The organism is Streptomyces sp. NPDC002018, assembly GCF_042890865.1.
In the GTDB taxonomy this organism is placed as follows: domain Bacteria; phylum Actinomycetota; class Actinomycetes; order Streptomycetales; family Streptomycetaceae; genus Streptomyces.
The window spans coordinates 1-57170 of record NZ_JBIASO010000027.1 but is presented as its reverse complement, the minus strand read 5'-3'; the positions used below and the strand labels follow the sequence as shown (position 1 = coordinate 57170).

The following is a 57170-nucleotide window of genomic DNA, read 5'->3' as shown; positions in this document are numbered from 1 at the left end:
GACGGCCGGCTCAATGTCGTCACCCGCCACGCCAGACGGCTGCTCGACTTCGACATGGCGTATGTCAGCCTCCGCCTCCCGACCGGCGGCAGTTATGTGCACAAGTCCGACGGAGACACCACGGCGCTCAATGTGGGGCTGGAGATGGGCCCGGGGCTGGGGCTCGGAGACATGGCCCAGGAGCGGGGCGCCCCGTTCTGGACCCCCGACTACCTCGGCGACCAGCGGTTCCCGCACTCGGACGCCATCGACCGGGTCGTCGACTCCGAAGGCCTGCACGCGATCCTGGCGGTGCCGATGACCTACGACGGCCAGACCGTGGGAGCACTGTACGGGGCGTCCCGGGCCGTCCGGCACTTCTCACCGGACGAGGTCAGTCTGCTGCGGTCCCTGGCCGATCTGTCCGCCTCGGTCATCGACGCGACCCGCCGTGCGGACCGGGTGCGGGCGGAGCTGGACCGGACGCGGGCCGAGAACTCCCGTGTCAGCGCGGCTCTTTCGGAGAGCCGTTCCCTGGCGGAGGTGCAGACCACCCTGTCCGTCATGTGCCTGGAAGGCGCGGATCCGCAGGATCTCGTCCGGGTCGCGGCGACCGCGCTGGGCGCCGGCCTCATGGTGCGCAACGCGCGGGGGCAGGCTCTGGCGTGCACCGGGGAAGTCCCGGACATCGACACGGCCACGCTGGTCGGTGCCATGGTGGGCTCCCGGGCCGCCACCTCCGTCGTGGAACTGGCGGAGAATCTGTGGGCGGCGCATGTCACCACCGGGGTGGAAGGGCCCGGAGTCCTGATCTGCCGGAGCACGGGTCCGCTGAGCGACGAGGGGCGGCGGCTGCTCTACTTCACGGCCCAGACCGTCGCGATGGCGCTGCTCCTGCGGCACAACCTCGCCGCGGCGGCGGGTCCGGCCCGTGACGAGTACCTCGGCGATCTGCTGTCCGGCGCCGCCCACAGCCCGCGCCATCTCGCCGAGCGGGCCCGCCGGTTAGGGCTCGATCCCACCGCCCCCCATGTGGTGGTGGCCCTGCGGCCCGAGGGCGGCAAACAGGGCGAGGCCTCGGTCTGGGGCTCCTCCTACGCCTACCGGCTCGCGGGCCTCAAGACCCTCCGGGGCGAGTGCCTGGTGCTGCTCCTGCCCGGCTCCGACGCGTCGGCCGCCGCCAGGGCGGCCGTCGACGAACTGTCCCAGTTACTGGGGCACGCCGTCTCGGCGGGCGCGGCGGGCCCGGTGCGGAATCTGGCGTCGGTCGGCAAGGCGTACCAGGAGGCACTGCGCAGTCTCGACACACTGGTCGCGCTCGGTGGCGCCGGCGGTGCCGCGGCCGCCGGGGACCTCGGATTCCTCGGGCTGCTGCTCTCGGACGACCATGATGTCGACGCCTTCATCGCCTCGGCCGTGGGACCGGTCGTCGAGTACGACGCCCAGCGCTCCACGGAGCTGCTGCGCACCCTGGACGCCTACTTCGCCTCCGGCGGCAGTCCCACCCATGCCGCGCAGGAGCTCCACGTGCACACCAACACGGTCGCCCGCCGGCTGGAGCGTGTCACCGAACTGCTCGGTCCTGAGTGGCAGCAGCCCGCGACCGCGCTGGAGATCCAGCTCGCGCTGCGTCTCCAGCGCGCCCGGCACAGTGTCTACCGGCCGAGCGCCCCGACTCCCCCGGCGGTTCAGGCCGACCGGTTCGAGTAGGCCGGCGGACGGACGGCCGCCTCGGTCAGGGCCGCGACCGTGTGAGCGGCGGACGCGAGGGTGATGTGCCGGTGCCAGCCGTTGAACGACCGCCCCTCGAAGTCCTTCAGCCCCACGTCCTGACCGCCCGCCGTGAGTTCACTGCATGCCGTGCCGCCCAGCCGGGTCATCCGCAGCAGGGCGCCGGTCGACATCGACGCCATATTGGTCACCCACAGGGCGTCGGGCGCGCTGCGCGTACCGCTCCACTCGCCGAGCAGCACCAGATCCCCGCTCTCGTCGCCCGGACCGGCCCTGCGCCGTCCCGCCGGGGCGCCGACCGCCTCCACCGTCAGGGCCACCGCCAGCGTCCCGCCGGAACCGGCGGCGGCCGTCCCGGGGCGCTCGGCCGGGCCCACCCGCCGGCGCAGGCCCCGGGCCGCCGCCGCGATCTGCTGGGCGGAGAGCGTGCCACCGGTGTGTCCGGGCAGCGCGGGGTCATGGACGACGAACCGGGCCGTGTCGCTGACCCGGGCGATCACCGGGACCCCGGCCCGGGTGAACCTGCCCATGGTGGCGGTGACATGGCCGATCTGTGTGTTCAGCACCACGGGGCGCGACGGCACCCGCCGGGACTCCAGGACGTCCAGGACCGCCGCGGTCGCGCACTCCTCCAGCGTCTCCTCCCCCGTCCCGTCCGGGATCTCGGCCCGCCGGCGCCGCTTCTCGTCCTGTATCCAGGAGCCGGGCAGGAACAGCCGCCAGCTCACGGGGGTGCTGAGGCCCCGCGAGGCGTACCACACCCCGAAGGCCTGCTGGCCCCGGAAGGTGCCCAGGCAGGGGTCGAAGCCGTCGTCCACGCCGACCGACAGATCGCCCCCCTTGGGAATCGGCAGGGGGTGCACCACCCATGCCTGCGGAGGGCCGAGCCGCGCGAGATAGGTGGCCAGTGCCTCCCGTACGGGCTTCCAGTCCCAGGTGGAGCTGCTGATGAAGTGGTGCAGACCCTGTTCGGCCGCCGGACCGCCCACATGGGCCGCGATGTTACGGATGGACTTGCGGCCCGGGGTGTTCAGCATCCCGCGCAGATACTGCTCGCCCTTCTGTCGCTGGTCCCGTCGCGGGAAGGACGCGAACAGCGCCTCCGCCAGCTCTCTTGTCGCCGCCTCCCGCAGGTCGCCGGACTCACCGACCGCCATCCGCCAGCGGGCACGCGCCACCTCGCGTACGGCCGCACCCTCATCGAACGACACGGTCACTGTCTCTCCCTCTGGTGCCTGAGCTTCCGGTCCGGGTCAAGCCTGTCCGACCGGGGGCGCCGTGCCGAGGTGTGCCGACGCCCTCACCGGGGTCGCGTCCGGTGGTGGGAACACCTCGGGCGCGGTACGGCTCCGCCGGACGGCTCGGGCGCGGGAGGAAGTGCGGGTGCGAGGGAGTGCCGGTGTGACAGGGAGTGCCGGTGTGGCAGGGGGGTGTGAGTGCGGGAGGGGGGTGTGAGTGCGGGAGGGAGTGCGGGTGCGGCAGAGGTGCGGGTGCGGCAGGGCGTGCGGGTGCGGGAGCGCGACGGTGTGCCGTCTCCTCAGAGTTCGTCGCCCGCGCCCGCCCCGGGCGACGCGGACACATGGGCGGTGAGCCGCCGGAGCAGGGTCTTCGCCTGGTCGAACTCCTCGGGCGACAGTCCCATCGCGTCCCCGATCGCGTTCGGGACGGCACGGGCGCGCTCACGCAGTGCGTCGCCCTGCTCGGTGAGGCTGACATGAACGGTGCGTTCGTCGTCGGGGCGCCGCTCGCGCCGTACGAGCCCGGCCGTCTCCAGCCGTTTGACGAGCGGGGTGAGCGTCCCGTAGTCCAACTGGAGGGCGGCGCCCAGGTCCTTGACGGGGACGGGCCCGTTCCCCCACAGGACCAGCATGACCAGGTACTGGGGGTAGGTCAGCCCGAGCTGTTCCAGCAGTGGACGGTACCGGTTGGTCACCGCGCGGGACGCCGCGTACAGCGCGAAGCAGAGCTGGTCGTCGAGGAGCAGGCTGAACTCCGGCCGGCTCGCGGTCTCACCGGTGGGACTCATCACGCGCCGCCCTTCGCTCGATCGCACGGCCGCGCACGGCGTCACCCGGCCTGCGGGCACCGTACCCGACCGTGAAGGCGATTTCAACGCCCACGATTACCTTGTGCACGAGGTAATCGTGGGCTAGGTTTCTGGTCGAGGGCGGACCCCGCCTCCGGGATCCGCCGGACCCCCTCGAAGGAGCCCGTCATGTCCGACCACGCGCCCACCGCACCCGTACTGGAACCGGCCGCGGCCCAGTTCGCCGAGGCCACCGCCAACCCGCCGTATCTCTTCGACCTCGGGCCCGTCGAAGGCCGTAAGACGGTCGACGAGGTCCAGTCCGGTGAGATCGCCAAGCCCGAGGTGGACGAGGAGTGGATCACCGTCGACGGGGGCCCCACCGGCTCGGTCAGGGCACGCGTCGTCAGGCCCGCCGGTGCCACGGGCACCCTGCCGGTGGTGCTCTACATCCATGGGGCCGGCTGGGTGTTCGGCAACGCCCACACCCACGACCGTCTCGTCCGTGAACTGGCCGTCGGCGCCGGAGCCGCCGTGGTCTTCCCCGAGTACGACCTCTCCCCCGAGGCCCGCTACCCCGTCGCCGTCGAGCAGAGTTACACCGTTGCCCGCTGGATCGTCGACGAGGGCGCCACCAAGGGGCTGGACGGTTCCCGGCTGGCCGTGGCCGGCGACTCCGTCGGCGGCAACATGGCCGCGGCGCTCACGCTGCTGGCCAAGGAGCGCGGCGATCTCCCGCTGGTGCAGCAGGTGCTGTTCTACCCCGTCACCGACGCCGCCTTCGACACGCCGTCCTACCAGCAGTTCGCCACGGGCTACTTCCTGCGGCGCGACGCCATGCAGTGGTTCTGGGACCAGTACACCTCCGACCCGGCCGATCGCGCCCGGATCACCGCCAGCCCGCTGCGGGCCACCGTCGAGCAGTTGACGGGCCTGCCCCCGGCGCTGGTCATCACCGCGGAGGCCGATGTCCTGCGCGACGAGGGCGAGGCGTACGCCAACAAGCTCCGCCAGGCCGGGGTCCCCGTCACCGCGGCCCGCTACCAGGGCGTCATCCACGACTTCGTGATGCTCAACGCCCTGCGCGGCACGTACGCCGCCGAGGCCGCCATCACCCAGGCGATCACCGTTCTGCGCGGGGCGCTCGGCACCGCGTGAGCCCCCGGCACGCGTAACCCCCCGGCACGCGTAACCCCCTGGCACGAAGGACCTCCACCCGAGCCATGTCACCCGCACCGGCGTCCCGTGCGGGTGACGGCCGTGCCGTCCCCCCCCACCCCCCCGTACGGCTCGCGACGAGCGCCGCTCGGCGACCGCCGGGACCGTCGGCTCACCGCTTCGGCCTCTCCCTGGCCGGACGCGCCCGAGCCGCACATACCTCCCATCCGTGATCGACTGGTCGGGACGCGTGACGGCCGTCACAACCACGGGAAACCGCCCGGGAGGAGGCGCGATGCGACGTACCGGGGCGGGGGAACAGCCCGCCACGCCCGACGCCGCGCCGGCCCTCTCCGGCGACCCGGAATCGGTCGACGCGGATGTCCCGGGCGCCGTCGGCCGCGTACTGGAGGAGGCGCTGCGCGAACGGCTGGCCGAGTCCGAGGCGACCGATCACGCCTTCGCACACGACATCGCGCGGCGCCTCGCGCGCTTCACCCTGCGCGGAGGCAAGCGCACCCGCTCCCAGTTCCTGTGGTGGGGGATGCGGGCCTGCGGCGAAGCGAGCGAGGTGAGGGTGGGCGCCGCGCTCCAGCTCGCCGCCGGACTCGAACTCGTCCAGACCTGCGCGCTGGTGCACGACGACGTGATGGACGATTCCGCCACCCGGCGCGGCAAACCCTCCGTGCACGCCGAGATCGCCGAGCAGTACGCCGCGGTCCCGGCGGGCGGCCCCCGCGAGTCCTTCGCCAGATCCGCGGCCATCCTCCTCGGCGATCTGGCGCTGGCCTGGGCCGACGACCTGGCCGAGGACATCGAACTGCCCGCGCCGACCCGGTACCGGGTCCGCCGTGTCTGGCGGGTCATGAGAACCGAGATGGTCGCCGGCCAATACCTCGACGTCCTCGGCCAGGCCGCCTCCTCCTGGTCCGCGCCCTGGTCAGCGGCGCGGGCCATCAGGATCGCCCGGCTCAAGAGCGCGCTCTACTCGGTCGAACGGCCCCTGGACCTCGGTGCCGTGCTCGCCGGCGCCGATGCCCGTACGACCCGCTCCCTGCGGTCGGCGGGCCGGTGCGCCGGTCTCGCCTTCCAGCTCCGCGACGACCTTCTCGGTGTGTTCGGCGATCCCCGGGACACGGGGAAGCCGGCCGGCGAGGACATCCGGCGCGGCAAGCTCACCTATCTGATCGCCGTCGCCCACGCCCGCGCCGAGGCGGACGGGGACCGCGCGTCGGTGGCCGTCCTGGAGAGCGCCCGTGGCGACGCGCTGCTGACCGACGCCGGTCTGGACCGGGTACGGTCCGTCCTCGTCTCGACCGGCGCCCGGACGATGGTCGAGACGAAGATCGTGCGTCTGATGTCCCACAGCGCGCGCCATCTCGCCGCCGCCGCGGTGGAACCCACGGCGGGCCGGCGGCTGTACGGACTCCTCCACGCGGTCGCCGGAGTCCCCACGCCCTGCGGAGAGGGCGGGACCGGAGGGACGGGGACCGCCGCCGGTCCCGGCGGGGAGGAACCGCCCGACGGACCGCCCGTGACACCGGCCCCCGCCACCCACGCGGAAGGCGGTACGCCATGAGGACCCTGCCCGGACGCACCGATCATGTCGTGGTGGTGGGCGCGGGACTGGCCGGGCTGTCCGCCGCGCTGCATCTGCTGGGCGCGGGACGGCGGGTGACCGTCGTCGAACGCGCGGACCGGCCGGGCGGCAGAGCGGGGCGCGTCGACCGCCACGGCTACCGGCTCGACACCGGTCCCACCGTCCTGACCATGCCGGACATCGCCGAGGAGGCGTTCGCGGCGGTGGGCGACTCGCTCCACGAGCGGGTCGAGATCATGCCGCTGCATCCCGCCTACCGGGCACGGTTCGCCGACGGCAGCACGCTCGGCGTCCACACCCGGGCGGCGGCCATGGAGGACGAGATCGAACGGTTCGCGGGCGCCCGTGAAGCGCTGGGGTACCGGCGGCTGCGCCGCTGGCTCGAAGAGCTGTACCGGGTGCAGATGCGCCGCTTCATCGACACCAACTTCGACTCTCCCCTGCGCCTCCTCCACCCCGACCTGGCCCGGCTCGCGGTCCTCGGCGGCTTCGGCCGGCTCGACGCGCGGGTCGGCCGCTTCCTCTCCGACGAGAGGCTCCGGCGGGTCTTCTCCTTCCAGGCCCTGTACGCGGGTGTGCCGCCGGCGCGCGCCCTGGCCGCCTACGCCGTCATCGCGTATATGGACACGGTGGCCGGGGTCTATTTCCCGCGCGGCGGAATGCACGCCCTGCCCCGGGCGATGGCGGACGCGGCGGCCGGCGCCGGCGCCGTGTTCCACTACCGCCAGAACGTCACCCGGCTGGAGCGCGTCGGCTCCAGGATCACGGCCGTCGTCACCGACAGGGACCGCATCCCCTGCGACGCCGTCGTCCTCACCCCGGATCTGCCCGTCAGTTACCGGCTGCTCGGCCGCGCCCCCCGCCGTCCCCTGGCGCTGCGCCACGCGCCCTCGGCGGTCGTCCTCCATCTGGGCACGGACCGTACCTGGCCCGGACTCTCCCATCACACGCTCTCGTTCGGCTCCGCCTGGAAGCGCACCTTCCATGAACTGACCCGCGCGGGCGCCCTGATGACGGACCCGTCGCTGCTGATCACCCGGCCGACCGCCAGTGACCCCTCGCTCGCCCCGCCCGGCCGCCATCTCCACTACATCCTGGCGCCGTGTCCCAACACCGACACCGGGCCCGGCGTCCACGCCTGGCGCACGCTGGGGCCGCGTTACCGCGACAGCCTGCTCACCGAACTGGAGCACCGCGGACTCACCGGGATCCGGTCGGCCGTCGAGGAGGAACACCTCGTCACACCGGTGGAGTGGACCGCCCAGGGGCACGCCGCGGGCACGCCCTTCTCCGCGGCCCACACCTTCGCCCAGACCGGGCCCTTCCGGCCCCGCAACCTGGTGAACGGTACGGAGAACGTGGTGCTCGCCGGATGCGGCACGACACCGGGTGTGGGCGTGCCGACCGTCCTGATCTCCGGGAAGCTCGCGGCCGCGCGCGTCTGCGGCACCGGCCTGTCCCGGCCGGCTCAGGGGCCCGCGCCCCGTTCCGCGCCAGCGCCAGCGACGCCGACGCCGACAGCGACAGCGACAGCGACAGCGAGGATCCCCTGATGACCGACCGTGAACTGGACGCCGCCGGGATCCACGACCCCCTCCTGCGCTCCGCGTACGCTCACTGCCGCCGTCTCAACGCCCGCCACGGCAAGACATACTTCCTGGCCACCAGACTGCTGCCGGCCGAACGCCGGCCGGCGGTGCACGCCCTCTACGGTTTCGCGCGCTGGGCCGACGACATCGTGGACGACCTGGGCCGGCCCGCCACCCCCCGGGACCGCGCCCGTCTGCTGGGTGACCTCCGCCTGCGGCTGGTCACCGGGCTGAGCGGCGGCGACAGCGCGGAGCCGGTGGTCCGTGCCCTGTCCCACACCGCGTTCGTCTACGGGATCGACCACCGGCACTTCGCCGATTTCATGACCGCCATGCGCAGTGATCTGTATGTCACGGACTATCCGACGTACGGAGATCTGCGCCGCTACATGCACGGGTCCGCGGCGGTGATCGGGCTTCAGATGCTGCCGGTGCTGGGCACGGTGGGACCACGGGAGGAGGCGGCCCCGCACGCGGCGGCCCTCGGCGTCGCCTTCCAGCTCACCAATTTCCTGCGGGACGTCGGCGAGGATCTCGACCGGGGCCGGGTCTATCTGCCGGCGGATCTCCTGGCCGCGCACGGCGCCGACCGCGAACTGCTCGTGTGGAGCCGCCGTACGGGACGCCGTGATCCGCGGATCACCTCGGCGCTCCGCGCGGCGGCGGCGCTCACCCGTGACGTCTACCGGACCGCGCTGCCCGGACTCGCCCTGCTGGACCCGGTCTCCCGGCCCTGTGTCCGTACCGCCTGCGTCCTGTACGGCGGCATCCTCGACGCCGTGGAGGAGGACGGCTACGCCGTGCTGCACCGACGGGCCGTCGTGCCCCGGCGACGGCGTGCGGCGGTGGTCCTGGACGGACTGGTGAAGGTGACGGCCCGACGGATGCGAGCGGCCCGTACGGCGAGAGCGAGAGCACGAGCGGCAACAGAAACAGGAACAGAAACAGGAGCGGGAACGGGAACGGGAACGACGGCGACGGCGACGGCGACGGCGACCGCGACGGCGAGCATGTCGGCGGTGGGAGGCGGGACCGTACCCGCGCGCCACCGGCTGCGGGAGGGGCTCGTATGAACGGCGACGGCGGGCGCCGGCCCGGACGCTCTCCTCTGCGGCTCCGGCGCGCCCCGGTCGCCTGGGACCGACAGCGTCCCACCTGGCCCGACGCCGACCCGGCGCTGATCACCGACGCCCTGAAGCGCGCGCAGGCCCGGCCCTCCGGGAACTGGTACGTGCTCGGCCCCGCGAGCGCCGTGACGGACCGTCGGCCCTTCGGCCGGAGTGTGCGCGGCGTGGAGGTGGTCGCCTGGCGGGACGGCTCCGGGCGGCTGCTGACGGGTCCGGGGGCCTGTCCGCATCTCGGCGCGCCCCTCAGGGACAGCAGGGTGCGCTGCGGCCGGCTGGTCTGTCACTGGCACGGGCTCGCCCTGAACGGGCGGCCCACGGCGGGCTGGGAGCCGTTCCCCTCCTACGACGACGGGCTCCTGGCCTGGGTACGTCTCGACCGGCTCGGCGGCGAGGCACCGCTCCCCCGCCCGGTGATCGCGGCCAGGCCCCGCGCGGCGGACGCCGTGGCGACCGTGTACACCGGCTCGGCCCGCTGTGAGCCGGCCGATGTGATCGCCAACCGGCTGGATCCGTGGCACGGAGCGTGGTTCCACCCGTACGCGTTCGTCGACCTGGCGGTCGTCGGAACTCCGGACGGCGGCGACGGCGACGGCAGTGACGGTCGCGGTGCCGGCGACAACGGCGACAGCGAGGGCGACAGCGACCACGACGGCTTCACGGTCGATGTGTCCTTCAAGGTGGCGGGACGAGCGGTGGTCCCCGTGCGGGCGGTCTTCAGCGCCCCGGAACCCCGGACCGTCGTCATGCGCATCATCAGGGGCGAGGGGCGGGGATCGGTGGTGGAGAGTCACGCCACCCCGCTGGGCCCCGACGACCGGGGCCGGCCGCGCACGGCGGTGGTGGAGGCGGTCGTCGCGGTCTCCCACCGCCCCGGATTCGCGGCCGTACGCGCCGCGGCGCCCGTCGTACGCCCCCTGATGCGCGCGGTCGCGGAGCGGCTGTGGCGGGACGATCTCGCCTACGCGGAACGGCGCTGGGAACTGCGCGGCGGCGGCCGGCTCCCTGGCTGACCCGCCCCGGCCCCCGGGCCCTGCCGGGCCGTCAGCGATCCCCGAGCCGGGCCAGCGCCCGCAGCACGGCCGAGCGGCCCCGGTCCGGGACCGTCCACAAGGTCTGGCCCCGTACGCCCCAGCGCTCCAGCAGCGCGTTCGACGCGAGAAAGCCGGTCGTGGCCGCGCGTTCCATGAGCGCCACGGGCAGGTCCGTCCTGACCAGATCACCCGCCATGACCACGGTGGGGTCCGGGGTCCTGACCGACGGACGACCGGCGAAGCCCCCCACCGGGAACAGCGGGCAGTCGGCCCGCCACTCGTGCCGGGCGTCGACGGTCCTCGCGTCCCGGGTCTCCGGATACACCCGGCGCAACTGGGCGACCAGACGGTCCTGCTCACTCCGCCGGTCGGCATGCGGGGCGAGCGCGTAGGCGTGCAGTTCCACCACCGAGCCGCCGGTGGCGCGGGCCCAGCGGGCGGACTCGCCCTCCCAGCGTTCCAGCACACTGACGTTGTCGAGCGAGCCGTAGCCGCTGGTGCCGAGGAATCCGGGCCGGCCGGCGGCGACGGGCCGGTCGAGCCACAGCCGTGAGACGAGAAAGGGCGGTGCGCTGCGGAGCCGGGCGATCCCGGCGCGCCACGCGCCGTCGCCGAGCCGGGGCGACGCCTCGACCAGCCGTCGCAGCCCGTCGGTCTCCGCCGCCAGTACGAGCGCGTCATGACGGTGGGCGCGGCCCTCGGCTTCGAGGATCACCCCGCCCCCGGCGGCGGGCTCCACGGTGTCGACGGCCGTGCCCAGCCGCAGCGTGGCGCCATGGCCCTCCAGATAGCGGCCGAGCGGCTCCCACAGGGCCCGCGGATACGGCTCGGACGGAACGTCGAAGAGGAGCCCCTCGCTCGACCCGAGGAAGTAGATATGGAACATCAGGACGAGTTCGGCGGCGGACAGTTCCCCGGGATCGGCGAAGAAACTCCGCGAGAACACCTCGAAGGCGAGATGCCGGGCGGCCTCGGGGAACCGGATACGTGCCAGCAGGTCCGCGGCGCTCTCACGGTCGAGCCGCTCGTACACCTCCGGCACCCGTACATCGAGCAGGGGCAGCGCGGCGGTCGCGTTCATGGCCAGCAGATCCCGCCCGCCGAAGGAGGGGCTGCGGGCGACGAACCCCAGGGCGTTCCAGGGCGGTGTGCGCGGCAGCCGGGCGAAGCTGTCGTACGACCCGCCGCGGTGACGCAGTGGATAGTCGGGCAGCCCGGTGAGGAAACCGAGTCCGGGATCCGCTCGGCGCAGCAGCCCTCGCAGGTTGTAGTACTGCCGGAAGAACGCGTGGAAGCCACGGCTCATGGTCGCGGTGGAGCCGTCGGCAAGGCGGACGGACCAGCCCGCCAGACGCCCGCCGAGGCCGGGTTCCCGCTCGTACAGGGTGACGCGGACCCCGCGTTCCGCCAGCCCGGTCGCGGCGGCGAGCCCCGCGATGCCCCCGCCGACCACCCCGACGTCCGGCGCGGGCCCGATGACCCTGTTCCGGCCCGGCGGCGCGGGCAGGATCCGGGCTCTCCTGTCGCGGCCCCGCCGGGGCGTGACGCCGAGCGGCGCGGTCATCGCTCTCCTCGATCCGGGGACGGGTCCGGGTCCGGGTCCGGGGACAGGTCCCGGGACTCCCGGGACGGGGACGGCGACCGGGACAAGAAGGGGGACGGGGGACGGGGCCGGGACGGCGCCACGCGCCGGGGGAGAAAGGGCAGTTCGGCCAGGCTCCGCAGCATGGGCATCACCGGTGTGCGCAGCCCGATCAGCAGGTCCTCGGGAACACGGGTGCGCCCGTCGAGAAAACGCAGCAGCCGCTCCGCGGGAACGTGGCGGAAGAGCCCGGTGAAGAAGGCGGCGCCGTCGAGACGTCCGCTGTCCAGGGCCCGGAGCAGCACCGCGTCCATGGCGCGGGCCCGCGCCGGATGGGGAGGGCGCGGCGCGGGGTCCCGGCCGGCCAGGAGATCGGCGGCCAGCGCCTCGGTCTGGCGCCGCACCGCCGCGAAGGTGTATCCCGTGGACGGCCGGGTGGCGCCGCCCGCCGCGCCGATACGGAAGACGGAGCGCCCCGCCCGGCACGGGAAGCGTCCGTCGGTCATCGGGATGACCCCTTCCTCCGAGGCGGTGATCCGGAAGGGGCCGAGGTCCAGGATCTGTCCGGTGTACTGCCGCAGCGCTCGCTCGTACCCGGCGTCGTCGAGGACCGCGCGGGAGAACTCGGTGTACTCGACCAGCGCGTGGCGCGGGCCGAGGGGCAGCAGATAGCCGAAGGACAGGCCGTGGGCGGGCTGTGGTGTGCGGAAGTCCATCAGGTCCGCCGTGCGCGGGTCGAACACCGGCCGCTCCGTGCGGACGAACCAGCCCCGGAAGTGCTGGAGCAGGGTGGTGCGGGCCGGCGGAAGGCGGGGCGGCGGCCGGGAGTCGAAGGCCCATCGGGCCGTCAGTACGACGCGGCGGCCCGAGGCGTCGTACGCGCGCACCTCGGCGCCGTCCGGTACGTCACGGACGGACTCGACGGCCGCCTCGGCACGGCGGCAGACGCCCGAGGCGTTCAACTGCCGCGCGACCAGCGTCTCGAAGGCACCGGACCGGAGCATTTTGTAGCGCAGGGGCGCGGGATCCGCGACGGTGGCCTCCCCGTCCGGTCCCCGTACCCGGAGACGGCCCCAGGACGCGGACAGGGCCGCGTCGTACGGCCCGCCCGGCACCTCCCAGAAGCACCAGGTGCGTTCCGGCGGTCTCAGCGGCCCGCGCGGCGCGTCGATCAGCAGTACGGTCGGTCCCCGGCCGCCGCCGGGCGCGCCGTCGCTCAGCCGACGCGCGAGGGAGAGACCGGCGGCTCCGGCGCCCACGATGATGATGTCGGCGTCGTGCACGGCACACCCCCTGCCTCGCTCCACGGCCGGCCGGACGGGACGAGGGCCGGCGTGGCGTCGATCCTTCCCCATCCCGTGCCGTCACCAGCACCTGCGACACGCCGGGTCCGTACCGGGCCGGGGCGGGGTCAGCGCTGCGGGCCGACGCAAGGTCAGCGCTGCGGACCGGGGCGGCGTCAGCGCTGCGGGCGGGGGCGGCGTCAGCGCCGGAGGGACTCCGCGTCCCCCATCACCACGACCGGCTTCTTCGCCGGATCCAGCAGGCGCAGCAGTTCCTTCATCCGGCCGCGCGGCAGCGAGACACAGCCCTGGGTGGGACCGGCGTGGTCCACATGGAGCCAGATGCCGCCGCCCTTGCCGCTGCCGAGCGGACGGGTCCAGTCCAGTGGGGTCCTGCCCGGTACGCGGTTGTAGTTGATCGCCACGACATAGTCGAAGGACCCGGCGAGCGACTCGCCCAGGAAGCCGGTGCCCGAGACCGAGAAGGCGGGTCCCCGGTCGTACGGGAGTCTCGTGCCCGGATCGGGCAGCAGACCGCCCGCGTCGGTGAGGCCGAACACCCCGATCGGTGTCCGCAGATCGCCCTGGGTGTGGTCGTCGCTCCAGCCGCGCCGCGCGTTGTGGGCGGGCCACGGGTCGGTGACGGGTGCCCAGCCGGTGACCGGGTCGCGTTCGTAGACCAGCACGGTGCCGGTGTTGCGGTTCCTTCCGACGCCGGTCGCCACGACGGCCTGGTCCGTTCCGGCGGGGATGGCGGCGAGGGTCCTCGGTCCGAGACCGGGTATCGCCTTCGGCCCGGCGGGCGGCGGTTCGGGGGCGGACCGGCCGACGGCGCCACCGACGGACCCGGCCCCGACGGCCGTGTCCGGGCCGGCGGCGCCCCCTCCGTCGGCAGCCGTCCCGCCCCGCGCGGGGCCCGGGTCGACAGCCGCGGCGCCGCAGCCGGTGAGCAGCAGGCCCGAAGCCAGCAGTACGGCGGCGAGCCGCGGACCTCCGTGGACGGAGTGGACAGGACGGATCGAACGGGCAGACATGAAGGGGCCTTTCCTCGTGCGTTCAGGGGTGCTCGGTGGCGGAGCCGGCGGGAGCGGGGGCGGGAGCAACGGGAGCGGGGGCGGCCGGAATTCCCTCGGTCCCGAACGTGGCGTCCGTGATCATCGCCCGGACGTCCATGACCGGTGCGGGCGCGTCCCCGGCGACGCAGAGCGTGACGGAGACCGTCGTACGTGAAGCGGGGCCGCTGCCCAGCAGTGCGCTGTACTCCCTGGTCCCGTGGATCTTCCGGCAGGACGGTGAGGGGTCGTCAGGCCCGTACAGCACCGGCGGTCGCAGGACCTTGTCGGCCAGAGCGCCGTCGGTCCACGGGACGAGGGTGAGCAGCGCGCCGCCGTGCTGAAGTGACCGCACGGGCGGACAGCCCGTCAGGTCCTTCTCCGGGCAGGGCCGTTCGTACGGGGTGAGCCGCTGCGACGAGGCGAAACCCCTGGCCCGCGCCGTACGCGCAAGGTCCTCGGGCATCTGGAGCGCCTGCCAGTGTGCGGGCAGCCGCAGGGTCAGACCGGCCACCTCGGAGAACCGGACGCGGGAGTCCTGAGCGCTGTCCCCCGAGGTGGCCGAGGCGGCGGGAGCGGCGGGCAGCGCGGGTCCCAGGCCCCGGCCCAGTGCGTCGGGCCCGAGCGTGCCGGCCAGCACGAGCCCGGTCACGGCCGCCGTGGCGGCGGCCGTGCGCCGTCGCCGCCGGGTCCGCCCGGCCCGTTCCCGTACCCGGCTCAGCCGCCCTTCGGGGGCGGGCAGTCGGGGCACGACCCGTTCCAGCAGGATCCGCAGCTCCCGCTCGTCCTCGGCCCCGGGCTCGCGCCCCGGCCGTGACCGTGCCGCGTCCCCCGGGCGGCGGCGCGTGTCTCCCGGCCGTCCTCGCCCGGGTCCGTCGTCCTGGCCCCGCCATCCTCTTCGGTCTCCCACGCCTGTGGAACGCGGTGGGAGGCCGATCAGGTTGCCCGGGTCGCCCGCTCTCCGTCAGCCGTCCACGTCATCGAGGGTGGCCGAGGGGGTGTCGCCGTTCCGGGCCCGCTGGGCGCGGCGCGCGCAGAGCTGTGAACCCCCGCCGGACCCGTACCCCCGAGACCCCCGCGGAGAAGCCCCCGGGGAATTCCCTCACCCGAACCGTCGCCCCGTAAGCCGTCTACTGTATACAATCTCCACGGACTGTAGGCCGATCGTGGTGTACGGCCCCAACTCGGAGGTGTCATGGAAGACTTGGACCCCGATGTCGTACTCGGGATGGCGGCCCAGGCGCCCGACGGACTGGTGATCATCGACCGTGAGGGGCTGATCCGCTACTGGAACCGGGGAGCGGAGCGGATCTTCGGTTACTCGGCGGCCGAGGTGGACGGGCGCAATCTGGATGTGATCATCCCCGAGAAGCACCGGCAGCGTCACTGGGACGGCTTTGTCTCGGCCATGGCCGCCGGCGCCAGCAAGTACGGGGAGAACGACCTCCTGGCGGTCCCCGCGCTGACCGCGGACGGTTCGACCGTGTCGATCGAGTTCAGTGTGGTGATGCTGACCGATTCCGAGGGCAACGCGAGCCATGTCGGCGCGGTCATCCGGGACGTCACCGCGCGACGGGCACAGGAGAAGGAGATACGGCGGCGACTGCTGGAAGCCGAGCCGAGCCGTCCGGCGTCCGCGTCCTGACCGGTCGCCGCGGGGCTCCGGCAGGGAGACGGCCCCGGGCCGCCCGGCACGGGGCGTCCTTCCGGGTCGCCGTCCTCCCGGGCCGCCCGGTTCGGGGCGTCCCCCGGCGGGCGATCGCGCGGGGCGGCTTTCCCGGCGGGCCGATACGGGCGACTCCCGTGCGGCCCGCCGCCACCGCCCACAGAACTCCGGGGCCGGGGAGAGGCGGAACGGACCGGCGTCAGACCTCCCCGGAAGCGCGCCGGGCCAGACTCTCGCGCAGCGCGGCCAGCCGCTCGATCTCGGCGTCGAGTGCGGCGAGCCTGCGGCCGACGATCCCGGAGCCCGGGGTGCCCGGTTCGACGGAACCGCACCGCCGCGGTTGATCCCCGGCGAAGAGATGGAGACGGTCGGCGCAACTGCGCAGGTCCTCGACGGTGAGTCCGAGGCTCAGCAATTCCCTGATGACACGGACCCGTTCGATCTCGGCGGGCCCGTACTCGCGCTGGCCGGACACCGTGCGGACGGGCGGGGGGAGCAATCCTCGCTGCTCGTAGAACCGCAGCGCCCTGGGTGTCGTGCCGGCGGCCGCCGCCGCTTCACCGATCCGCATCCCGCCCCCGCTCCCCCGGCCCCGACCGACGGCCCCCGGCTCACGGACGGAAGCTCTGTCACTCCGCCTACAGTTCCACGACCACTGCCCCGAAGTGCTTTCCTCCGATCAATTCCGGCAACGCCCGCGGCGCGCTGTCGATGCCCGCGATCCGCGCGTGGGGGAAGGTGATCTCGCCCGAGCGCAGCCACGCGCCGAAGCGCCCGGTCCACTCCTTCTCGACGTCGGGATGGTCCATACCGCTGTATCCGCGCAGCGAGACGCCCTTGACGACCAGACGGAAGGCATCGATCCCCACCGGCGCGCTGCCACCGGCCCGCCGCGCGGAGAGTTGCCCCGACAGGGCTCCGACCAGCGCGAATCTGGCGCCCTGCCGGGCCGCGCCGAGTGCCGCGACCAGTTGCTCGCCGCCGACGTTGTCCAGCAGGACGTCGATGCCCTCGGGCGCCGCCGCGGCGAGCTGCGGGGCGACGGGCCCCGCCCCGCGCAGCACGACCGCGTCATAGCCCAGTTCGGAGACGAGCCGCTCCGCCTTCCGCGCCGAGCCGGTGCTGCCGATCACCCTTCCGGCGCCCAGCAGCCGGGCGATCTGCCCGGCCAGCGAGCCCACCGCTCCCGCCGCCCCGGTGACGAGGACGGTGTCGCCCGCGCGGATGCCGGCCAGACGGGTCAGCGCGCCGTAGGCCGCCGATCCCGAGCTGAGATGCGCGACCGGGTCGGGCAGTGTGCCGTCCACGGGGGTGCAGTCGACGGCGGCCACCAGGGCGTACTCCCGCCAGCCGAGCAGATGGAGGACGGTGTCTCCCACGCTCAGCGGGCCGCCGGCCGGCGCGGCCACGACCTCGCCGACGGCGGGACCGAACAGTACGTCCCCGGGGCGCAGCGGCGGCAGCGGTACACCGTCGGTCTCCGCGCCGAGCAGGGTGCGCAGGCCGGGGAAGACCAGGAAGTGCCGGTTCCTGACCAGGACCTGGTCCGCGCCGGGTTCGGGCAGGGGTGTCTCCACGACGGCGAAGTGCTCGGGCGCGGGCAGCCCGGCGGGGACGGCGGTGAGCCGGACCTCACGGGTGGTGCCGGGCAGGGATGTGGTCATGTGCGGGCCCCTCCTGGGCGGGATCGCGGGCAGCGGCGGGACACGCGTCCCGCCGTCGGCGTGCGGTGACGCTAACCCCTGACGCGTACGTCAGGGTCAAGCCGGCGCGGCCCGGAGCCGGGGGCCGCCACCCCCGCGCGGCCCGGCGAAGTGCCCGTCCGACGGGGTCGGAGGTGCCCGTCCGACGGAGGGCCGGAAGTGCTCGTGTCCCGGCGCTCCTTCCGTCTTTCACTGGCAGGCGGGGGCACGGGCAACGAGAATTGCCACCACAGGCCGGGGCCGTTCCCCCCGGTGTCCCTGATATCTCGGATGTCCTCGATGTCCCGGAGGTGGAAGGATCCATGACCACACCACGGGACCTGTTCCTGGTGTCCATGGACGCGCCGTCCGACAGCCCGGTGGATCAGGGCGATCTGTCACTCGCGCTCGCGGGGGCCGAGGTGATCGATCTCCTGAACGCCGGTGCCGTCACTCTGGAGGGCGGTCGCCTCGTGCCGGGTGACCCGCCGGCGACGACCGATCGCCTGCTGGACGAGGCCGCGTCGTCGCTCGTCCGGCAGACGCCCTACGAGACGGTCGCCGACTGGCTGTGGCGCAGGGGCCGCGGTCTGGCCGCGGCCTATCTGGCCGACCTGGAGGCGGCAGGGCAGATCACCCGGCAGCGGTATCGCCGCTGGCTGGTCTTCCGGAGCAGCCGTCCGGTGCCGGCCGATTCGCCCGCACGCGAGCTGGCCGCGAACCGCCTGGCATCGGACGAGCCCGTCCTCGCCGCCCTCGTGGCAGCCGTCGGAATCAACGGCGGGCGCGCCGAGGACCCGCCGGACGTGGCCGTGGACCCGGCCGGGACTCCGGCCGAGGACGGGGCGATGGCCGTCCGCGCTGGGGACGACGACGCGGTGGAGGCCGTGCTCACGGAGGTCGACGACGCGGTGGGCGAGCTGGTGGCGGAACGGCGACGCCGTGTCCGGCGGCGCGAGGAGGCGGCCGAGACCAACCGTCGGCGAGGCTACTGACCGAGCGGGGGGGACCCGCCCTGACGGACCGTGAGCACCCGCCCGCCGCGCCGCCGGAAGGCCCCTCGTATCCGAAAAGGGTCTGGACCAATCACGTGCCACTGCTCCCTCCTTGCCCTCTTGCCTCTGATATCGCCCGATTGACGGAGTGATCATGAGGCTCTTAGCGTGTCCGCGCCAAGGGCGGAGCATCCATGCCCTCGGCACCTCCGTCCGGGGCGCACCAGGCTGCCCCGACTGGGCAAGGGGGCACGTTGCGCACAGCACCGCGCAGGGCACGGAGACCACGATCCATCACCACCGCCGCCGTCGTCGTCGCGGGCGCCGCCGCGCTCGCTCTGGTGACCACGTCCGCGACAGGCACGGCGGCGGCCGGTCCGGCCCCGGGCCGCACTCCCGGACCCGCGGGGGCCGCGCCGGCGACCGCCCTCACGGGTGCCGAGCCCACCCGCGAGATCACCCTGATCACCGGTGACCGGGTCCTCGTCGACGCGCGCGGAAAGGTGGCAGGACTGCGGCCCGCGCCGGGACGCGCCTCGGTGCCGGTCCAGATGAGCGAGGTCAAGGGCCACTCGTATGTACTCCCGGCGGACGCGGCCGGGTTGATCACCACGAACAAGCTGGACATCCGGCTCTTCGACATCACCGAACTGAGCCGTCCCGAGTACCGGACGCTCACGGGCGACGGAGTGCCGCTGCTGGTCTCGTACACCGGCGACGCCACGCGCCGGCCGGCCCGCGAGGGACTGCGGTCGCGGCCCGGCACCACCGTACGGGCCCAGCTCGGCGCCGCGGACAGTGAGGCGCTGACCGTACGCGGGAGCGCCGCGGCCCAGGCGTGGGACACACTGACCGCGCGCGCCGAGCGGGGACTGCGGCTCGCTCCCGGGGTCCGTTCCGTCCGCCTCGACGGTCTGCTCAGGACGACGCTCGACGTCAGCGTCCCGCAGATCGGCGCGCCGAGCGCCTGGGCCGCCGGACACGACGGCAAGGGCGTGAAGGTCGCTGTCCTGGACACCGGTGTCGACACCGGTCACGCGGATGTGGCGGGCCAGGTCGTCGCCGGGAAGAACTTCACCTCGGCCGACACCACCGACATCATGGACCGCTACGGCCATGGCACCCATGTCGCCTCCATCCTCGCCGGGACCGGTGCCCAGTCCAAGGGGCAGTACAAGGGGGTCGCCCCCGGCGCCCATCTGCTCATCGGCAAGGTGGCGGGCGACCGCGGCGTGGCCACCGAGTCCGCGATCATGGCCGGTATGGAGTGGGCCGTCGACGAGGGGGCGAAGATCGTCAACCTCTCCATCGGCGGTCCCGACACCCCCGGCGTGGATCCCGTCGAAGAGACCGTGAACCGGCTCTCCGACAAGGCCCTGTTCGTCATCGCGGCCGGGAACTCCGGGCCGCGCGCGTCCACCGTCGGCACACCGGGCACCGCCGACGGCGCGCTCACCGTCGGGGCCGTCGACAAGCAGGACACGCTGGCGGACTTCTCCTCGCGGGGCCCGCGGGTCGGCGACGGCGGGGTGAAGCCGGACATCACCGCACCCGGTGCCGCCATCACCGCGGCCTCCGCCAAGGGCAGTGTCATCGACCAGAATCCGGGGCTGCCGCACCCCGGGCCCGGCTACGTCACCCTCGACGGCACGTCCATGGCCACCCCGCACGTGGCCGGCGCGGCGGCGCTCCTCGCCCAGCAGCACCCCGACTGGAGCGGCCCCCGGCTCAAGGCGGCGCTGACCGGCTCCGCGAAGCCCGGTCCGTACAACGCGGTCGAGCAGGGCAGCGGCCGGGTCGATGTGACACGGGCCATCACCCAGACCGTGGTCACCGAGCCCGCCTCGCTGAGCTTCGGTGCCCCGGCCTGGCCGCACACCGACGACCAGCCGATCACCAGGACCCTCACCTACCGCAACACCGGCACCGAGCCCCTCACCCTCGATCTCGCGGCCACCGCCTCGGATCCGGCGGGCGAGGACGCGCCCCCCGGCTTCTTCACACTCGGCGCCTCCCGGCTCACCGTCCCCGCCGACGGCACCGCGTCCGTCGACATCACGGCCGATCCGAGGCTGGGCGGTGACATTGAGGGCGTCTACAGCCTCGCCGTCACCGCGACCGGCGACGGCCGGAGCGTACGCACCGCGGGTGCCGTCCTCCGCGAGGGCGAGATGTACGACCTCACCCTCAAGGCCACGGCCCGCGACGGCTCCGCACCGGCGGACGGCGACTGGACGGGGTACATCTACGACCTGGGCGCGCAGACCATGGTCAGGGTGTCGGGCGACAACGGCACGGCCCAGGTGCGTCTGCCGCGCGGTATCTACACCATCCTCGGCGAGGTCCCGCTGCTCAGCCCCGACCTCGTGTACATCGGGGACGACTGGGTCGCCGCGCCCCGGCTCGATCTGACGAAGGACACGGTGCTCGCGGTCGACGCGCGCGCCACCGAGTTGGTCGATATGACACCGCCGGACCCGGACGCCTCGTACCAGTCCGGGTTCCTGACCATCTCGCCGCAGGAGGCACCGGGACCGATCATCCTCTACATGGGCAATCTGTCGGAGGGCTTCCGCACTCAGCAGGTCGGCCCGAAGCCCCGGCCCGGCACGGTGAGTTCCTATCTGCTCTCCACCTGGGCGGGCGACGGCACGGACTATCTGCTCGCCGACACCCTCAGGAACGGCTTCTACACCGGACACGTCCAGCACGCCAAGGCCCGGGACCTGGCGAAGGTGACGGTCAACACGGGCGGTACGGTCACCGGCGGGCGTTGGGGGCAGATCGCCTCGGCACCGGACTTCCCGACCTCCGTACCGGTCACCTTCACCGACCTGGCGAGCACGACCACCACCTATCTCCAGGGCGGTTACGCGTGGCAGCGGACCTTCCAGCAGCGGCGCGGGGGCACGGCCGAGGCCCAGTACGGCGTCCCCTCCCAGGTGTACCGCGGCGGCAGGTCGTACACCGAGGACTTCAACACCGCGGTGTTCGGGCCCACTCTCGTCGGGGGCGGCGGTCTGACCCGTGACGGCGACCGGCTGACGGGTGCGATACGGCCCTTCGCCGACGGCGCGGGACATGACGGGAGCAGTCTCTACGATCCGGCGACCGCGTCCACCACGCTGTACCGCGACGGCAAGGAGTACGCCACGGCCGACGGGGTCCTGGACACGACGGGCTTCGACCTCCCGAAGGGCAAGGCCCGGTACCGGCTGGTCACCACCGTCGGCCGCGCCACCACGGCCGTGTCGGCGGTCAGCACCCGGGTGAGCTGGTCGGCGGAGTTCACCTCGGGACACACCACGAAGCCGACGGCCCTGCCCGCGAGCGTGGTGCGCTACACGCCCGAACTCGGCCTGGACGCACGGGCCGTGGCGGGCGCGTCCCGGAGTGTGCCGGTCACGGTCGAGGGCTCGGCCGCCGGCCGGAACCTCACCTCGCTCACGGTGCACGTCTCGTACGACAGCGGCACGAGCTGGTCGAAGCTCGCGGTGCGCCACGGGCGGGTGACGGTCGCCAACCCGGCGGCGGGCGGCACGGTCTCCTTCAAGGCCGACGTCAAGGACCGTGCGGGGAACGTCTTCTCGCAGACGGTGCTGGACGCGTATCTGACGAAGTAGTCCCCGCCGGGCCCACCGGGACGGACCACCCGGGGGGCCCGTTCGCGTGGGGACGGGCCGGTTCGCGTGGGGACGGCGGTGTCGTGAAACGCACCTGTCACCGCCGTCCCCGTGGCCTATCGTCGAGGTGATCGCTGGCGGAATGCTGGGTTCGGCCAGGACGAAGACCACGACGTGGAGGATGACTGTGCGCTACCGCGAACTGGGACGCAGTGGGGTGTCCGTGTCCGAGATCGGTTACGGCGCGTGGGGCATCGGTGAGTCCGCCTGGGTGGGTGCCACGGAGGACGAATCCGTCCGCGCACTGCACCGCGCCATCGACCTCGGCGTGAACTTCATCGACACCGCCCGCGGTTACGGCGAGAGTGAGCGCATCGTCGGCCAGGTCGTCCGCGAGCGGGCCGGCGACGAGGTGCTCGTCGCGACCAAAGTGCCGCCGAAGAACCGTCTCTGGCCGGCGCCCGACGGCCTGGACCCGGCGGAGACATTCCCCGGCGAGCACATCCGCGCGAGCCTGGAGACCAGTCTGCGCACCAGCGGCCTGGACCACTTCGATCTGCTTCAGTTCCATGTCTGGAGCGACGAGTGGGTCGGCCGCGGCGACTGGCTGGAGACGATCGCCGCACTGAAGCAGGAGGGAAAGATCCGCCTGTTCGGTGTCTCCGTCAACGACCACCAGCCCGACAACGCGCTCGCGCTCGTACGCGGCGGCGTCGTGGACAGTGTGCAGGTCATCTACAACATCTTCGACCAGGCGCCCGCCGACACACTGCTGCCGGCCTGCGAGGAGCACGGCGTCGGTGTCATCGTGCGGGTGGCGCTGGACGAGGGCGGCCTCACCGGACGGATCACCTCCGGCACGACGTTCCCCGAGGGCGACTGGCGCAACCGCTACTTCCGTGACGACCGCCCGGCACAGGTCGAACAGCGGGTGGCCGCGATCGTCGCCGAACTCGGCATCGCCGCCGAGGACATCGCCGAGAACGCGTTGCGGTTCGTACTGAGTTCACCGGCCGTCTCCACCGTCATCCCCGGTATGCGCACCGTACGCAATGTCGAACGCAACACGGCGGTGAGTGACGGGCGTCCGCTCGGCACGGACCAGCTCGCCGCACTGGCCAAGCACCGGTGGCAGCGCAACTTCTACGCCTGATCCCCGGCCCGGACGGTCTCGGGGGAACGGGCACAAGCTGCGCGTTCCCCCGTCCGCTGCGACACTGGAGATGACTTGTTCGCCGCATCTCCCCACGCCCGCTCACGGCTCAGGGAGAACGTTCTCCGAGGAGCGAACGCATGGCATCGCGCACTGTTTCTCCCACGGCTCGGCTCTCCGAGCAGGAAGCGGCCGTAGGCTTCACCTCATCCCGCACCCTGGCGGAATCGCTACAGGCGATCCTGGTCGACCTCATCGAACTCCACCTCCAGGGCAAGCAGGCGCACTGGAATCTGGTCGGCCACAACTTCCGCGATCTGCACAAGCAACTGGACCACGTCGTGGACGACGCCAGGGAAGCCAGCGACACGATCGCCGAACGCATGCGCAGTCTGCGCGCCATTCCGGACGGCCGCTCGGACACCGTGGTGGCGACGACCACCCTGCCGAAGTTCCCCGAGGGCGAGCTGAGCGTGGCCGCCGTGGTGGATCTGATCACCACGCGGCTGTACGCGGCGACGGCGACCATGCGACGTCTGCACGACGGTGTCGACGCGGAGGACCCCTCCACGGCCGACATTCTCCACTCGGTCATCGACACCCTTGAACAGCACGCCTGGATGGTCAGCGCCGAGAACCGCAGCGTGTGACAGCCGGCCCACGCCCGGAAGAGCGGCAACATACAAATCCGCAGTTGTCCTGATTTATTCGGCCGATCAGGTGGGATAGGTATCAATACGGTCGAAAAGCTCCCCCATGGGGGCACGCATGCGATGTTCGCATCACCACCCCATGGAGGAGTCCCCATGCGTATCCGTACCGCGCTCGCCACCGCCGCCCTGGCCGCCACCGCCCTGCTGGGCGGCGCCAGTGCGGCGTCCGCCTGTGAGGGCCATGAGGAAGCGACCGCCGCGGCGGGCGGTTTCCACAAGGAGGCCGGCAAGCACTACTACCACAACCTGGGTGGACCCGCCGGAATCACCGAGGGCGCCTCCTCGTCGCACAAGGCCGGCGGATGGTTCGGCTTCCTGGACATCTGAGTCCCGGCCCGCCGCTGGTGCCCGCCCTCTGCGTCACCACGCAGGGGGCGGTCGGCGTTTGCGCCCCGCACTCGTTTGCGCCCCGCACTCACGCACCGCCGCCGGGCCCTACGCGGACACGGGCGTCAGTTCCTGTTCGGCCCATACGGTCTTGCCGTCCGCCGTGTACCGCGTGCCCCGCCGGTGGGACATCTGCGCCACGAGGAAGAGGCCCCGGCCGTCCTCGTCGGTCGTACGGGCGTGACGCAGACGCGGGAGGCTGTTGCTGGTGTCGTAGACCTCGCAGGTCAGGAGCTGGTGCCGGATCAGGCGCAGGCCGATGGGGCCGGTGGCGTGGCGGATGGCGTTGGTGACCAGCTCACTGACGATCAGCTCGGTGGTCATCGCCAGATCCTGGAGTCCCCACTCGGTGAGCTGCCCGACGGCCAGGGACCGGGCGGTGCTGACGACGGCCGGGTCGGTCGGCAGTTCCCAGGAGACCGTCTCGCTCGGGCTGAGGATGCGGGTGCGGGCGAGGAGCAGGGTCACATCGTCGTACGGTGCCGGGGTCGGCAGCGAATCGACCACCTCCGAGCACAGCTCCTCCAGCGGAAGGCGGGGCTGCGCCAGCACGGTGCTCAGGCGTTGCATCCCGGTGTCGATGTCCAGGTCACGGGTCTCGACGAGGCCGTCGGTGTAGAGGGCCAGCACGCTCTCCTCGGGCAGTTCCACCTCCACGGCCTCGAAGGGCACCAGTCCGAGGCCGAGCGGCGTTCCGGCGGGAAGGTCGGCGAAGGTGACCCGGCCGTGCGGGTCGACGATGGCGGGCGGGGGGTGGCCGGCCCGTGCCATCGTGCAGCGCCGGGTGACCGGGTCGTAGACGGCGTACAGACAGGTGGCCCCCAGGACCGCGGCGGCCATGCCCTTGCCGTCGGCGTCCTCGTCGATGAGACGGATGGCCAGGTCGTCGAGGTGGGCCAGCAGCTCGTCGGGCGGCAGGTCCATGTCCGCGAGGGTGTGCACCGCGGTACGGAGCCGGCCCATGGTCGCCGCGGCGTTGATGCCGTGCCCGACGACATCGCCGACGACCAGGGCGACCCGGGCGCCGGAGAGCGGGATCACGTCGAACCAGTCACCCCCGGCACCGTGGCAGCTGTCGGCGGGCAGGTAGTGCGAGGCCACCTCGACGGCGGCCCCGCCGCTCAGGCGCTGCGGGAGCAGGTTGCGCTGGAGCGCGATGGCGGTGGCGCGCTCGCGGGTGTACCGGTTGGCGTTGTCCAGGGACAGCGCGGCCCGGTTGACGAGCTCCTCGGCGAGGAGCAGGTCGTCCTCCTCGAACGGCACCGGATCCTCCGTACGGGCGAAGAGCGCCACGCCCAGTACCCTGCCGCGCGCGCGGATCGGCACATACATACAGGAGTGCATCCCTGTCTCGTGGACCTTCTCGGCCCGTGCCGGGTCCCGGCTGAGCCATGATCCGGGGGAGCTGTCCATGACCGGCTCCAGATAGGACTTCCCGGAGGAGAGGACGCGGGCGAAGGGCGAGCCGGGCAGGACGAAGATCGCCTCTCCCCGTTCCCACAGGGCCTCCGGAGTCCCGGGGCGGACGGATGCCATGCCCGCGCGGCAGACCACGGGGATGCGCCCGTCGGACGGCCCGAGCCTGCTGAGGGGCTCCTCACCGAGGGGGACCGACTCCGCCAGGTCGACCGCGACGAAGTCGGCGAGGAGCGGCACCGCGACGTCGGCGAGCTCCTGCCCGGTCCGCATGACGTCCAGCGTCCTGCCGATCCGCGTGCCGGCCTCGTTCAGGATCGCCAGACGCTCGCGCGCCCGCTCTCTGCGGGTGACGTCCACCCACATGGCGCACACGCCCAGGGGCCGGCCGTCCGCGTCCTCCAGGCGGAAGAAGGAGACAGAGAAGGCGCCTTCCCGGTGCCGTTCCGCCGGCACCCAGGCCCGGAACTCGAGGTCGACCACCGGTGTGCCGGTGTTCAGCACGCGGCGCATCAGCGCCTCGGCCTCCTCGGCCTCGGCGATGTCGGGCAGCGACTCCGTCAGCCTGCGCCCCAGCCGCTGTTCGCGGGGGATGCCGTCCTGTAGCTCCAGGGTGTCGTTCACCCAGGTGCAGCGGAGCTCCAGATCACGGACGATGATTCCGACCGGCGCACGCGCCAGCATCGAGTCCAGCACGGGTCCCTCCGGTCCGTTCGCGGCCCTGGGCGAGAACGCGGGCACACCGCTCGCCGAGACCAGCCAGCGTGTCCTTCCGTCCGGCCCGGACAACGGCGAGACCTGCACACTCGTATCGATCCTGTGGCCGTCGCGGTGGCGCAGCGCCGCGGAGCCGGACCAGCCGCCGCGGGCGGCGGACCGTTCCGCGAAGACCGCCGCCCTCGACGCGTCCTCCGCGGAGAACAGCAGGGTCCCGGCCGGCCTGCCCGTCACCTCCGCCGCCGAGTAGCCGACCAGCCGCTCGGCGGCCGGTGTCCACCCGGTCACCGCCCCGTCCGTGTCCACGACCGCTGTCGCCGCGCCGTCCGTCCACGCCGATTCCTGCATCGCGTCGGTCACCGCGTCGGTCACCGGGTCTGTCACCATGCGCTCAGACTTGTCCACCACGGCCATCCCGCCTGCGAGGTGTCTCCCGGACGGCCGAGGTCGCGTCGGCCGTCCGGCCGAGCTGATCGGCCGACAGCGCGCTCAAAAAAGTCACTATCCCGACTTTAGCACTCTTTGTAGACAATATTCGTTTTGTTTGATCATGGATGAGACCCGCAGGACAGGGGTGCGGTCGGCCGAAGGCGGCGGCCCTTCACACCGTGAGGACGATGCGGCCCGGGACGTGTCCGGCTTCGAGGCGGCGGTGGGCTTCCGCGGCTTCGCTCAACGGCAGTATGTCGAGATGAAGCTTGAGGGCGCCGTTGGCGAGCAGGGGCACCACCGTGTCCGCGGCGGGCCGGGCGGCCTCGGGATGGAGCTGGAAGAAGGGGCCCACCGAGAACCCGAACACCCCGACGCTGTCCAGCCAGAGGCGGTCGGCCGAGAGCGGTCCGTCGGGAGTGTTCGCGGCGTGCCCCACCACGATCACACGGCCGAGCGGTTTGAGGACGTTCAGGCTCGCCGTACGGAGTTCGCCGCCGACGGGGTCGATCACCACATCGACGGGCCGGGATTCCAGAGCCGGGACGAACCGGTCGCTGGTGATCACCTCGTCGAATCCGAGGTGATCGGTGTCCCTCACTCTCCGCCGGGACGACACCGTGCCGGTCACATGGGAGGCACCCAGAGCACGGGCGACCGCCGGGTACGTCGCGGCGAGGCCGCCGGCCGCTCCGTGCACCAGCACCCTCTCGCCCTCCGCGAGACGGGCGATCCGCGTCAGTGACAGATGGGCGGTCGTGGCGTTCGGCAGCGCCGCGACGGCTTGCGCCGGATCGACCCCGCTGCCCTTCAGACCGACCACGAGTGCGGGGTCGGCCAGGGTGACACTCGCATAACCGCCCAGCGACATCTGGGACAGGGTGACGACCGGGTCGCCCACCTCGAATCCGGTGACGCCCGGCCCGAGTTCGCGGACCGTACCGGCGACCTCGAGTCCCGGGACGAACGGCGGGTTGGGTACCCCGGGGTGGTCGGCGAGATCGCCACGCCGGGCGAAGACGTCGACGAGCCCCACGGCCGCGTGCGTCGTGTCGATGGTGAGTTGGCCCGGTCCCGGCCGCGGGTCGGGCAGTTCGGTCTCCGTCAGGGTTTCCGGCCCGCCGTACTGGCTGATGACGATGGCGCGCATGAGTTTTTCCCGCTTTCTTCTTCTCCGTGGGTGCGCAGGGTCGACCGACGGCCGGGGCTCATCGTGTCCGGCCGTGGACAGGACGACGTCAGCGCTTGTGGTGTGTCAGGTCCTCGGCTGTGCTTCGGCTCTTCGGCCGCGCTTGCGCGAGGGAGGCGGGCGACTCCGCCCATCCGGCCAGCAGGTGCAGTGCCCTCTCGGAGGGTGAGCCGGGCTCGGCCGTGAAGACGGTCAGCAACTGATCGACGTCATCGGGGACGCCGAGCAGCTCGTACGCCAAGGTCAGCTCCCCGACCAGCGGGTGGCGAAATGTCTTGGCACCGTGTGTGTGCTGGTGCACGTCGTGCCCGGCCCACCAGGTGCGGAACTCGGGGCTCGCCAGCGACAGTTCACCGATCAGCTCGACGAGCAGCGGATCGTGCGGGCTCCGGCCGCCGTAGAGGCGCAGCGAGGCGACGGCCTGCGACGCGTTGCGTTCCCAGTCGGCCAGCAGATCGCGTGCGCTCGCGTCGAGGAACAGGTACCGGGCGAGATTGCGCTCGCGGGCGGGCATCGCGTCGAAATCGGTGTACAGCGCGCGGGCGGTCCGGTTGGCGGCGAGGACGTCGGTGCGACGGCCGAGCACCATCGCCGGTTTCGGCTCCAGTCCTTCCATGATCTGCCGTACGGCGGGCCGGACCCGCTGGGGCGGCAGTGGCCGACGGCGTTCCCGCTGCCGTTGCGGCCGGGCCAGTCTCAGCAGATGCGTCCGCTCGACCGGGTCCAGCCGCAGGGCGCGTGCCACGGCGTCGAGGACCTCCCGCGACGCGTTCACTCCCCGGCCGCGCTCGAGGCGGATGTAGTAGTCCACGTTGATCCCCGCGAGCCGGGCGACCTCCTCGCGGCGCAGTCCCCTCACCCGCCGCACCCCGGCGCCCGGCCCCAGTCCTGCCTCTTCCGGGGTGATCCGAGCGCGGCGTGAGCGGAGAAACTCCCGCAGTTCCTCGTCTCGCTCCATGCGTCCACACTAGGCCGGGCGGATTCGGCCCGAGCGGCCGAAAGGGGGCCGGTGAGACCCCCTCGGCCCGGTGCGGGGGATCAGGACGCGGAGGTCAGGACCGGGGAGGGGGCCGTGGTGCCCCAGCCGCCGTCGACCGCGAGGGTCTGCCCCGTGACATAGGCGCCCTGCGGGGAGCTGAGGAACAGGACGGCGGCCGCGATGTCCTCGGGTTCCCCGACCCGGCCGAGGGGCACCTTCTCCAGCGTTCACCGTTACGGCCGACCTGGCGGGCGGCCCTCACCACGCGTCCGCCGGGCATGCCGCTGGCTCGTTCTCCCTCTTTCCCTGCCTTGTTGAACATGCAAGTATTCCGCCCGGCTGCCGATCCCGGCGGCCATATGTCCGCCGGGCACGGCCGTGGCGCCCCCGTCATCCTGCCCACCGTGAAGGGATCCCGTATGACCGCACGTACCAGGAAGCTCGCCGCCACCGCGGCGACCGCCGCCGCGCTGGTCGCCGTCATGGGCGGGGCACAGCCCGCCGCCGCGACCGGCCCCTCCGCCGCCTTCTACACCGGGGCCGGCCAGACCGGCACCAAGATCCCCGTCGACCTGTCCGGCACCGGGACCTGCCAGGCCCTGCCGCAGCCGGTCCTGTCCGCCACGAATCTGTCCGCCCAGGACATCGATGTCTACTTCAACGCGGACTGCCGGACCGGAGCCCCCGGCACGACCAGCGACCTCTACTACCGCCTGGGCAGCCTCCACAACGGCGACTTCGGCTTCCCCGCGGTGAGTTACCGGGTCCACCCCTGATCCCGCCCCGCCCTGTACGGGCCTCGGCCCCGCACCTGAGCAGGCCTCGGCCCCACATATGACGGCGCCGCACGGCCCTCCGTGCGGCGCCCGCGCGTCCATGGCCCGACGGCCCGCCTCCGGCCCGGCCCGGCGGATCCGCCCGGCCTCACTGGCGCGGCCAGGGCCTGCCGCCGAGGCGTTCGATGTCGGTGTTGAAGCGCTTCAGATAGGCGGCGAAGGCGGCGATGTCCTCTTCCGGCCAGTCGGCCATGACCCGGTCCAGGGAGCGCACGATGCCCTCCCGCTCCTGATCCAGGACGCGTGCGCCCTCCTCCGTGAGGCGGAACTTGCGGGCCATGCCACCGCCGGGGTCCGGGATGCGCTCCGCGAGTCCGGCACGCACCGTCGCGGCCGTCTGCCGGTTCAGGGTGGACGCGTCGAGCCCGAAGGCGTCGCTGAGTTCACCGATCGACATCGGTCCCTGCACCTGTATACGGCTGAGCAGGATGTAGGCGCTGCGATCCAGTACGGCGTCTTTCCGTCGTCCGCCCCTCTGATTCAAGAACGTGTGGCGGCTGAGCAGCATCTGCTCGTACTCGACCTCGTGCGTGGCCCCGGCCATGCGTGATCGCCTCCTGCCTCTCTCGCCGGGCCATCATCGCACCGCGTCCGGACGACCCGCACTCCCCGCTCACGCGTATGAATCATGCATGCAAAGTGCTTGTTGCACATAGTATGTATGATGCACAGGTTGTTTTCTGATGGCACTGTCATAGGAGTCCCATGGACGCCCCACAGCACACATCCCGCTCGGGTGGCGTGGTCGCCACGCTGGCGTTCGCAGGCACCACGGCGGCGATCATGCAGACACTGGTCACGCCGCTCATCGCGGAGCTGCCGCAGATCCTGCACACCACGTCGTCGAACGCCACCTGGGTGATCACCACCACGCTGCTCGTGGCGGCCGTCTGCGTTCCGGTCGTGGGCCGCCTGGGCGACCTGATCGGCAAGCGCCGCATGCTCCTCGCGTGCTCGGTGCCGCTGATCGCGGGCTCGGTGGTGTGCGCCCTCTCGTCCTCCGTCGTGCCGATGATCATCGGGCGCGGCCTGCAGGGCATGGGGATGGGGATGGTGCCGCTGGGCATCGCCCTGCTGCGCGATGTCGTTCCCTCGGAGAAGCTCAGCTCGTCCATCGCGCTGGTGAGCGCCTCCATGGGTATCGGCGGCGGCCTCGGCCTGCCGATCGCCGCGGCGGTCGCCCAGTACGCGAACTGGCGGGTGCTCTTCTGGGGATCCGCCGCACTGGCCACGGTGATCGCCGCGATGATCTGGTTCCTGATCCCGGATGTGCCGGCCGGCGCCAAGGGGCAGCGTTTCGACGCGCCCGGCGCGCTGGGCCTCGGCGCCGGTCTGGTCTGCCTGCTGCTCGCGATCTCCAAGGGAGCCGACTGGGGCTGGGGTTCGGCGACCACACTCGGTCTGTTCGTGGCCGCCGTCGTGTTCCTGGCCGGCTGGGGCGCGTGGGAACTCCGCACGACCGACCCGCTGGTCGACCTGCGCACCACGGCCCGCCCCCGGGTGCTGCTCACCAATGTCGCCTCGATCTTCGTCGGTTTCGCGATGTACGCCAGCATGCTGGTGATGCCCCAGCTTCTACAGTTCCCCGAGGCCACCGGTTACGGCCTGGGGCAGTCGATCCTGGCGTCCGGCCTGTGGATGGCACCCGGCGGCGTGATGATGATGATCGTCTCCCCGTTCGGCGGCAGGATGACCAACGCGTACGGCCCGAAGGTCACTCTGCTCTCCGGGGTCCTGGTCATCGCCGCGGGCTACGGACTGTCCCTCGCCCTGATGGGGTCCGCGTGGGGAATCATGCTGGCCATCATGGTGATCAACAGCGGTGTGGGCCTCGCGTACGGCTCGATGCCGGCGCTCATCATGAGTTCCGTCCCGCTCTCGGAGACCGCCGCCGCGAACAGTTTCAACACGCTCATGCGCTCGCTCGGCACCTCGGTCGGCGCGGCCGTGATCGGTCTGGTCCTCTCCCAGATGACGACCAGCGCCGGCGGCCGGAGCATCACGTCCGAGAGCGGTTTCCGCACGGGGCTGCTGATCGGCTGCGGCGTCGCCGTGCTCTCCGCCGCGATCGCGGCCGTCATCCCGGCCGTACGCGCTGTCGCGGCCGGCACGGAAAAGAGCCAGGCGGCCCCCGAGCCGGAGAAGTCCGCCGTCGAGGCGTGAGCGGCCCGGTGGCGGCGCGCGGTCGGTGAGTGGCTGGTGATCCACGCCGTCCCGGGCGCCGGCACCGGGCACGCGCCCGCCGCGCGCACCACCTGCCGCCGAAGCGGATCTGGCGACCCTCGGATGCCGCCGAAACGGATCCGGCGGCCCTCGCATGCCGCACCCCGCCGCATGCTCTTGAACGTCAAGTCAAGTACGTGGATGAGCAAGCGCCCAAGCAGCGCCTCTTTAATTGACCATACGTTCCATATAACGTAGGGTCGCGCCATGGCGAGGGTCAGGGAGTTCGACACGGAGGCCGCCGTGGAGGCCGCCATGAACGCGTTCCGCGTCCGCGGCTTCGAGGGGACGTCCGTACAGGACCTCATCGACGCCACCGGGGTGGGGAGAGGATCCCTGTACGCGGCGTTCGGCAGCAAGGAGGGCCTGTATCTGGCCGCCGTCGACCGGTACCGGCAGAACTACGCCCTGCCTCTGATCGACATCTTCCGGAGCGGCGCCCCGGTCCGGGAGCTGATCCGAGCGGTCCTCGTGGACCTGGTCGACGACATCGTGAACGACGGCGACCGGCTGGCCTGCCTCATCGTGAGCGCGGCCACGGAACGCGTTCCTCACGATCGCGTCGTCGCGGAGCGTCTGCGCTCCACCGTCGACGCCCTGGAGGACGCGCTCACCGAGGTGATCAGCCACGCGCAGGCGAGTGGTGAGATCTCGAGCAACCGCCCCGCCGGCGACCTCGCCCGCTTCTTCGTGATGACCGCCCAGGGGCTGCGCGTCATGGGCGCCATCAACCCCGACCGGCGGTTCCTCATGACGACCGTCGAGGTCGCCGTGGCGTGCTTCGACTGACGCACCGAGTCGCGGCGCACAGAGGCGGGAGCCCGCCTGGCACAGCCACCGGAATCCGGTGGACGGGTCGCCCCCCCGCCCTCGACCTGCTGGTCCTCTCCCCCGGCCGGACACTCGCGATCACCGGAGCCGCGGACGAATCCGCTCCCCCGCGGCGGCGCCGGAGGACGGCTGGTCCACGCACTCCGATCCGGCCCACCGGTCACGGGTTCCGGCGTGTGCCATCGGCATAAACAAACTAGTTCGTTTGACTGGGATGCCCGGGAGCGTTACGTTCCCCTGAGGCAACGAACCAGTTTGTTTTTCGCCTGTGAACCGCGGTCCGTGTCCCAGGCGGCCTCGTGGTCGCGGGCGACGGAAGGAATCCACCTCATGAGGAACGTCAGCGGATGGGCCGCCCACCAGCGGGGCGGCCCCCTGGAACCCTGGAACTTCACCCGGCGCGACCTCCTCGCCGACGACGTGGCCGTACGGGTCGCGTACTGCGGAGTCTGCTTCACCGACATCTCCGCGATCCGCCACGGCAGCCAGTTCCCCCTCGTTCCCGGCCACGAGCTGACCGGAGAGATCACCGCGGTCGGCAGCGCGGTGACCCGGTTCGCGGTCGGCGACAAGGTCGCGGTGGGCAACATCATCGACTCCTGCGGAGTCTGCCCGCCCTGTCTGGCCGGCCGGCAGAACTGGTGCACGGAGTTCCCCACCCTCACCTACGGCAACACCGACCGCCGCGACGGCGGTCCGACCCGGGGCGGATACTCCTCCGAGTACGTACTGCCGCAGGGATTCGCCTACCACCTGCCGCCGGAACTCGACCCGGCCGGCGCCGCGCCGCTGATGTGCGCGGGCATCACCACCTACGCCCCGATGAAGCGCTGGGGAGTGGGCCCCGGAAAGACCGTCGGCATCGTCGGAATGGGCGGGCTCGGCCATCTCGCCCTGAAACTCGCCCACGCACTCGGAGCCGAGACCGTCCAGTTCACCCGGACCAGGGACAAGGCCGCGGAGGCCCGGAGCCTGGGCGCGGACGACGTGGTCCTGTCCACGGACGAACAGCGGATGGCCGCCCAACGCGGCCGCTTCGACTTCATCCTCGACACCGTCGGCGCACCGCACTCGCTGGAGCCCTACCTGTCCGCGCTCGCCATGGACGGCACCCTCTGCCTGGTGGGCATTCCCGACGAGGACATCAGGGTCAGCCCCCTGAGCCTGATCCAGGGCGCGAAGACCCTGGCCGGCGCCGGCAGCGGCGGAACGGTCGAGACACAGGAGATGCTCGACTTCTGTGCCGAGCACGGCATCGTCGCCGATGTCGAGATCATGCGCCCCGACCAGGTCAACGAGGCTCTCGACCGGCTCGACCGCAACGACGTCCGCTACCGCTTCGTCCTCGACATGGCGGCACAGCGTCCGTGACCGTCCCGCCGGGACACCGGAGGGCGCCTGGCCCCGCGCAAGTAACGAACTGGTTTGTTTTATCATGGAGTCCATGAAGACCGGACAGATCACCAGCGTGGGCCAGGCGTCGCGGCGTCGTCTGCTCGACGCCGCGACGGCCGAGTTCGCCGCCTACGGCATCGCCGGCGCGCGCATCGACCGCATCTCCGCCAACGCGGCAGTCAACAAGGCGCAGATCTACAAGTACTACCGCAGCAAGGACGAGCTCTTCGACGCCGTCTTCGCGGAGCACCTCGACATGATCGTGGAGACGGTCCCCGTCACCGGCGACGATCTGCCCGGCTACGCGGTCCGCCTCTACGACTCCTACCTCGTCCATCCGGAGCTGGTCCGCCTGGCCACCTGGGCCCGCCTCGAACGCACCCCCACCGGCGATCTGTTCCACTTCATGCCGGGGCACGACGACACCAAACTCCGGTCGATCGCCGACGCGCAGGAGAAGGGCCTCGTCGACCCGTCCGTCTCCCCGCTCGAAGTCCTCTCCCTCGTCACCGCCATGTCGATGACCTGGTCACCCGCCAGCGTCATGTACACCGCAAGCAAGGAAGAGGCCGAGGCCGAACACGACCGCCGCCGCGCAGCACTCGCCCTGACCGTCCGGCGCGCCTTCGCACCGTGACCGCCGTGGGATCACGAACAGGGCAGGGGGCAGGGGCAGCCGCAGCCGCAGCGGACGCGACCGCGATCCGTGGGGCCTTGAGGTCATCCACCTGTTTCCTGCACATGGATGAGGAGCAGGGCGATGTCGTCGCCGCGGATCTCCGACCGCTCGGCGTCATGGACGAGGGCGTCGGCGAGGGTTTCCATCTTCTGGCCCTTGGCTCGCGCGAGACGCTCGGCGAGGGCGTCGGTCGCGTCGTCGAGATCGATGCCGGGAGCCTCGACGAGTCCGTCGGTGTACAGGGCGAGAACGGTGCCCGGAGGCAGGGGGATCTCGCTCGACGGATAGGTGGCGGCGGGATCGACGCCGAGCAGGGGCCCCGGCGGGACGTGGAGAACTTCGGCGTGCCCGTCGGGGTGGCGCAGGATCGGTGAGGGGTGGCCGGCGGTGGCCAGGCGGCCCTGGTGGCGCAGCAGGTCCAGATGGACATGCAGACAACTGGTGAACAGACCGGGGTCCAGGTCGGTGAGCAGCCGGTTGGTACGGGCCAGGACCTCTCCCGGCGGCACGCCGGCGGAGGCGTGGACGGCGGTGCGCACCTGTCCCATGAGGGCGGCGGCCTTCACGTTGTGACCCTCGACATCGCCGATGGTCGCGGCGGCGGCGCGGCCGCCGAGATGGATGAGGTCGTAGAAGTCGCCGCCGACGTCCATGCCATGGCTGGCGGGCAGATAGCGGGCGGCGACCTCCAGACCGGGGACGGCGGGCAGGATCTGGGGCAGCAGACCGGCCTGGAGGCCGTGGGCGAGGCGGTGCTTGGCGTCGTACAGACGTGCGCGGTCCAGAGCCTGGGCGACCAGTCCGGCGACGGAGATGAGGCAGGTCCGCTCCTCCTGGGCGAAGGGGTGGGGCCGGTCGTACGCGAGCACCAGCGAGCCGACGGTACGCCCGGAGGTGATCAGCGGCAGGAAGGCCCAGGCACCCTTGCCGTCCCGGAGGACCGCCGGAGGATGCGCCCGCCTCAGCTCCTCGAAGGTGGCGAAGAAAGCGGGTACCCCGGTGGTCAGGACACGCGCGGCGGGGGTGGTGGAGGTCAGCGGCGCGACGTCGAACTGATCCATGAGTTCGGCGGTGTACCCCAGGTGGCCGACGATCCGCAGACGGCCCTCCTCCGCGGTCATCAGGGCGAGTGCCTGGGCCCCGAAGGCGGGCAGCAACTGGTCGGCGGTCCGGTCGACCACGTCCTGCACGCTGACGGCCTCGGTGAGCGTGGCGGCCAGATGCATCAGGTGGTACAGGGCTCCCGCCCGGCCGGGCTCGGCGGCGGGCGCGGGCCGCAGTACCCCCGCCGGGTCCGCTGCTCCACGGTCGGCGGGAACGATGCGGAGGCTGACCCCGGAACCGTCCGGGTAGAGGTGGAAGGACAGATACCGGTCCGGTGGGCGCACGGCCGTGAAGGACGTCGGCTGCCAGCTGATCATGGCGCCGCGGCAGCGTTCTTCGACCACCGGTCCGTCCAGCCACGGCAGCGCCTGCCAGATGGGGGCACCCAGCAGTTCGGGGACGCTGCCGCCGAGGAGGTCGGCGGCAGCGGTGGTGATGAAGGCGATCCTGCCGTCCAGGGTCAGCGCGCAGGACCCTCCTGGAAGTCTTTCCGCGAAGTCGACCGCGGCCTGCGCCTCGGCGGGCCAGGCGGTGCGCGGCCGATGCGGCGGCAGCACCCGAGGCTTGTCCCCGACCGGCAACGGCAGGCCGTCGGCCTCGGTCTGCCGCAGCAGCCGGCCCAGGGAGCCGCAGACGGTGTCGATCGCATGGCGTTCGGACGGACTCAGGTGCGGTGGGTGGGAGCCGGGCCAGTGCAGCACCAGTCCACCCCAGGCGGTGGCGCCGGTGGTGATCGGGGCGGCCGCCAGCATGAAGCGGAAGGGAAGCATCAGGGCGAGTCGTGGGTAGCGGCACGCCAGCTCCTCCTGGCCGCTCAGCCACACCACACGGCGCTCACGCACGGCGTCGGCCACCGGTGAGCGGTCCGTCAGCGCCACCCGCGTCCAGGGTGTGGCGATCTTCCGCGAGATCCCGCAGAGCGCCGCGAGCCGCAGCACACGCTCGCCCGGCGGCAGCACGTACACCGCGCCCACGGACGCGCCGATCTCGCGCACCACGTGGACCAGACCGCTGTCGAGCGGCTCCGCGCCGGAGCCCAAGGCACCCACAGAACCACTGCCCGCGGGGCCCACGCCCTCACCTTCTCCCGGCCGCCGACTCCGGCGAGAGGACACCGAAGCGAACATATCGGGCATCACCCATACAAGAAAACTACACCCGCCCCGTGATGCCGACACTCGACCGGAGGGCACATCCGGCAGGCGCCCATCCCCGGCGGACTCCGCTCCGGCCGGCCCCGAACCCCGTCCTGACCGCCCCGCCCGACCGACGTCATAGCACTCTTACATTGAGGTAAGAGCACTCACACACCGTCGATGGCGTATGTGTCCACACTCGTGGATGGGTAAGCCGACGGGCCGGGCGTGCCGTCGTTCACACCCGCGCGAACCGGCCTCACCGGGACAACCCGGCGGCGCGGCTATCTATCCTGGCCGGATGACCGACAACCCAGCCGTGCGCGACATCGCGCCCCGCAAGCGGGACTCGGCGGCCACCAAGCGAGCCATCCTCGACGCGGCCCGGGAGGTCTTCACACGCTCGGGTTACGCCGCGGCGGGCATGCGGGAGATCGCCGGCCTCGCGGGCATCGACCCACGGCTGATCAGCCGCTACTTCGGCTCCAAGGAAAAGCTGTTCACCCAGGTGGTCGAGGAGGCCTTCGCCGACCACCTGATGATGACGCCGTAGGCCAACGCGGAGACCGCCCGCTCACTGCTCGCGGATCCCACCCGGGCCCACGACGACGGACTGCTCCTCACCCTGCGCTCGGCATCGAGCGAACGCGCGGTGGAGATCATGCGCGACAGCCTGGAGAAGAACTTCCGGCGCGCCCTCACCGACGAGCTCACCGGCCCGAACGCCGCCGCCCGCGCCGCCCTGCTCGTGGCCATCTGCAGCGGCGTCCAGTTCATGCGCAACATCGTCGGCAACAGCGCCCTGCTCGACGGGGATCCCGAGATCCTGGCGCCTTACCTCAGGTCGGCACTCGACGCCGTCGCCACCGCGCCGTCCCACTCCCCGCACACGGTGAGGTAGCCAGGAACTGTTCGGCCGGCGCCGCCGTCGTGCAGTGGCCTCAGCCCCTCGGCACCGAGGCGAAGACGGAGACTCCGGGCGGTCCCGCGTGGTCAGCGGTCCCCGGCCTCCTCGGCGGCTTCGAAGAGGCCAAGTGTGAGAACGTTCCGGAGTTCTCCCCGACTGGTCACACCGGTCTTGCGGTAGACGCGGTGGAGGTGGTTGTCGACGGTACGCACCCCTATGCCCAGCTGACTCGCGATGTGCCGGCTGCTCTGTCCTGCGGCGGCGAGGCGCGCGATGTCACGTTCCCGGTCGGTCAGTTCGGGGGTCCAGCAGGCGAGGACAGCGGGTGTCATCACGCCCTCGCAGCGTTGCGCGAGTTGAAGGCAGCGGTCGGCGGCCCGTTGCGCGTGCACCGTGTCTCCCTCGCGTGACCACAGACGCGCCGCGTGTGCGGCGGCCTCGGCCGCGTGCAGATACATGCCGGCGCTCTGGAACGCCGCGCAGACCCGCTCCATGGCGGACGCGTCGCGGTCGGCGAAAGCACCGGCGTGCTCGGCGTAGATCCTGATGTGCGGGGTGTCGCAGAGGGCGGCGAGTTCGACGAGCCGGCCGGAGACGGCCGCGGACTGCCCGAGGCGCACCGGCAGGTGCAGCAGCTCCGCCTCCCACAGCAGGGCCTGCTGGTGCCGGGCGTCCCCGGCCGTGAGCAGCGCCTGCCGGGCGGCGTCGCGGAGACGGCCCTGAGCGGCCAGGATCCACGGCTGGGCCATCCGAAAGGCCAGGATGTGGAGGATGCGGTAGGACCGCACATGGGCGAGATGGGCCTCGTCGAGCAGGGCCTGCGCCTTGGCGGCGTTACCGGTGAGCGCTTCTACGGTGGCCCACTCACCGAACAGCAGCGCCTGCTGGCCCCAGGTGGTGTCGTCGCGCAGTGTGGAGGCCGCTTCGCGCATGTGCCGCTGGGCCGATCGCAGATGTCCCCGGCGCGCGGCGATCCTGCCGAGGTAGAACTGCCAGGCACCCTGGCCGCCCACCCACCCGGAGTCCTGTGCCCGCTGGTACTGGGCGACAGCGCTTGCCTCGGCCTCGCTCAGCCGTCCCGAGAACGCCTGGGCGTTGGACTGCCAGCTCAGCAGACCGGCGCGCAGGAAGGGTATGTCGTCCTCGCCCGGCAGAAGGGCCAGTGCCGCTTCGATCGTCCGTAACGCGGCGTCCGTCCGCCCGTGGCAGAAATGATCGATGCACTCGGCGTAGCGCGTCCTGACCATCGTCCGCGGGTTCGGTGACGCGCACTGCCGGGCGCGGGTGACGGCCCGCGTGTACGCCGGCCAGTCGGCCTGCGTCGCGAGCAGGACGGCTTGGAGGGCGGCCAGTTCGGCGCGCGCGGTGTCATCGGTCATCGTCTCTTCCGCATGGCGCAGCAGTTCCAGGGCGTCGCCGGGCCGGTCGAGGGAGAGATACATATTGGCGGCCCGCAGTTGCACCGACCGCAACTGATCGGCCTCGGGTGTGACGGTCTGCGACAGGCCGCTGTGAACCTGCTCCGCCTGCACACCGTGCCCGGTGTAGCCGAGCGCGACGGCCAGGGCCCGCCGGGCCGGCTCACCGCCCCCGGCGTCACCCGCCGCTCGCGCCAGCCGTGCCGCCAGGGTGAAGTCCATGGTCAGAACGGCATGGTCGGCCGCGGAGAGGAGGAACCGCGGATCGGTGAGATCGCCGGCCTCCAGACGCCAGCCGCCGACGCGGGCCAGATCCTCGCGTCGGCGCATGCCTGTCCGCCCGATCGCCTCGGCCAGCTCCCGGCAGTGGCGCCGCCGCCGGTGAGGGGGCGTCCGCCGGCGCAGTACCTCACCGTAGAGGGAATGAGCCAGCCTCACCTGGGTGCGCCAGCCGTCCTCCTCGCTCACGATCAGGTCGCGGCGGTGGAGTTCGTCCATGACCGTGGCGCCGGTGAGTTGTTCGAGGACCGTGACACCGAGGGGCTCCCCGAACGCCAGGAGTTCCGCGGCACGCTGCACCGGCGCGGTGAGCCGCCCGATGCGCCGGCCCACCAGGTCGACCAGACGGGTGCTGAGCTGGAACGGTCCCTGCCAGCGCCACACGTCCGCCACGACCGCCAGTGTCCCGGAGGCGAGTCCCGCGTCGACGAGCTGCTGCAACCACAGCACATTGCCGCCGCTGCACCGCCACAGCCTGCGCGCGGTCGCGGTCTGCACCTGCCCGCGCAGCGTCCGTTCCAGCAGGCGGCCGACGGAATCGGCGCTCAGCGGCGGCAGATCGACCCGGTCCGCGTAGTTTCCGCGTACCAACGCCTCGACGGCGTCCGGCAGCGGTACACCGGAACGCGCGGTGAGAACGATCCGTATGCCGCCCCGTACGGCGAGATGCAGCAGGAGAGAGGCCGAACCGTCGTCGAGCAGATGTACATCGTCGACGAACAGGGTCCGCTGTGCGTCCTGTACGTTCACCGCCGGGTCGGCGAGCAGTCCGTCGGCGAGGACGCGCAGCAGATTGGGACGCCCGTCGGCCGTGGGCAACGTGGTCGGTAACAGGTGCGCCAGGGCACCGAAGGGAATCCCCGCGACGCTTCCGGTGGCCGACGCCGTCAGTAATCGCTCCGGTGACGGAGCGGCCCCGGACAGCACTTCCCGGGCCATCCGCGTCTTGCCGACGCCGACAGGACCCGTGATCAGCAGCGCGGGCCGGGCCGAGTCCTTCATCAGCGACGACAGCTCGGCCAGCGTTCCGTCCCGGCCCGTGAACGGCCAGGAGGGAGGGGACAGATGGGCCTCGTGTACGGAGGATCCCGGCGATATCGGATGCTGCTCTGCCCGGTCTTCCATCGGTGACCCTTCCGCGTGGATCAGCCCCGCCCGCGGGGCCCGCGGGCCCGCCGCCGTCGGACTGAGTATCGCATTACTCACGACATGACACCGCCTCAAAGATAGGTTTCACACCGCTCGCGCATGACGCACGGAACCATTCCTGACCTGGCTGCGGAATTGACACGTCCAGGGGAAATCCCGATGAATTCGAACTCCACATCACCGGTCCTGGCTGCGCATCTCCCCCTCGTCGAATGGGGGTCATCCGATGGAATGCCGGAGCCGACCGGAGACGAGCGGGACGTGTCACGGCCGGGTGCACCGAAAAGCAGTGCGCTCACCGCTGTGGTGAGACTCCGGCGGCCGAATTCGGCCGCCGCGACGGCGGACCGACCGAGGAGAAAACATGCATGACAGAAGAAGTGCCGTGAAGGAAGACGGCTCCGGCTTCCTACGGCGCGCGCTGGCGGGGCTGATCGCGGCGGTGGCGCTGTTGACAGGTCTGGTGGCGACGGGCCCGTCGGCCATGGCGGCCGACCTGCCGTACGGGCCGTACACCTGCGCGGCGGGCTTCGTATGGCGGGAGGCGGTCCCGGCCGACCTGGTCTGTGTGACACCGCAGATCCGCTCGCAGACCACGACGGAGAACTCACTGGGCCCGTCGCGCCGGGAGCCGAACGGCGGCGTCTACGGGCCGGACACCTGCAAGCAGGGCTACGTCTGGCGCGAGACGCGGCCGTCGGACCACGTCTGCGTACCGCCGGCGAGCCGCGACCAGGCCCGTGGTGACAACGCCAACGCTCCGTGGCGGCTGGCGGACCCGGGGGCGACGCCGCGAGGCGGGGTGTCGGTCTCCACCTCGTTCCACCAACTGGGCGGCTACCTGTCCGCGACCGGCAGCGGGCTCAGCCCGAACGGGGTGGTGCGGTTCTACGCGGTCGGGATCAACACGACCGGGCCGTACTCGCTGGGCTGGCTGAACGTCAGCGCCTCCGGCACCCTGCCGGGGTGGCAATACGTCGCGGACATCAGGTGCCGAGGCGGACAGACACAGCCGGCCACCGTCGTGGTCCTCGACCAGAGCTCCGGCCTGGTCACCACCGGCGGCACCACGGACGCTTTCCGCCACTGCGGCTGAGTCCCCGGCGCGGCGCCCCGACGGCGCGGGACCCACGGAGATCGTGAGCGGGGCATACGTGTGACAGGCGGCCGGGCACGGCACCATCGACGGTGCCGTGCCCGGCCCTTGGGCCGACATTCCCTCCTGGACGGCAAGGGCCGTGTCACCGGTCGGGCCTTTGCGAGTGGAGCTCGCGGTAGTGGGTGCTTTCGGGGCGAGGGCACTTGGCCGGTTATGGGTGAACGGTCAAGCGGGGGACGCCCGGGGCGCACATACTCAAAACTCCTGAGTCCTGTCCGGGAAGGGAACCCGATGACGCGACCGCTCACCGTCGGTGTGGAGGAAGAGTTCTTTCTGGTCGACCTGGACAGCGGGTCGGCCGTGCCTGCCTTTGAGGAAGTGATAGCAGCCGCGGCCCCCACCGGACCCGCTCAGCGCCTGAAGCCGGAGGCCTCCGCGGCCCTGGTCGAGGCCGTGACGGAGCCCCACAGCGAACTCTCCCTGCTGGCCGACGATGTGCGCTCGTTGCGCTCCGCCGCCGCCGCGGCCGCGGAGAAGGCGGGTTGCGGGGTGCTGGCGTGCGGGACGGAGCTGATACCCGGGCCGTACATGCCGCCGACCAGCGGCTCCCGCCATCGCAAGATCCGCGAGAAATACGGCGCGCTCGTGTTCGGTCATATACCGTGCGGCATGCATGTCCACGTGGGTATGCCCGACCGGGAGCATGCCGTCCGGGTGAGCAATCATCTCCGGACCTGGCTGCCCACGCTCCAGGCGCTCGCCACCAACTCCCCGTACTCACTGGGCGAGGACACCGGATACGCGAGCTTTCGGTCAACATGGTGGTCGTATCTGCCGGTGGCCGGTCCGGCTCCGCTGTTCGCCGACGCCGCGCACTACGACGCCCTGCTGGACAGCCTGGTCGGCTCGGGAGTGATCCTCGACCGGAAGATGACGTACTGGTTCGCCCGCCCCTCGGAAGTCGTGCCCACCATCGAGATACGGGTCATGGACGTCTGCCCCACCAGCGACACCGTGACCCTGCTGGCGGGACTGACCCGTGCGCTGGTCGCCACATGTCTGGAGGCGGTGGAACGCGACGCCCCGCCCCCCGCCGTCTCCGATCAGCTGTTGAGCGCGGCCCACTGGCAAGCCGCCCGGTACGGTCTGGAAGGCGACGCCCTGGACCTGCCCTCCGGGCGCCCGCTGCCCGCCTGGACCCTGGTGGACCGGCTGTTGAGGCATGTCACTCCCGCCCTGTCCGACGCGGGAGATCTCGCCCTGGTCAACGACCTGTTGGCGGAGATGCGCGCGAGGGGTTCCTGGGCGAACCGGCAACGGGAGATCCTCCAGGAGCACGGCAGCCTGGCCGACGTGTCGGCCCATCTCCGCTCCCTGCTGCTGAAGTGAGACCCGCGCACTGCTGAAGTGAGTCCCCCGCGCCTCACGCCGCCCCGCGCCTGACGGACGGTCCGGCCCGCACCGCGCCCCCGGGCGGAGGGGCTGTGGCCGACCGCCCGCGGACGGACCGGTGATGGCCCGCCGCCCGGCGGGCCCTGCCGTCACTCGCCCGCGGCCACCACTTTGAGTTCGTCGAGCGACTCCCGCAAGAAGTCCGCCAGGGTGCGTTCCCCGTCGGCGTCGACCCAGCGCTCGAATCCGACCTTGAAGACGGCGATGCCCGCCTCCGCGGCAAGGCTCGCGGCCGGGTCCTTGACGCCGCGCCGGCGCAGCGTGGCGGCGAGCGCCGCGGACAGCGACGCGAGCTTGATCAGCTCGCGCTCGCGCAGATCCGCGTTCGCCATGATGACGGCCTGGCGCTGCCGGGCGTGCTCGTGGCGCTCCAGGAAGAGGGCGGCGACGGTCTCCAGCGTCGAGGCCATCGCGTCGATCGGCGCGGCCGTGTCCGGGGTGCCGGCGAGGGTGTCCACGAAGATCTCCTCCAGCATCCGTGCACCCCCGAAGAGCACCTCGCGCTTGTCGGCGTAGTGCCGGAAGAACGTCCGCTCGGTGAGGCCCGCGCGTTCGGCGATCTGCGCGGCGGTGGTCTGCTCGAACCCGCGCTCGCTGTAGAGGTCCAGCGCCGCCTGCTCAAGTCGCCCGCGCGCGTTCGGCTCCCATCGACTCATCCCCCGATCCTACGTGATGACAGTGACTGACATCAGGTGTACTGTCGATGACAGTCACTGACATCAACCCACACTCCGCCGGCCCGTGCCCCGGGCAGTCCGGTGCCGGGCGGTGGGAATGCCCGACCTATCCGGAGGTTCTCCTCATGCGTGTGTTCATCACCGGCGCGTCCGGCTGGATCGGTTCAGCCGTTGTTCCGGAGCTCATCGGCGCCGGCCACCAGGTCGTCGGGCTCGCCCGCTCGGCCGCCTCGGCCGCCGCACTCACCGAGGCCGGCGCCGAGGTGTGCCGCGGCACACTCGACGATCTCGACACCCTGCGCGGCGCGGCTGCCGAGTCCGACGGCGTGATCCATCTCGCCTTCAAGCACGACATCGCGTTCAGCGGCGGCTTCGAGGACGCCGCCGACGCGGACCGGCGTGCCATCGACACGTTCGGCGAGGCCCTCGCCGGCTCCGACCGCCCGCTCCTCATCGCCTCCGGAGTGTTCGGGGTGGCGCCGGGTCAGGTCGCCACCGAGCGGGACGGGCAGGCGTCCTCCCCGCTCCCCGCCCGCCGGACCGCCGGCCCGGCCGGGCGACTGGCCAACGCGCACGCGACGGCCGCCCTCGCGGACCGCGGCGTCCGCTCGTCCGTCGTACGGCTTCCTCCGACCGTGCACGGCGACGGGGACCACGGCTTCCTCGCCACCGTGGTCGCCGTCGCCCGCGAGAAGGGCGTCTCCGGCTATATCGGCGACGGCGCCAACCGCTGGCCCGCCGTACACCGGTCCGACGCCGCGCACCTCTTCCGTCTGGCGCTGGAGAGCGCTCCGGCGGGCTCCACACTGCACGCGGTCGCGGACGAGGGAGTGCCGATCCGTGCGGTCGCGGAGGTGATCGGACGGCACCTCGGCCTGCCCGTGGCCTCGGTCTCCCCCGACGACGCGGCCGGGCACTTCACCTGGCTGGCCGCCTTCCTCGGCATGGACAGCCCCGCCTCCAGCGCGCACACCCGCGAACTGCTGGGGTGGCGGCCGACGCAGCCCGGACTCCTCGACGACCTCGACAAGGGCCACTACTTCGCCGCCCCGGCCGACTGAGCCACCCCGTCCGACTGACCAGCGGCCCCGGCCGCCGGCCCCGCGCCGACGGCCGGGGCCGTACCCGGGCCCGAACGCGTGCGGTGACGCGGGTGGGGCCGCATCGCTTCGTGGGCGAGGAAATCGGTCGCGCCCCGTGAGGTGAGCCGCTACCTTCCGCCTGGGCGCAGTGCGGTGCACGACGCGACGGCGAAGGGAGCCAGGCATGGGGATCGAGGCCGTGCGGACCGACCGTTTGGGCTTGCTGCTCGAACAGTTCGACCAGGCGAGGGAGATGGCCCAGGTGCGGCTGACGGGCCTCGGCGACGAGGAGTACCTGTGGGAGCCGGTGCCCGACTGCTGGTCGGTCCGGCGCCGGGGCGAGGCGGCGACGCCCAGGGCGTTCGGGCCGGGCGAGTGGGTGCTCGACCTGGGCGCCCCGGACATCCCGGCGAGCGAGTACGCCGAGGTCGCCCGGCAGGCCGCCGGTGGCATGACCGTCGCCAAGATCGCCGCCGACTGGAGTGTGAGTGTCGAGCGGGTCGAGCGGGTCCTCGCCCACACCGGTGCGCCGGAGCCCGACAAGACGCCGGTCACGACCATCGCGTGGCGGCTGGGGCATCTGCACTTCTGCTTCGCGGGCCAGTGGGAGTGGACCTTCGGTGAACGGCGGCGGGAACCGAAGCTGCTGGTCGACTTCACCCCCTCCGCCGCCCTGGCACTCGACCGGTTCTGGGCGCTGATCGACCGCTGGCGCGAGAGCGTCGCCACCGTCACCGAGGAGCAGCTCGACACGGTCGGCTTCTCGCGGTACCCGTACGGCTCCGACCCCGACGACCGCTACATCAGTGTGCTGGCGGGGGCCAATCTCGAATTCATCCACCACATGGCCGAGATCGCGTTGCTCCGCGACCTGTGGCGGCCCCGCCTCACCACTCCCGGGTAGGCCCGCACGGGCCTGGCCGGGGAGGGCGTTCCCCGGCGTCTCCCGTGCCGGGCTGTACCGGGCCGCACATCGGGCCCTAGGAGACGCTGTCCTTTCCCCAGGAACACACTGGACCTCGGTAGGCGCCGGGCGGCACTTTCTCCGCGGCGGCCGGCGGCAGTGTGTCGTCGCCGAGGATCCGGCAGAGGCCGGCCGTCCATCGTCCGGCGTCGGCGGCCGACGGCGTTCCCCCGGCCTTGGCGGCGGGTGGCGGAAGTCTGCGTACCGCGTCTCCGTCATCGGATCCGACGACGGCCAGCACGCCCGAGTCGGACAGGAGCGCGGACAGTTCCGCGCCCGAGCCGAGCAGATCCACCGCCCATCGGCTGTCGAGCCGGGTGATGGGGCCGTCGTCGGCCGGCGTGCCGGACGCCGGCAGGCCGAGCGTCCCGTAGGCCAGTACGCGTGAGCCCTCGTCGGCCACCGAGATTCCGGCCACCGCCTCCTGCTGTGCGGTCCGTTCCTGCGACACGAGCTCACCACCGGGCAGTTTGTGGACGGCCAGCCGGTGGCTCACCTTCAAGTCATTGAGGTACGTTTCCGCCACCGCCACCCGGGTCAGATCCGGGCTCACATCCACCACGACGGTGTGCTCGGTCGTGCTCTCCCAGCTCAGGACCTCCTGCCCGGTGGGGGTCTTTCCGGTCAGGTCCCACCATGTGAGTGTGATGGTCGACGACGAGAGCCCCCCGATCGCCTCGGACAGGGTGAGCATGTGCTCCCCGCCGGCGCTCGGCCACAGTGCCGCGACGGACTCGGGGAGGCCCGGCATGATCTTCTTGATCCGTCCGTGAGCCACGTCCCAGAGAATGAGCCAGCCGTCCTCGCCGAACAGACCCGTCTGCCCCAGCAGCGACCCGCCGTCGGGTGTGAAGGCGAGCCGCGCGTACTGGGTGGGCACGGTGAGACCCGGTATGTCGGGCAGATCGGGCATCTCCAGGTCCGGGAATCCCGGCACCTCGGCCGACACCTCCGGGAGCGGGTCCCCCTTCTCGGGGCGTTCCAGTCGGCGGACGTCCTGGGTCCGCACGTCGTACAGCCGCACCGGCCGCCCGCCCATGTCCGGCGGCCCCGACGGGGTGCTGGGGGGAGACAGCAGGTCGCTCCACGACTCCGCCATGGCCACCAGGGAGCCGTCCGGGCTGACCGCCGTGATCTCGGCTTTCTGTTCCGTGGGCTGCCGGCGGACCCCGGAGCCGTCCAGACGGAGAACCACCACGTTCCCGTCGGCGGCCGACGCGGCGATCACCCGGGCCCCGGCATCGGCGACGGACGGGCCCGGCACCTCCCCGAGGGCCGTGAGCAGGGTGGAGGCCGTCGTGGCGTACCGCGGTGCGACCAGGTCGGCGAAACCGTACCGCGCGTGCATCTCGCCGATCCGCGCGCGGGTCCGGCTGTTGTCCTGGGTGCGATAGGCGCGCAGGGCAAGGAGCAGCGCCGTGTATCTGGCTCCCCCGTCGGCGGTGGCCTCCTCGGCGTCGCGGGACTGCTGGAGCAGGACCCGTGACGCCTCGGCCGCCTCGGTCCGGTTGTCGTCGCGCCACGCCCAGGTCGCCGTCCCCATCACCAGGAGCAACCCGAGCGTCAGCGCGGTGAGCGTGATCCGGCGGCGCCGCGCGCCACGGACACTCGCCTCGATGAACTCCGCCTCCACCGGGGCCAGTTCACTTTCCTTGCGCGAGCGCCACGCCCTCGCGTCGCGCAGCTCGGCCCCTCGTACCAAACGCTTGGCGGACCGCTCGTTCCTGGTCCACTGGGCGGTCCGCCGGCGCAGGTCCTCCTGCCACACGCGGAAGTCGCGGTCCGTCTCGAAGTACTCGCGCAGCCGGTCCCACCGGGTCAGCAGCGTCTCGTGGGCCAGCTCCACGGTTTCCTCGGGTGGCCCGTCGGCGGGACGGTACTCCTCCCCCGGCACCACCAGACGGGTCGTCATCAGCCGTTGGGCGATGCGCCATTGCTCCGGGCGAAGCTCGGAGCGCGCGAGCGTACGCCGGGTGGGGGCGGTGCGGCCGTCCCCCGGATGAACGAGCTGGACGAGCAGCGCGCGGGCCGCCGGGTGTTCCTCCCGCGTCAGACCGCTCTCCCAGACCTGTTGCGCGTGGGTCACCAGCGCCTCGTCGACCCGGCCCAGGGACTCGTACGCGGCATGGCGCATGACACGGTGCCGCCGGTCCTGGTTCTCCCAGAGTCTGGTGAGGGTGAACTCCAGCAGGGGCAGGCGCCCCGGATCGCTCCCGAGGTCGCCCAGGATCCGGTCCACCAGCCCCGCCTCGTACGAGACACCGGTGCGTTCCAGCGGGCGTACGACGGCGGCGCGCAGTTCGTCGTCGGACATCGCTCCCACGGTGAACAACTGGTCGCCGCCGAGGAGCGGGGCCAGACCGGGGTGGTTGAGGGCGGGCGTGAGGAAGTCGGAGCGCAGGGTCGTCGCGAGCTGAAGCCGCGACCCGGGGCGCAGGACGTATCCCAGCGCGTCCGCCAGCGCGTCCAGTTCCGCCTGTTCCGTGCCGATGAGCGCTTCCTCGAACTGGTCGGCGACGACGAGCAGTCTGTTCTTGCCCTGCCGGGCGAGCACCCGGTCGACGACCGCGGGCATCTGGCCCTCACGCAGCAGTTGGGTCAGTCGGGGCAGTTCCGCCAGGCGCGCGGTCTCGGTCAGTTCCGGTTCGAGACGCGGAAGCAGGGCCAGGGCGAGGGCGGCGAGCGGGGTCCGGCCGAGCTGCCCGGGACGGAAGAGCACGATCTCCAGGTCCTGGCGGCCGCGCAGCCGGGGCAGCACCCCCGCGTACAGCAAGGAGGACTTCCCGCAGCCGGACGGCCCGACCAGACTGGTCGCCGGCGCGTAGCCGAGCCGGTCCACGATGCGCCGGGCCGGCTCCTCACGGCCGTGGAACAACAGCGCGTCGCGCTCCTCGAAGGGTTCCAGGGACCGGAACGGGCAGGCCGGGCGTGCCGCTTCGGCCAGATCCGACCAGGTCTCGCGCAGTGTCTCCGTCGGAATCAGATACGCCGTGCGCACATCGCGCCGACCGTCGGCGGCGACCACCATGCCGACCACACCGCCCTCGGTGACGTCCCAGACCGGCGCGCCGGAGAAACCTTTGCGTACACGGTGTTCGCTGGCCGGATCGGTGTCGTACTGGAGCCAGCCCGCGCCCGTCCGTCCCCGGAGCCGGCCGACACTCCACACGCCGTCGTCGTAGTCGGGCGGGAATCCGAAGGTGCGTACCTTGCGGTCGGGCTCGGCCACATGCTCCACCAGCCGGGCCACCGCGGCCTTGGCGGGCGCGTCGGCGAGCAGCCGCAGGACGGCGATGTCCCCGGAGCCATCGGCCCCGATCGGCGTCCACGACCGGATCACCGCCTCCACCGGGCGGCCGCCCTCCGCCAGCGGGAAGTCGACCCATAAGCGTCCGGCCGGTGCCTCGGTCGCGTCGAGCGGCGCGCCCAGTGCCCTGGCCACCACATGCGCGCAGGTGATCACTTCACGGTGTGTGGTGAGGAACCCGGCTCCCTCGGGCCGGCCTTGGGCTCCCAGAATCCTCGCGACCGACGTGTCACTCGGCGCAGCGCTGCCCAACTCCATGGTGCACCCCCGTACGCCCTGTGCATGGCCCCTGCGACCATAACAACGTCCTTACGCTGTACGCACTGTTCGCGTACACGCGGTGCCGGATCACGCCGGCCACGCCGTACCGGCGGCCTCGGCATCGTTCCGGCATGGCGCCGGGCGCCCCGGCGTGGTGGGAGGAGTACAGGAGCCGGCTGGAGCGTGCGGCTCAGGAAGCCGACCGGGACGCCTCACGTCGGACGTGATCACTGAGAGGGCATCCGGCGTCGTACGGGCGGGATCGTGCGGAGCGGCTTCGACCTGCTCGCCGAGCGTGAACCGGCGGCGGCGCGACAGCGTCGTCGCCACCAAGTTCGGCATCGTCCGGGCCACGGTCGGTGACGAGAAGCCGGTCATGAACGGCCGGCCCGAGTACGTCCGCGAGCGGATCGAGCGTTCGCTCACCCAGCTCGGTACCGACCATGTCGACCTGTACTACTACCACCGGATGGACCCCGACGTCCCGGTCGAGGAGACGGTCGGCGCGATGTCCGAGCTCGTCACCGAGGGCAAGGCGCGCCACCTCGGCCTCAGTGAGGCGGCACCCGACACGATCCGCCGCGCCCACGCCGTGCACCCGATCACCGCGATCCAGACCGAGTGGTCACTGTGGTCGCGCGACATCGAGAAGGAGGTCATCCCCCTCACCCGCGAGCTCGGTATCGGCGTCGTGCCCTACAGCCCGCTGGGCCGAGGCATGCTGACCGGCACGATCACATCCTTCGACGACCTGTCCGAGAACGACTACCGGCGGGGGATGCCCCGCTTCGCCCGCGAGGCGTTCGAGGCCAACCTCGCCGCCGTGGCGGTCGTCAAGGAGATCGCCACCGCCCATGACGCGGCTCCCGGTCAGGTCGCGCTCGCGTGGCTGCTGGCGCAGGCGTTCGATGTCGTCCCGATCCCCGGCACACTGCATGTCTCCCGCCTGGAGGAGAACATCGGCGCCGCCCGGCTGACGCTCACCGACGTGGAACTCGCCCGCCTGGACAGCCTTCAGGTCGTGGGGGAACGAGAGACGCGGATGGATCTCAACTGGTCCTACGGCGTTACCCCGCCGCTGAGCTGACCGGCCTCGATGCGCCGGGGCCGCCCGTCACCTCACGGCTGCCCGGCATGGTCCACACCGTACGCGCGGGGCAATGCTGTGACGGCCTGTGCCACTTCGCCTGTGCACGGTGTGGCGGCCCGCGAACCAAGCGTACGTACGCACCACCGCGGGCTCGGAGTCGAATCCGCCTGAGCTGAAACCCGAAACGGGAACGCCGAGGGCCTACTCCGCGGCGTCCGGAACGGGCGGGGCGGTGGCAACGGCGTCCAGGGCCGTCCTGAGGAGGTCCGCCAGCACCTCGGGATCGCCGTCGACCAGGGCGCTGTTGTGGAGCACATTGCGCGTGAACTGGACCCCGGTGCAGATGGCGACGAGCAGGGCGGCGCGGGCGACGGCGTGCGGCCCTTCGAGTTCGTCGGCGAGCGCCTGCTGGAAGTTGCGTTCCAGGCTCGCGCGCATGATCTCGACCGCCCGCTCGCTGGGGGCCGAGCGGAGCGTGAGGAGCATCCCGTCCCGGTGGGCCTGTGTGGGGTCGGTCAGCAGCGAACGCGCGGTCTCCGCGTTGGCCTCCGGTGTCATCATCAGATGGTTGCCGTAGGCGTCGGCGGCCACCGGGCTGTCAGAGGTCCAGGACACAGCGGACAGAACAGCCCCTGGCCGCGTCAGACCGAACCCCTACTGATCGGTCGTTGAGCGGGGCTGTGGCCTGGTATGGCGGAATCCGCCGTTGCACTTCATGACACGACCGCAGCAGGATGACCCGCATGGGGAACCTGGGGGAATTGTCGCCGTACGAAGCCCGAGACGCCGCCGGCCTGGTCGAGTCGATGCAACAGCTCAAGGAGCGTTCGGGGCTGACCTTCCGCGAGTTGGAGGAACAGGCCGCCCGAAACGGGGACACTCTCGCGCGCAGCACGCTGGCCGACATGCTGCGCCGCACCAGTCTGCCGCGACCCGAGGTGCTGGCCGCGTTCGTCCGTGCCTGCGGGGACGGGCAACGCGTGGACGCCTGGCTGGAGGTCAGGGACCGGATCGCCGCAGGAATCGCGGTCGGGCCCGCCCCGGCGCCCGACGGCGGGCCCGATACCGATACCGCGGCGCAACTCCGGACCGGGGAATCCACGGCCTCGGCGCCACTCCGGACCAGGCGCCGCGCCGTCGCGCTCACGACCGCGCTCATGATCCCGCTGCTCGTCGTGACCGCCTGGTGGCTGCTTCCCGACAGCGACAGCTCACCCGATCCGGAATCACCGGCTGTCGCTGTCTCGGTCCCCGCCGACGGCTGGGTCACCATCCGCCCCGCCCGTACACCCGACCTCTGCCTGACCGACGGCCGCGATCGCGACGGCGCCTACGCCAGCGCCGTCGCCGTCCAGCGTCCGTGCGCCCAGGCCACTGTGCCGCGGACCTATCTGGAACCGGTCGGTGAGGGCCGGTACCGCGTCCAGTGGCACCACCCCCAGTTGGGGAAGGGCTGTCTGACGGTCATGAGCACCGGCCCCGTCAAGGGCACGCTCGAACCCCGGGACGACTGCACCCAGGCCACGCTGTTCCGCCTGGAACCCAGCGCCGTCGACAGCACCGGGGGTTTCCGGCTCCGCCCGGCCGACAGCAGCCGGTGTGTCGGCATCGCCGACGACGACACCACCGAGGGAGCCGAGGCGACCGAAGAGCGATGTACCGGAGCGGCCGATCAGCGGTTCCTGATCCGGAAGGGCTGACCGGCCTCGCCACGAGCGACTGCGCACGCCACTCGACGCCGGCCCCACACGATCGCGCGACCGTCAGGACTGCCGGGGGGGACGATCGGCGGTGGCCCCGGCGCCCGGCCGTCACCAGGTAGGCATCATGGCCACCGGGTAGCGGGAGCCGGCCGCGCCGTGGGGCAGGATGGCCTGGACGCGCGCCAGGTCGTCCGGCGTCAGCACGACATGCGAGGCGGCGACGTTCTCGGCGAGACGCTGCGGGCTGCGGGTCCCCGGGATCGGCACGATGTCGTCGCCCTGGGCCAGCAGCCAGGCCAGGGCGAGCTGGGTGACGGTGGCACCCTTGGTGTCCGCGAGGGCGGTCAGTTCGCGGATGGCGATGAGGTTCTTCTCGTAATGACCGGGCTGCCAGCGATCGTCCCAGCTACGCATGTCGTCGGCGGGGTACGCGGCGGCGGGCTTCACGGTGCCCGTGAGAAACCCGCGGCCCAGGGGCGAGTACGGGACGAAGCCGATGCCCAGCTCGCGCAGGACCGGGAGCACGTCGGTCTCCACGGCGCGTTCGAACACCGAGTACTCGGTCTGGAGGACGGAGACCGGGTGGACGGCGTGGGCGCGGCGGATGATGTCGAGGCCGGCCTCGCTGAGGCCGAAGAACCGCACCTTGCCTTCGGCGATCAGCTCACCGACCGCACCGGCCACGTCTTCGATCGGCACGTCCGGGTCGACGCGGTGCTGGTAGAGGATGTCGATGTGGTCGGTTCCGAGGTGCCGCAGGCTGTTCTCCGTGACCTCGCGGATATGGGACGGCCGGCTGTCCAGGGCGGTGCCCACGTGCTCCGGGTCGGTCAGGTCGAATCCGAACTTGGTGGCGATCACGACCTCGTGGCGGAAGTCCTTCACCGCACGGCCGAGCAACTGCTCGTTGCTGCCGGTGCCCAGGCCGTACAGCTCGGCGGTGTCGAAGAGGGTGACGCCCAGTTCGTACGCCCGGCGGATGGTCGCGAGGCCGCCCGCCTCGTCGCCGGCGCCGTACGCCATGGTCATGCCCATGGTGCCAAGACCGATGGCCCCCACCGTGAGGCCCTGGGAGCCGAGTGTCCGCTTCGGGAGGTTTTCATCGTACTGTGTCATGCGGTCAACGGTAGGAGCGCGACCGCGCGTGGGCATGGGGCCAGGGCCGCACAGGATTGCCTGATCCTCTCAGCTCGAACCCTTGACGACCCCTGACGGTGGGAGTGCAGAATGCTGGACCAGCTCGCGGCGGCCATCACGCGCCACCGTGACGGCGCGTGGTCCGTCAGTGCGGTGCCGCATCTGACGGTGGTCGCGCTCGACGAGTTCACCGACCCGCTCGACCTGCTGTACGAGCCGATGGTCTGCTTCATCGCCGGCGGCGCCAAGCGCTCGGCGGCGGGCGATCGCGGCTGGGTCACCGGGCGCGGGGAGATGATCTTCAACTCGCTCGTGCTGCCGGTCACCGCCACGTTCGAGGAGGTGCCCTATCGCTCGGCGGTACTGCGGCTCGACGGCCGGGTGCTCGCCGACCTGCTTCTGGAATTCGACGACACGGCCCCGGGCACAACTCCCGACTCCGGCGAGCCGCTCACCGCGCCGATGACACCGGAGATCATCGACGCCGTCACCCGGTGGGTACGGCTGCTCGACACTCCCCAGGACATCCGTCCGCTGGCCGCCCGCACCGAAAGCGAGATCCTCTACCGACTGCTCGGCAGCCCGCTCGGCCCCGCCCTGCGCCAGTTCACGCTGGCCGATTCCGCCGCCGCCGGCGTGCGCTCGGCGGCCACCTGGATCTCGGCCCACTACACGGAGCCACTCAGCGTCGAGGCGATCGCGGCGGTGGCACACATGAGCACCGCCACACTCCACCGGCGCTTCAAGGCAGCCACCGGCATGAGCCCGCTGAGGTTCCAGAAACACCTGCGTCTGCACGCTGCCCGGCGCCAGTTGCTCGCCGGCGACGCCACGGCGGCACAGATAGCGAAGACCGTCGGCTACGCCAGCGCCACCCAGTTCAACCGCGAGTACCGCCGCGCCTACGGCCTGCCCCCCGCTCAGGATGCCGCACGCCTGCGCGGCCGAATGGCGAACGCCACGGACGGCGAGGTCGTGCTCCTGAACTGACGGCCACGCGGGCGAGGATCACACGGCGGGCTGCCCCGCGGGCTTCGGCACGGCCCGCTGTCGGTGACGCCCACTCGGCTCCGTCATCACCGATGACAACGTGGAGCGCGCATACGGGATTCCCGCTCACGCTGTGACATTCCCCCGGCGCTTCGCGCCTTCCCGCCACGTCTGCCACCTGCGCATACTCCAGGACCTCGCGCCTTGAACCGTTGACGGGCGATGATCGATCCGATGGAGCTGATGGAGCTGATGGAGAAGATGACACCGCACACGGTCTCTGCGACAGCCGCCGGCACATGGACGCTCGGTGACCGCACGGTCAACCGGATCGGATTCGGCGCCATGCGCTTGACCGGCAGCGCCGCCTTCCACCAGGGCACCCCGAGCGATCGCGGCCAGGCGATCGGCGTACTCCGCCGCGCACGAGAACTCGGCGTCAACCACATCGACACCGCGGCCTTCTACTTCTCCCGGCTGCGCTCCGCCAACGAATTGATCAACGCGGCGCTGTCGCCGTATCCGGACGATCTCGTCATCGCCACCAAGGTGGGTCCGGCGAGGGACGCCACCGGCGAGTGGGCCACCCCGGCGCGACCCGACCAACTGCGTGGCCAGGTCGAGGAGAATCTACGCCAACTCGGGTGCGACCAGCTCGACTTGGTCAATCTGCGCCTCATGGGTCAGGACTCCGTCAGCGAACACTTCGGGGCCCTCGCCGAGTTGCGCGACGCGGGGCTCGTCCGTCACCTCGGGATCTCCGGCGCGCGCCCGGAGCACCTGGCCCAGGCTCAGGAGATCGCACCGGTGGTGTGCGTCCAGAACCGCTACGGCGTCGATGCGCCCGGCGGGGACGAGATGCTCCGGGCATGCGCGGCGCGCGGCATCGCGTTCGTGCCCTTCTTCTCCATCGCCGGGGAGGGGCGCGAGGCCGGAGCCGTCCGGGCCGAGCACGAGCAGGTCCGCGCCGTGGCCCGCGCGCACGGCGTCTCCCCCGCCCAGGTCCGCCTGGCCTGGACCCTGCACCAGGGCCCCCACACGCTGGCCATCCCCGGAACGGGCAACCTGGAACACCTCGTCGACAACGTGGCCGCCGGAGCACTCCGACTCACGGTGGAAGAACTCCGGCTACTCGATTCGACCGGCCGCGCCGCATCCTGACACCGGCCCCCTCTACGAGATCCTGCTGCTCCTCACCGACCCACGCCACATGGCCGTCCGGCCGCAACAGCACCGTGGGCACGTCCAGTTCCTCGCTGGCATCGACGACGTGGTCGACCCGGTCCGCCCAGCCTGCCACCGAAAACCGGCCGGTCCGGTCGAGCGGCAGTCCAGCACGCGGGCCCCGACCGGGTGCCGTTCGGTGGGGTAGCTGTCCAGCAGCCCCACCGGTGCCCAGCCGTTGACCTCGGCGGCCAGCTTCCAGCCGAGGTTGGCAGTGGGCCCGGATCCACACGCGCGTAGATCCGGGCCCACTGCCGGGGAGCGCCACCGTCCGTCCAGCGAACGCACGACCCGACCGATCGTCAGGTACCGGCTGATCGCGAACGGCACGGCTCAGGACGCCGGCTCGGCCTCAGGATCGCCGGGGCCGCTGGAGAGCAGTGCCTCATAACGCATTGGTTTCCGTCAGTGGCTGAAACTGACGTTCGCCATGCCCACATTGGTTGACATCACCTGGATCCTGGGGGTGGCGGCGTTGTTGCCCCAGGGGACGGCAACCCGGGTATTGGCGGTGCTGGACTTGATGTTGCCGGCGCTGAACCAGTTGCCCACGCCGTTTGTGTAGCCCCACACCTGGACTGTCGCAGACTGCTGGGTGCCCGGGGGAATCCAGACCGTGTAGGTGAGCTTGGTACTGGCGGAAGAGCCGAGGAAGGAGCAACTGGAGCGTCCCGCAGGACCCCAGACACCAAATATCGGACTACTGGCCACGCCACCGCAGGGCGCAGCCGCCCTCGGTGCGGAGACCGTCTCGGCCACCGGCCCCTGAGCTGCCGAGGTCGAGATGGGCAGGGTCAGCGAGGCGGTCGTCACGAGGGCAGCAGTCAGTAACCGCTTCGGCACACGCATGGGGACTCCTTCTTATCGGAAACAGAGACGAGGCTGTGTTCGCCCGTAGAGCGACGCTCTTCCGTCCGGGATCAATCTGCTTGGCCGACCTTCCGTAAAACTGGAACCAATCTTGAATCGACTGGTCAAGCCGGGTTTCCGGAGTCGCAAAGGAGCAGCGGGGTCAGGTACTGGCCTTAGACGTCGTTTCTTATGGCGTGGTCAGTCGTTGAACGATGCATGGCGGATCTGGTTGAGCGGTTGGTGCCGGATGAGTTGTGGGTGTTGTTCC

Annotated in this window: 47 protein-coding genes and 1 pseudogene (1 of these 48 running past the window's edge); 27 read left to right on the top strand and 21 right to left on the bottom strand. The window is 71.9% G+C overall.

The features are described from left to right. Positions 1-1689, top strand: the 3' portion of a protein-coding gene (locus tag ACFYYH_RS31260; protein ID WP_388558180.1) for a helix-turn-helix domain-containing protein. Its footprint begins 264 nt before the window's first position; only the last 1689 of its 1953 coding nucleotides appear in the window; its start codon lies off the left edge, out of view; its stop codon occupies positions 1687-1689. Here ACFYYH_RS31260 and ACFYYH_RS31255 read toward each other — a convergent pair. Together ACFYYH_RS31255 and ACFYYH_RS31250 are read right to left on the bottom strand one after the other, a co-directional pair. Continuing rightward, positions 1668-2921, bottom strand: a complete 1254-nt coding sequence (locus ACFYYH_RS31255; RefSeq protein WP_388558177.1) for an IS701 family transposase — start codon at positions 2919-2921, stop codon at positions 1668-1670. The genes ACFYYH_RS31260 and ACFYYH_RS31255 overlap by 22 nt on opposite strands. Positions 2922-3247: 326 nt before the next feature. Next, positions 3248-3736 carry a MarR family winged helix-turn-helix transcriptional regulator gene (locus tag ACFYYH_RS31250; RefSeq protein ID WP_388558174.1) on the bottom strand — a complete coding sequence of 163 codons (489 nt, stop codon included), beginning with the start codon at positions 3734-3736 and terminating at the stop codon, positions 3248-3250. A gap of 189 nt (positions 3737-3925) precedes the next feature. Between ACFYYH_RS31250 and ACFYYH_RS31245 the strand changes: the two genes are divergently transcribed. The 5 genes from ACFYYH_RS31245 to ACFYYH_RS31225 all read left to right on the top strand — a co-directional run bounded on the left by ACFYYH_RS31245 (position 3926) and on the right by ACFYYH_RS31225 (position 10220). Then, entirely contained in the window at positions 3926-4894 is a 969-nt protein-coding gene (locus tag ACFYYH_RS31245; RefSeq protein ID WP_388558171.1) for an alpha/beta hydrolase, read from the top strand. Positions 4895-5189: 295 nt separating this feature from the next. Beyond that, positions 5190-6473 carry a polyprenyl synthetase family protein gene (locus tag ACFYYH_RS31240; protein ID WP_388558168.1) on the top strand — a complete coding sequence of 428 codons (1284 nt, stop codon included), beginning with the start codon at positions 5190-5192 and terminating at the stop codon, positions 6471-6473. Next, complete coding sequence (crtI, locus tag ACFYYH_RS31235; RefSeq protein WP_388558165.1) at positions 6470-8047, top strand: phytoene desaturase family protein; 1578 nt, start codon at positions 6470-6472, stop codon at positions 8045-8047. Before ACFYYH_RS31240 ends, crtI begins: the two co-directional genes overlap by 4 nt. Beyond that, a complete protein-coding gene (locus ACFYYH_RS31230; protein ID WP_388558162.1) occupies positions 8047-9156 on the top strand; it encodes a phytoene/squalene synthase family protein in 1110 nt (369 codons plus the stop codon). The genes crtI and ACFYYH_RS31230 overlap by 1 nt, the downstream gene beginning before the upstream one ends. Then, positions 9153-10220, top strand: a complete 1068-nt coding sequence (locus ACFYYH_RS31225; protein WP_388558159.1) for a DUF5914 domain-containing protein — start codon at positions 9153-9155, stop codon at positions 10218-10220. Before ACFYYH_RS31230 ends, ACFYYH_RS31225 begins: the two co-directional genes overlap by 4 nt. 31 nt (positions 10221-10251) lie before the next feature. Here ACFYYH_RS31225 and ACFYYH_RS31220 read toward each other — a convergent pair whose 3' ends face one another. From ACFYYH_RS31220 to ACFYYH_RS31205, 4 genes are all read right to left on the bottom strand, one after another. Next, complete coding sequence (locus tag ACFYYH_RS31220; RefSeq protein ID WP_388558156.1) at positions 10252-11805, bottom strand: FAD-dependent oxidoreductase; 1554 nt, start codon at positions 11803-11805, stop codon at positions 10252-10254. Further along, a complete protein-coding gene (locus ACFYYH_RS31215; RefSeq protein WP_388558153.1) occupies positions 11802-13106 on the bottom strand; it encodes a lycopene cyclase family protein in 1305 nt (434 codons plus the stop codon). The genes ACFYYH_RS31220 and ACFYYH_RS31215 overlap by 4 nt, the downstream gene beginning before the upstream one ends. Positions 13107-13306: 200 nt before the next feature. Continuing rightward, on the bottom strand, positions 13307-14140 hold the full coding sequence (locus tag ACFYYH_RS31210) for a L,D-transpeptidase family protein (RefSeq protein WP_388558150.1): 834 nt from the start codon (positions 14138-14140) through the stop codon (positions 13307-13309). Positions 14141-14162: 22 nt separating this feature from the next. Beyond that, the gene (locus ACFYYH_RS31205; protein WP_388558147.1) at positions 14163-14909 is read right to left on the bottom strand and encodes a hypothetical protein; all 747 of its coding nucleotides are present in this window, start codon (positions 14907-14909) and stop codon (positions 14163-14165) included. Positions 14910-15353: 444 nt separating this feature from the next. On the opposite strand from ACFYYH_RS31205, the gene ACFYYH_RS31200 reads away from it, so the two are divergent. Next, positions 15354-15803, top strand: a complete 450-nt coding sequence (locus ACFYYH_RS31200; protein WP_388558144.1) for a PAS domain-containing protein — start codon at positions 15354-15356, stop codon at positions 15801-15803. Positions 15804-16023: 220 nt separating this feature from the next. Here the strand turns inward: ACFYYH_RS31200 and ACFYYH_RS31195 are convergent, their stop codons facing one another. Then, a complete protein-coding gene (locus tag ACFYYH_RS31195; RefSeq protein ID WP_388558142.1) occupies positions 16024-16395 on the bottom strand; it encodes a MerR family transcriptional regulator in 372 nt (123 codons plus the stop codon). Between the two features lie 67 nt (positions 16396-16462). After that, positions 16463-17488, bottom strand: a complete 1026-nt coding sequence (locus tag ACFYYH_RS31190) for an MDR family NADP-dependent oxidoreductase (RefSeq protein WP_388558139.1) — start codon at positions 17486-17488, stop codon at positions 16463-16465. Positions 17489-17829: 341 nt separating this feature from the next. Between ACFYYH_RS31190 and ACFYYH_RS31185 the strand changes: the two genes are divergently transcribed. The 5 genes from ACFYYH_RS31185 to ACFYYH_RS31165 all read left to right on the top strand — a co-directional run bounded on the left by ACFYYH_RS31185 (position 17830) and on the right by ACFYYH_RS31165 (position 24317). Further along, positions 17830-18501, top strand: coding sequence for a GPP34 family phosphoprotein (locus tag ACFYYH_RS31185; RefSeq protein WP_388558137.1), 672 nt, complete (start codon positions 17830-17832; stop codon positions 18499-18501). A gap of 254 nt (positions 18502-18755) precedes the next feature. After that, positions 18756-22124 carry a S8 family serine peptidase gene (locus ACFYYH_RS31180; protein WP_388558135.1) on the top strand — a complete coding sequence of 1123 codons (3369 nt, stop codon included), beginning with the start codon at positions 18756-18758 and terminating at the stop codon, positions 22122-22124. 187 nt (positions 22125-22311) lie between these two features. After that, entirely contained in the window at positions 22312-23277 is a 966-nt protein-coding gene (locus tag ACFYYH_RS31175; RefSeq protein ID WP_388558244.1) for an aldo/keto reductase, read from the top strand. Positions 23278-23417: 140 nt separating this feature from the next. Then, a complete protein-coding gene (locus tag ACFYYH_RS31170; protein ID WP_388558132.1) occupies positions 23418-23927 on the top strand; it encodes a Dps family protein in 510 nt (169 codons plus the stop codon). A gap of 156 nt (positions 23928-24083) precedes the next feature. Then, positions 24084-24317 (top strand): hypothetical protein, encoded by a 234-nt coding sequence (locus ACFYYH_RS31165; protein ID WP_388558129.1) that lies wholly within the window; start codon positions 24084-24086, stop codon positions 24315-24317. Positions 24318-24425: 108 nt separating this feature from the next. On the opposite strand, the gene ACFYYH_RS31160 is transcribed toward ACFYYH_RS31165, so the two are convergent. From ACFYYH_RS31160 to ACFYYH_RS31145, 4 genes are all read right to left on the bottom strand, one after another. Continuing rightward, positions 24426-26897 carry a SpoIIE family protein phosphatase gene (locus ACFYYH_RS31160; RefSeq protein ID WP_388558126.1) on the bottom strand — a complete coding sequence of 824 codons (2472 nt, stop codon included), beginning with the start codon at positions 26895-26897 and terminating at the stop codon, positions 24426-24428. 214 nt (positions 26898-27111) lie between these two features. Next, positions 27112-28089 (bottom strand): zinc-binding alcohol dehydrogenase family protein, encoded by a 978-nt coding sequence (locus ACFYYH_RS31155; protein WP_388558123.1) that lies wholly within the window; start codon positions 28087-28089, stop codon positions 27112-27114. Between the two features lie 88 nt (positions 28090-28177). Further along, positions 28178-29086, bottom strand: a complete 909-nt coding sequence (locus ACFYYH_RS31150; protein ID WP_388558120.1) for a helix-turn-helix transcriptional regulator — start codon at positions 29084-29086, stop codon at positions 28178-28180. An 80-nt stretch (positions 29087-29166) separates the two neighbouring features. Then, on the bottom strand, positions 29167-29322 hold the full coding sequence (locus ACFYYH_RS31145) for an SDR family oxidoreductase (RefSeq protein WP_388558117.1): 156 nt from the start codon (positions 29320-29322) through the stop codon (positions 29167-29169). Positions 29323-29526: 204 nt separating this feature from the next. On the opposite strand from ACFYYH_RS31145, the gene ACFYYH_RS31140 reads away from it, so the two are divergent. Further along, positions 29527-29883 carry a hypothetical protein gene (locus ACFYYH_RS31140; protein ID WP_388558114.1) on the top strand — a complete coding sequence of 119 codons (357 nt, stop codon included), beginning with the start codon at positions 29527-29529 and terminating at the stop codon, positions 29881-29883. Positions 29884-30031: 148 nt separating this feature from the next. Here the strand turns inward: ACFYYH_RS31140 and ACFYYH_RS31135 are convergent, their stop codons facing one another. Continuing rightward, positions 30032-30487: a MarR family winged helix-turn-helix transcriptional regulator gene (locus ACFYYH_RS31135; protein ID WP_388558111.1), complete on the bottom strand. Its 456-nt coding sequence runs from the start codon at positions 30485-30487 to the stop codon at positions 30032-30034. A gap of 161 nt (positions 30488-30648) precedes the next feature. Between ACFYYH_RS31135 and ACFYYH_RS31130 the strand changes: the two genes are divergently transcribed. The 4 genes from ACFYYH_RS31130 to ACFYYH_RS31115 all read left to right on the top strand — a co-directional run bounded on the left by ACFYYH_RS31130 (position 30649) and on the right by ACFYYH_RS31115 (position 35029). Continuing rightward, positions 30649-32106 carry an MFS transporter gene (locus tag ACFYYH_RS31130; RefSeq protein WP_388558109.1) on the top strand — a complete coding sequence of 486 codons (1458 nt, stop codon included), beginning with the start codon at positions 30649-30651 and terminating at the stop codon, positions 32104-32106. A gap of 267 nt (positions 32107-32373) precedes the next feature. Further along, entirely contained in the window at positions 32374-32955 is a 582-nt protein-coding gene (locus tag ACFYYH_RS31125) for a TetR/AcrR family transcriptional regulator (protein ID WP_388558107.1), read from the top strand. Between the two features lie 372 nt (positions 32956-33327). After that, positions 33328-34368 carry an NAD(P)-dependent alcohol dehydrogenase gene (locus ACFYYH_RS31120; RefSeq protein ID WP_388558105.1) on the top strand — a complete coding sequence of 347 codons (1041 nt, stop codon included), beginning with the start codon at positions 33328-33330 and terminating at the stop codon, positions 34366-34368. Positions 34369-34441: 73 nt separating this feature from the next. Continuing rightward, positions 34442-35029, top strand: a complete 588-nt coding sequence (locus tag ACFYYH_RS31115; protein ID WP_388558103.1) for a TetR family transcriptional regulator — start codon at positions 34442-34444, stop codon at positions 35027-35029. Positions 35030-35112: 83 nt separating this feature from the next. Here ACFYYH_RS31115 and ACFYYH_RS31110 read toward each other — a convergent pair whose 3' ends face one another. Then, positions 35113-37224 (bottom strand): SpoIIE family protein phosphatase, encoded by a 2112-nt coding sequence (locus ACFYYH_RS31110; RefSeq protein ID WP_388558100.1) that lies wholly within the window; start codon positions 37222-37224, stop codon positions 35113-35115. A gap of 388 nt (positions 37225-37612) precedes the next feature. Here ACFYYH_RS31110 and ACFYYH_RS31105 point away from each other — a divergent pair, with 388 nt between their 5' ends. Beyond that, positions 37613-37864, top strand: coding sequence for a TetR/AcrR family transcriptional regulator (locus tag ACFYYH_RS31105; protein WP_388558097.1), 252 nt, complete (start codon positions 37613-37615; stop codon positions 37862-37864). Positions 37865-37888: 24 nt separating this feature from the next. Next, positions 37889-38212, top strand: a complete 324-nt coding sequence (locus tag ACFYYH_RS31100) for a hypothetical protein (RefSeq protein ID WP_388558241.1) — start codon at positions 37889-37891, stop codon at positions 38210-38212. A gap of 92 nt (positions 38213-38304) precedes the next feature. Here the strand turns inward: ACFYYH_RS31100 and ACFYYH_RS31095 are convergent, their stop codons facing one another. Beyond that, positions 38305-41040: a LuxR C-terminal-related transcriptional regulator gene (locus ACFYYH_RS31095; RefSeq protein WP_388558094.1), complete on the bottom strand. Its 2736-nt coding sequence runs from the start codon at positions 41038-41040 to the stop codon at positions 38305-38307. Positions 41041-41428: 388 nt separating this feature from the next. Here ACFYYH_RS31095 and ACFYYH_RS31090 point away from each other — a divergent pair, with 388 nt between their 5' ends. Next, a complete protein-coding gene (locus tag ACFYYH_RS31090; protein WP_388558091.1) occupies positions 41429-42160 on the top strand; it encodes a hypothetical protein in 732 nt (243 codons plus the stop codon). 294 nt (positions 42161-42454) lie between these two features. After that, complete coding sequence (locus tag ACFYYH_RS31085; protein WP_388558089.1) at positions 42455-43552, top strand: glutamate--cysteine ligase; 1098 nt, start codon at positions 42455-42457, stop codon at positions 43550-43552. A 152-nt stretch (positions 43553-43704) separates the two neighbouring features. On the opposite strand, the gene ACFYYH_RS31080 is transcribed toward ACFYYH_RS31085, so the two are convergent. Further along, entirely contained in the window at positions 43705-44271 is a 567-nt protein-coding gene (locus tag ACFYYH_RS31080) for a TetR family transcriptional regulator (RefSeq protein ID WP_388558086.1), read from the bottom strand. A 146-nt stretch (positions 44272-44417) separates the two neighbouring features. Between ACFYYH_RS31080 and ACFYYH_RS31075 the strand changes: the two genes are divergently transcribed. Together ACFYYH_RS31075 and ACFYYH_RS31070 are read left to right on the top strand one after the other, a co-directional pair. Continuing rightward, positions 44418-45353, top strand: coding sequence for an SDR family oxidoreductase (locus ACFYYH_RS31075; RefSeq protein WP_388558083.1), 936 nt, complete (start codon positions 44418-44420; stop codon positions 45351-45353). A 205-nt stretch (positions 45354-45558) separates the two neighbouring features. Continuing rightward, positions 45559-46278: a DinB family protein gene (locus ACFYYH_RS31070; protein ID WP_388558080.1), complete on the top strand. Its 720-nt coding sequence runs from the start codon at positions 45559-45561 to the stop codon at positions 46276-46278. Positions 46279-46354: 76 nt separating this feature from the next. On the opposite strand, the gene ACFYYH_RS31065 is transcribed toward ACFYYH_RS31070, so the two are convergent. Continuing rightward, complete coding sequence (locus ACFYYH_RS31065; RefSeq protein WP_388558077.1) at positions 46355-49903, bottom strand: trypsin-like peptidase domain-containing protein; 3549 nt, start codon at positions 49901-49903, stop codon at positions 46355-46357. Between the two features lie 298 nt (positions 49904-50201). Here ACFYYH_RS31065 and ACFYYH_RS31060 point away from each other — a divergent pair, with 298 nt between their 5' ends. Then, complete coding sequence (locus ACFYYH_RS31060; RefSeq protein WP_388558075.1) at positions 50202-50993, top strand: aldo/keto reductase; 792 nt, start codon at positions 50202-50204, stop codon at positions 50991-50993. A gap of 204 nt (positions 50994-51197) precedes the next feature. On the opposite strand, the gene ACFYYH_RS31055 is transcribed toward ACFYYH_RS31060, so the two are convergent. Next, positions 51198-51611, bottom strand: coding sequence for a hypothetical protein (locus tag ACFYYH_RS31055; RefSeq protein WP_388558072.1), 414 nt, complete (start codon positions 51609-51611; stop codon positions 51198-51200). A gap of 128 nt (positions 51612-51739) precedes the next feature. Between ACFYYH_RS31055 and ACFYYH_RS31050 the strand changes: the two genes are divergently transcribed. Next, on the top strand, positions 51740-52696 hold the full coding sequence (locus ACFYYH_RS31050) for an RICIN domain-containing protein (protein ID WP_388558069.1): 957 nt from the start codon (positions 51740-51742) through the stop codon (positions 52694-52696). A gap of 111 nt (positions 52697-52807) precedes the next feature. On the opposite strand, the gene ACFYYH_RS31045 is transcribed toward ACFYYH_RS31050, so the two are convergent. Then, complete coding sequence (locus ACFYYH_RS31045; RefSeq protein WP_388558066.1) at positions 52808-53815, bottom strand: aldo/keto reductase; 1008 nt, start codon at positions 53813-53815, stop codon at positions 52808-52810. Between the two features lie 111 nt (positions 53816-53926). On the opposite strand from ACFYYH_RS31045, the gene ACFYYH_RS31040 reads away from it, so the two are divergent. Both ACFYYH_RS31040 and ACFYYH_RS31035 read left to right on the top strand, forming a co-directional pair. Next, positions 53927-54826 carry an AraC family transcriptional regulator N-terminal domain-containing protein gene (locus ACFYYH_RS31040; RefSeq protein ID WP_388558063.1) on the top strand — a complete coding sequence of 300 codons (900 nt, stop codon included), beginning with the start codon at positions 53927-53929 and terminating at the stop codon, positions 54824-54826. 261 nt (positions 54827-55087) lie between these two features. After that, a complete protein-coding gene (locus ACFYYH_RS31035) occupies positions 55088-55987 on the top strand; it encodes an aldo/keto reductase (protein WP_388558239.1) in 900 nt (299 codons plus the stop codon). Here ACFYYH_RS31035 and ACFYYH_RS31030 read toward each other — a convergent pair. Continuing rightward, positions 55935-56350 (bottom strand): annotated as a pseudogene (locus ACFYYH_RS31030) (FAD-dependent monooxygenase); the annotation flags it as partial. The gene ACFYYH_RS31035 and the pseudogene ACFYYH_RS31030 overlap by 53 nt on opposite strands. Before the next feature lie 105 nt (positions 56351-56455). Continuing rightward, positions 56456-56899 (bottom strand): hypothetical protein, encoded by a 444-nt coding sequence (locus ACFYYH_RS31025; RefSeq protein WP_388558060.1) that lies wholly within the window; start codon positions 56897-56899, stop codon positions 56456-56458. Positions 56900-57170: the final 271 nt, after the last annotated feature.

What these genes read in the sequence shown, in the direction of transcription:
- ACFYYH_RS31225 (WP_388558159.1), top strand. Translation starts at nt 9,153, where the DNA reads ATGAACGGCGACGGCGGGCGCCGGCCCGGACGCTCTCCTCTGCGGCTC.
- ACFYYH_RS31125 (WP_388558107.1), top strand. Translation starts at nt 32,374, where the DNA reads ATGGCGAGGGTCAGGGAGTTCGACACGGAGGCCGCCGTGGAGGCCGCC.
- ACFYYH_RS31140 (WP_388558114.1), top strand. Translation starts at nt 29,527, where the DNA reads ATGACCGCACGTACCAGGAAGCTCGCCGCCACCGCGGCGACCGCCGCC.
- ACFYYH_RS31210 (WP_388558150.1), bottom strand. Translation starts at nt 14,140, where the DNA reads ATGTCTGCCCGTTCGATCCGTCCTGTCCACTCCGTCCACGGAGGTCCG.
- ACFYYH_RS31190 (WP_388558139.1), bottom strand. Translation starts at nt 17,488, where the DNA reads ATGACCACATCCCTGCCCGGCACCACCCGTGAGGTCCGGCTCACCGCC.
- ACFYYH_RS31095 (WP_388558094.1), bottom strand. Translation starts at nt 41,040, where the DNA reads ATGGAAGACCGGGCAGAGCAGCATCCGATATCGCCGGGATCCTCCGTA.
- ACFYYH_RS31200 (WP_388558144.1), top strand. Translation starts at nt 15,354, where the DNA reads ATGGAAGACTTGGACCCCGATGTCGTACTCGGGATGGCGGCCCAGGCG.
- ACFYYH_RS31090 (WP_388558091.1), top strand. Translation starts at nt 41,429, where the DNA reads ATGCATGACAGAAGAAGTGCCGTGAAGGAAGACGGCTCCGGCTTCCTA.
- ACFYYH_RS31165 (WP_388558129.1), top strand. Translation starts at nt 24,084, where the DNA reads ATGCGTATCCGTACCGCGCTCGCCACCGCCGCCCTGGCCGCCACCGCC.
- ACFYYH_RS31250 (WP_388558174.1), bottom strand. Translation starts at nt 3,736, where the DNA reads ATGAGTCCCACCGGTGAGACCGCGAGCCGGCCGGAGTTCAGCCTGCTC.
- ACFYYH_RS31130 (WP_388558109.1), top strand. Translation starts at nt 30,649, where the DNA reads ATGGACGCCCCACAGCACACATCCCGCTCGGGTGGCGTGGTCGCCACG.
- ACFYYH_RS31155 (WP_388558123.1), bottom strand. Translation starts at nt 28,089, where the DNA reads ATGCGCGCCATCGTCATCAGCCAGTACGGCGGGCCGGAAACCCTGACG.
- ACFYYH_RS31025 (WP_388558060.1), bottom strand. Translation starts at nt 56,899, where the DNA reads ATGCGTGTGCCGAAGCGGTTACTGACTGCTGCCCTCGTGACGACCGCC.
- ACFYYH_RS31070 (WP_388558080.1), top strand. Translation starts at nt 45,559, where the DNA reads ATGGGGATCGAGGCCGTGCGGACCGACCGTTTGGGCTTGCTGCTCGAA.
- ACFYYH_RS31040 (WP_388558063.1), top strand. Translation starts at nt 53,927, where the DNA reads ATGCTGGACCAGCTCGCGGCGGCCATCACGCGCCACCGTGACGGCGCG.
- ACFYYH_RS31160 (WP_388558126.1), bottom strand. Translation starts at nt 26,897, where the DNA reads ATGGTGACAGACCCGGTGACCGACGCGGTGACCGACGCGATGCAGGAA.
- ACFYYH_RS31195 (WP_388558142.1), bottom strand. Translation starts at nt 16,395, where the DNA reads ATGCGGATCGGTGAAGCGGCGGCGGCCGCCGGCACGACACCCAGGGCG.
- ACFYYH_RS31245 (WP_388558171.1), top strand. Translation starts at nt 3,926, where the DNA reads ATGTCCGACCACGCGCCCACCGCACCCGTACTGGAACCGGCCGCGGCC.
- ACFYYH_RS31240 (WP_388558168.1), top strand. Translation starts at nt 5,190, where the DNA reads ATGCGACGTACCGGGGCGGGGGAACAGCCCGCCACGCCCGACGCCGCG.
- ACFYYH_RS31170 (WP_388558132.1), top strand. Translation starts at nt 23,418, where the DNA reads ATGGCATCGCGCACTGTTTCTCCCACGGCTCGGCTCTCCGAGCAGGAA.
- crtI (WP_388558165.1), top strand. Translation starts at nt 6,470, where the DNA reads ATGAGGACCCTGCCCGGACGCACCGATCATGTCGTGGTGGTGGGCGCG.
- ACFYYH_RS31045 (WP_388558066.1), bottom strand. Translation starts at nt 53,815, where the DNA reads ATGACACAGTACGATGAAAACCTCCCGAAGCGGACACTCGGCTCCCAG.
- ACFYYH_RS31105 (WP_388558097.1), top strand. Translation starts at nt 37,613, where the DNA reads ATGACCGACAACCCAGCCGTGCGCGACATCGCGCCCCGCAAGCGGGAC.
- ACFYYH_RS31150 (WP_388558120.1), bottom strand. Translation starts at nt 29,086, where the DNA reads ATGGAGCGAGACGAGGAACTGCGGGAGTTTCTCCGCTCACGCCGCGCT.
- ACFYYH_RS31135 (WP_388558111.1), bottom strand. Translation starts at nt 30,487, where the DNA reads ATGGCCGGGGCCACGCACGAGGTCGAGTACGAGCAGATGCTGCTCAGC.
- ACFYYH_RS31115 (WP_388558103.1), top strand. Translation starts at nt 34,442, where the DNA reads ATGAAGACCGGACAGATCACCAGCGTGGGCCAGGCGTCGCGGCGTCGT.
- ACFYYH_RS31185 (WP_388558137.1), top strand. Translation starts at nt 17,830, where the DNA reads ATGACCACACCACGGGACCTGTTCCTGGTGTCCATGGACGCGCCGTCC.
- ACFYYH_RS31230 (WP_388558162.1), top strand. Translation starts at nt 8,047, where the DNA reads ATGACCGACCGTGAACTGGACGCCGCCGGGATCCACGACCCCCTCCTG.
- ACFYYH_RS31065 (WP_388558077.1), bottom strand. Translation starts at nt 49,903, where the DNA reads ATGGAGTTGGGCAGCGCTGCGCCGAGTGACACGTCGGTCGCGAGGATT.
- ACFYYH_RS31080 (WP_388558086.1), bottom strand. Translation starts at nt 44,271, where the DNA reads ATGAGTCGATGGGAGCCGAACGCGCGCGGGCGACTTGAGCAGGCGGCG.
- ACFYYH_RS31035 (WP_388558239.1), top strand. Translation starts at nt 55,088, where the DNA reads ATGACACCGCACACGGTCTCTGCGACAGCCGCCGGCACATGGACGCTC.
- ACFYYH_RS31120 (WP_388558105.1), top strand. Translation starts at nt 33,328, where the DNA reads ATGAGGAACGTCAGCGGATGGGCCGCCCACCAGCGGGGCGGCCCCCTG.
- ACFYYH_RS31220 (WP_388558156.1), bottom strand. Translation starts at nt 11,805, where the DNA reads ATGACCGCGCCGCTCGGCGTCACGCCCCGGCGGGGCCGCGACAGGAGA.
- ACFYYH_RS31050 (WP_388558069.1), top strand. Translation starts at nt 51,740, where the DNA reads ATGGGGAACCTGGGGGAATTGTCGCCGTACGAAGCCCGAGACGCCGCC.
- ACFYYH_RS31085 (WP_388558089.1), top strand. Translation starts at nt 42,455, where the DNA reads ATGACGCGACCGCTCACCGTCGGTGTGGAGGAAGAGTTCTTTCTGGTC.
- ACFYYH_RS31075 (WP_388558083.1), top strand. Translation starts at nt 44,418, where the DNA reads ATGCGTGTGTTCATCACCGGCGCGTCCGGCTGGATCGGTTCAGCCGTT.